Consider the following 57222-nt stretch of genomic DNA (forward strand, 5'->3'; position numbering starts at 1 on the left):
CGACTGCGCACCGGCAATGTAGCCGACGAGGAAGTCGTTGATGACCGGAATGTCCATGCCGCCGAGGAAGCCGAGATTTTTGCCTGTATCGCCGAGCTTGCCTTCCTTCAGGAGCGAAGCTGCCAGCATGCCGCCGAGATAGGAACCTTCGTTCTGCTTGTACTGGATGGAATAGACATTGTCGTAGCCGCCTTCTTCATAAGGCACGCTCGCATCATAGAGGATGTATTTCTTGTCGGGATATTGCTGGGCAACGGAGCCAACGGTTTCCGACATCTGGTAGGTGCCGCCGATGATCAGGTCCCAGTCCTGTTCGGACGCATCGAGGAACACCGGCTCCCATTTCGTCGGATCGTCGCCGATTTCGAGAATCTTGGTCTCGACGTCGTCGCCATACTTGTCCTTGATCATCTTCATGCCCTTGGCAGCGCTGTCGAAGAACGACTTGTCGCCGAGCGCGCCATTGATGATGAGCAGGATCTTGTCCTGAGCCTGTGCCGCCGTGGTGGCAAACGTGCCCATCGCCGTCGATGCGGCGAGAGCAAAGGCAAGGTGGATTATTCCCCGTCTGGTGGATTTGATCACAACAGAACTCCAATACTGTAGCGTTATAGAGATGGATTTTCTGCTTTGGATAATTTGCCTCCGCCCACAGAACCCCCACACCTGACAGCGATCAAACGCTGACGGCGTGTGTGAGTCAATCGCCAAACTTTTTGCCCGCTGTGGACAAAGCAAGTCTGTTGCGCGCAACGGGGCTAAAGCTTTCGATTATTTCAACAAAGCCTGATTTGGATGCCGCAGTGTCGGGTCGAATGGATTGAGCTTTTGCGAGATGATCGCCGCTTCCTTGCGCAGCAGTTCCGTCACCGTCTGCTGGCGCTTTTCGGTGAGGCGCGCGGCAAGCGTGCCGATGCTGAGCGCTGCCACGGCTTCACCGTCGCCGTTCAAAATTGGCACGCCGAGACCTGCCATACCGTCGATCATGTTGAAGTTGAAGGTTGCCGCACCGCTCTTGCGCACTTCCTCGATCATGATGCGCAGGTCGACCTCGTCCACTGACGATTTGTCCAGAATGCGGGGCATGTTGAAGCGTATGATCGCCTCGCGCTCTTCTTCAGGCAGGAAGGAGAGGATGGCGAGGCTACCCTGACCGATGCCGAGCGGCACTTTGCCGCCAATGTCGCCGGTAAAGGAGCGGATCGGAAACGGGCCTTCCACGCGGTCGAGGCAGACCGCATCGAAGTTGCTGCGTACCAGCAGGAAGACCGTATCGTTGAACGTTGTCGAAAGCCGCAGCAGTGACGGGCGCGCAATGCTCAATATGCCGTCGCGCTGGCGCGCCTGCGCCGCCATTGCGAAAAACTCCAGCGACAGGCGATAGGCTTTCTTGTCGGGAAGCTGTTCGACAAGATTTTCCGCAATCAGCGTCTTCAGCAGGCGATGGGTCGATGGCTGGCTGAGTTCGAGGTCCCGCGCCAGATCGATCAGCCGCACGCCATCCTCGGTGCTGGATGCCAGACCTTTCAAAATATGGATTGCCTTCACCAAACTTGAGTTAAGTGCGGCGCCGGATTTCGGATTCTCAGATATATCATCCATAAGATTGCTTCCAAATTCTGTATTTTGAAAGAAATATATAATTTCTTCCGGATATGGAAATTATAATTTGCATTCCTGCGGGATTTTCCGCCAACTGGAACCGTCGCCAATGGGAAGGTCCGGCAAGGTATTGCAACCAATGCTGTAAGCGGGTCGGCGGTTTTAACTTGACGCAATGGGGAACGCTGCGGCTGCGTTAGCGGCTGGATAATCACGCGTTCAAAAGACCCAAGGTCCGGTCAGCGCAGAAAATGCGCGATCAAGCCGCTCCCGCCAGCCAGCCCCGATGAAGAGGCGACGTGAGACAATATCACGGCGTTTCTGCTCCCTGTCATTCAGGAGGAGATTAGGCCGAGAGGGAGATGCAATGAGCTTTTTGACCCTTTCCGGAATTTCCCGCCACTACGGCAAGTTCGCGGCTGTCGACAATTTCAACTTGGCGATTGAAAAGGGCGAGTTCATTTCGCTTCTCGGTCCTTCCGGCTGCGGCAAGACCACGACCTTGCAGATGATCGCCGGGCTGGTGACGCCGACGGCAGGTTCCATCACGCTTGACGGACGTGAAATCACGCGCCTCGCTCCGGCCAAGCGTGAACTGGGCGTCGTTTTCCAGAGCTATGCACTCTTCCCGCATATGACGGTGGCGCAGAATGTGAGCTTCGGCCTCGAAATGCGCAAGGTGCCAAAGGCAGAGCGCGAAAAGCGCGTTCGCGACGTGCTGGAACTGGTGCATCTCAGCGCACTTGCCGATCGTTACCCGCGTGAAATGTCGGGCGGTCAGCGCCAGCGTGTGGCCATTGCCCGTGCGCTGGTCATCAATCCGCCGGTATTGCTGCTCGACGAGCCGCTTTCCAATCTCGATGCGCAGCTGCGTGAAGAAATGCAGTTCGAGCTGCGCCGCATCCAGCGCACTGTCGGCATTACCACCATCATGGTCACGCATGATCAGGCCGAAGCGCTTTCGATCAGCGATCGCATCGTGGTTATGGAAAAGGGCGTCATCACGCAGGTCGATGCGCCCTACAAGCTCTATGAGCATCCGCATAACCACTTCATTTCCAACTTCGTCGGCAAGTCGAACTTCCTGAAGGCGCGCGCTGAAGGCGATATGATCGCGCTGGCCGAAACGACAATCCGCTTCCCTGCAAATGGCAGACAGGTTTCCGGCGAGCTTTCCGTCTTCATCCGTCCTGAAAAGGTGCAGCTCGTTGCAGCGGGTGAGGGGCATGTCGCCGGTGAAGTGACGACGCGCTACTTCATGGGTGCGCAGTGGCTGCTCGGCGTGACAACGCCTGCGGGCCAGCTTTCGGTGGCCCTGCCCAATCTCGGCAACCCGCCGCCATCGGAAGGCACATCGGTCGGCCTTAGCTGGAACCATGAGGATTGCCGTATCCTCACCGCAGGGGTGAACTGAACATGTCGGCCGTCACCTCACAGGATACATCCGCCGCGCCCAAAGGGCAGCGCGATCTGACGCCGCTCTTTCTGGTCGGGCCGTCGACGCTTCTGTTCTTCGCGCTGGTGCTGCTGCCGCTCGGTCTCACCGTGCTGCTTTCATTCAACAGCTACAGCTATGACAAGGGCATCGAGAACGTCTACACGCTTGCCAATTATACGCAGGTTCTCAAAGACCCCTATTACCTCTCGATCTTCTGGCGCACGCTCAAGCTGGCGCTGATCACAACCGTCATCACGGTGCTGATCGGTGTGCCCGAGGCCTATATTCTTTCCAATATGCGCAAGCCATGGCGCTCGATCTTCCTTTTGGTCATCATCGGCCCGCTTCTGGTTTCGGTCGTGGTCCGCACATTTGGCTGGAGCATGTTGCTGGGGCGCAATGGCCTCGTGAACAGCGCGCTCGACATGGTCGGCCTGCCGACGACGCAAATCCTCTACAGCGAGACAGCCATCGTCATCGGTCTGGTGCATATCATGCTGCCATTCATGGTGATTCCGGTCTGGACCGTGCTGCAAAAGCTCGATCCGTCGGTGGAAGCCGCAGCGCTGACACTCGGCGCATCGCGCCTGACAGCACTTCGCCGTGTGGTGTTTCCGCAGGCAGTGCTTGGCATCCTGTCGGGCAGTCTCATCGTGTTTGCGCTTTCGGCCAGCTCTTTTGCCATTCCGGGCCTGCTCGGCGGGCGTCGTCTCAAGATGGCGGCAACGGTTGTCTATGACGAGTTTTTGATCGAGCTGAACTGGCCGCTGGGTGCTGCCATCGCCATCATCGTTCTGGTCGCCAATCTCGTGATCATGATTGCCTATAATCGTCTGCTCGAAGGGCAGGCCAAGAAGAAGCTGGGATAGAGCCATGACGAAGAACGGTCCTTTCGCTCTTTTCTTCCACACGCTGATCGTCATCTTCATGCTGGCGCCGATGGTTGTGGTGTGTCTGGTGGCCTTCACGCCGGAAAACACGCTGACAATGCCGTGGAACGGCCTTTCACTGCGCTGGTTCGCTGCCGTGTTTGCGCACAATGATTTCATGACCTCGTTCTATAACAGCGTGCAGCTGGCTTTCTTCTCGGCATCCATTTCGACGCTTCTGGCCGTGCCATCGGGGCTCGCGATTGCTCAGTATAATTTCCGTGGTCGCGATGCGTTGAACGCGCTTTTCCTGTCGCCGCTCATCATCCCGCATCTGGTTCTGGGCGTTGCATTCCTGCGCCTGTTCTCGCTGATGGGCTTTACCGGCTCCTTCGTCTGGCTGGTTGCGGCACATTCGATTGTCGTCACGCCCTATGCGCTGCGCCTTATCCTTGCTTCGCTTGGCAGCATGGATCGCAATGCGGAAAATGCGGCGCGCACGCTGGGTGCCGGTGAATGGACCGTGTTCCGTCGCGTCACCTTGCCATTGCTTGTGCCGGGTCTGTCGGGCGGCTGGCTGCTTGCCTTCATCAATTCGTTCGACGAACTCACCATGTCGATCTTCGTGACCTCGCCGTCCACGGTCACGCTGCCGGTCCGCATGTATATGTATGCCAGCGAATCCATCGACCCGATGATGGCAGCGGTGTCGGCCCTGATGATCCTCGTCGCCACCGTGACCATGATTATCATCGATCGCATGTTCGGCCTCGACCGGCTGCTGGTGGGCAAGGGTTGAGCAGGCAGATCATGACGATCCCGGTTTCCCCTTCGGCGGCTCAGTTCCGCAGACGGTATCGGCTGACTGAGCAGCCGATCAGCTTCTCGCTTGACGGCGTTTCCTTCGAGGGACGCCGTGGCGATACCGTGCTGACCGCCATTCTCTCCGTGCAGGGAAAGCTGCGTCATACCGAGTTTACCGGTGAGCCGCGGGCAGGCTTCTGCCTGATCGGCGCATGTCAGGATTGCCACGTCATGACGGCTGATGGCCACAAGCTTCGTGCATGCACCACGCTTCTGGAAGACGGCATGGCCTTTGTGACGGAGCCCGCGATATGAGTGCGGTTCCCAATCCGGTCATTGTGGGCGCTGGTCCTGCGGGCATTCGCGCCGCCGAAACGCTGGTCAAGGCGGGTCTCAAGCCTATCGTGCTCGACGAAGGTTTTCGTTCCGGTGGTCAGATCTATCGTCGCCCGCCGCTCGATGACGGGCGCAGCTATCGAAGCCGTTACGGGTCGGAAGCGCATAAGGCCGAAGCGCTGCACAAAACCTTCGACGCGTTGCGTAGCGTAATCGACTATCGCCCGGAAACACTGGTCTGGAATATCACGCGCGGTGAGGGTGATCGTCTCGATCTCCTGACCAAGGGTGTGCATAGCCAGCTGCCTTACAGCCATCTCATTCTGGCGACGGGTGCGACTGATCGGGTTCTGCCGTTCAAAGGCTGGACCAAGCCCGGCGTCTATACGCTTGGTGCATCACAGACCGCACTCAAGGCGCAAGGCTGCACGGTTGGCGAACGCGTGGTGTTCATGGGTTCAGGTCCGCTGCTTTATCTGGTCGCCTGGCAATATCATCATGCCGGTGCGAAGGTTGCAGCCGTGCTCGACACAGCGCCCTTCGCTTCAAAGTTTCATCTGGCACATCTGGCGCTCTATGCACCGCGCATTGTCGCTCTCGGCGCTTATTACGGCCTGCGACTGAAGCTTGGTGGCGTGCCGATCCATTATAATGTGCGACCAGATGAAGTTCTGGGCGAGGGCCATGTCGAAGCCATTCGCTATCGCACGGGCAAGCGTGTTCGCGAGGTTGAATGCGATGCGCTGGCCTATGGTTTTGCGCTGCGTCCCGAAACCCAGCTTGCCGATCTCGCCGGTTGCGAATTCCGCTTTGAAGAACGTGACCGCGCATGGCTTCCTGCTGCCGACAAGCTCGGCCGTTCAAGCCGCGAAGGTGTTTACGTGGCGGGCGATGGCGCGGGCATCGCGGGTGCGGATGCTGCTGAAATTCGTGGGTCATTGGCCGCGATGGCCTTGCTGCGCGACAGGAGCCTGCCGTTTGACGAAGGCACCGAACGCGGCCTTCTCGCAAAGCTCGATCATATCTATCGCGAGCGCCTGATCGTCGAAAAAGCTTTCCCGTTCCCGCGCGACTGGTTCGATACAATCGCAGGCGATGTCACGCTTTGCCGTTGCGAAGAAATCGCGGTGCGTGATGCCAAGACGGTTATCGGCAAGGGTGATGTGCGCGAGATCAACCGGCTCAAGGCGCTTACCCGTGTGGGGATGGGGCGTTGTCAGGGGCGCATGTGTACCGCTGCCGCCGCAGAACTTCTGGCGTCGATGCAGGACAAGGCGCCCGCAGAAGCGGGCCGCATCCGCGCCCAGGCACCGGTCAAGCCGATCCCGCTTGGCTTTGGCGCTCCGGCCAGAGAAGGCGCTTCGTCATGACAAAGCATCTTCAGGCCGATGTGGTCATTATTGGCGGCGGGATTGTTGGCGGTTCGGCGGCGCTTTTCATGCGTCAGGCCGGGCTGTCGGTCATTCTGCTCGACAAAGGCTTTTGCGGGGCGCAGGCAAGCGGCGTCAATTATGGCGGCGTTCGCAGGCAGGGTCGCGCGCCGGAACAGCTGCCGCTCGCACAGCGTTCGCACGCATTGTGGGCGCGTCTGCCGGAACTTATCGGCATCGATGGCGAATATATCCGCAGCGGCCATTTGAAACTTGCCCGCACGGAGGCGCATTTTGCAAAGCTTGAAGCCTATGCGGCTACAGTGCAGCCGCTTGGGCTCGATGTCGAGCTGATCGGTGGCAATGCCGTGCGAGAGCGTTTCCCATGGCTTCCGGGCAACGTCGCGGGTGCTTCGCTCTGCGCGGAAGATGGCCACGCCAATCCGCGTCTGGTCGCGCCTGCCTTTGCCCGCGCAGCACTTGCTGCCGGTGCCACGGTGCTGGAAAACACCCCGGTCATCGAAGCGCGTGAAACCGGCGATGGTTTTGCCATTCTGGCGGGAAACGGTATCGAAATCCGCTCGCGTCTCCTGTTCAATTGCGCCGGTGCATGGTCGGATCAGTTTGCGGCTTCATTTGGCGAGCCGGTGCCGCTCCAGCGCATCTATCCATCGATGGTTGTAACCGAGCCAATGCCGTTTCGCCTGCCGCTGAGCCTTGGCGAAGAGGGTGGCGGCTTCTATGGCCGTCAGGTCACGCGCGGCAATTATGTCATGGGCGGCGGACGCGGCACGCCGCTTGAAAACCCGGATTTTTCGCGGCCTTCGGTCAATGCGGCTTCATCGGTGATGCTGCGCGCCATCGAACTTTTCCCGCATCTGAAAAACGCCCAGGTTATCCGTTTCTGGTCCGGCACTGAATCGGAAATGCCGGACGACAATCCGGTGATCGGGCCAAGCAGCCGGGTCAAAAATCTCTTTCACGCCTTTGGATTTTGCGGCGCCGGTTTCCAGACCGGCCCGGCTGTGGGCGCCGTTCTTTGCGATCTCGCCGTTAAAGGCGAGACGGAAACACCGATCGATGCATTCCGCATCGACCGGTTCGATAAAAACTCAAACCACAAAGGGGAGTAGCATGAAAACTCAATTCACTAACAAGGCCATCACCAAGTCCGCCCTGTTGGCGCTCGGCCTGTCGGTCGCCTTTGCTTCCGCCGCATCGGCTGAAACCAAGACGCTCTATATCGGCATGAATGGCGGCAATATGGAGAAGGCCTATACCGAGCACGTTCTGCCGGAATTCGAAAAGGCCAATGACGTGAAGGTCGTTGTCGTGCCGGGCACTTCGGCGGATATTCTCGCCAAGGCAACCGCGCAGAAAGACAATCCGCAGATGCATGTCATGCTGCTCGACGACGGCGTCATGGTGCGCGCGATCAGTTCCGGCCTGTGCCAGAAGATTTCGGATGATCCGGTTCTGGCTGACATTCAGCCTGCCGCACGCCTCAAGGACGACATGGCCATCGGCATCGATATGGGCATGACCGGCATTGCCTATAACAAGAAGCTTTTCGACGAAAAGGGCTGGGCAGCACCGACCTCGTGGATGGACTTTGCCGACGAAAAATATGCGAACGCCGTCGTGTTCCAGTCGGCTTCCGCTTCGACTTTCGGCCTCCATGCCTTCCTGATGTTCAACCGCATTCAGGGCGGTGATGAAAAGAACCTCGAGCCGGGCTTCGAAAAATTCCCGGGCACAATCGGCAAGAACGTTCTGGAATACATTCCGTCATCGGCCAAGATTTCGGAAATGGTGCAGACCGGCGAGGCAGCGATCTTCCCGCTGACGCCGACGGGCGTCAACAATCTGAAGGCCAAGGGCATTCCGGTTGAATATGCACAGCCGAAGGAAGGCTCTGTCGTCCTCGCCGTGACCGAATGCGTGCTCGCAGGCAACAACGAACCGGAACTGAGCCAGAAGCTTGCTCACTATCTGCTTTCCGCCGATGCGCAGAGCAAGGCGCTCGACCATGGCAACCTCATTCCGTCGAACCAGAAGGCGAAGGCCGGTACGCCCGATGCGCAAGCCAAGCTCGACGCTTTCAACGGTTACATGAAGACAGCCAATACGCTCGACTGGGATGCCGTCAATGAAGGTCGCCAGCAGCTCAACAGCCGCTGGAACCGCACCATCGAAAAGTAAGATCAATATATGATCTGAGAAGCTCGCCTCGGGAAACCGGGGCGGGCTTTTTGCTGGAAAGCCGCTTACGCATCGCCCGCTGATATTGTAGCTTGCCCGCAAATCATCCGGGCAAATCGATGGATCGGGGCAAGCGTGAAAAAAGCGGCAGCATTCGCATTCCTTGGAATTCTGGTGGCGGCACCTGCACTTGCCGAAGATAATTGGAAAGCCGTCGAGGAAATCAAGACCTACGCCATTGCCGGGAAAACCGGTCCCGAACTTTATGAATCCATCGGCGAGCGTGGCCCGAAGATCGGCGGCGGCAAAACCCGCGTCATAGCCCATACCAGCTATGTGCTGACCTGGGACCGGAAGTTCGACCGCTCCAACAATGCCTGCACGATCCTGTCCGCCACGCCGAAGCTGAAGATCACCTATACGCTGCCGAAGCCCTCGCAGAAGCTCAATTCCCCGGTGAAAGAACACTGGGAAACTTTCTCCGAAGGCATCCGCAAGCATGAGCTTGTGCATGGCGACCATGCCAAGGACATGACGCGCGAGATCGTGCGCCGGACCGTTGGCCTGTCGGTTCCAAACGATCCGAAATGCCAGAAAATCCGCAAGGTGCTGATCAAGGAAATCACCGATATGGTGGACGTCCAGCGCGCTCAGGGCCGCGCCTTCGACAAGGTCGAGATGGGCAATGGGGGCAATGTCCATCAGCTTATTCTGGCGCTGGTGAACGGTGGCTGATTTTTCGTCAATAGCCTGTGCTTCGCACAGAAATCCGCTCTTTTGAACCAGATGGAACATTTCTGATATCCTTGTAATAAAGGCTTTCATGCGTTTGTTCAAACAGAACCGATTGACTTCCTAACCAGTTAGTACATTTTAGAGAGATGGCGCAGCTGACCGATGCGATTCCGTTCTGAAGCGGGATGGATGAGGAGGATTGATTGCTGGTCACGATGAGGCACATGCCGGAGACCGGAATGGTTTTCTGGCAGGGCTTTCGTTGCGATGGTCGGCCCGGATCGGTCAAGGACTGTGGGGAAAGCGATGTTTCGCCTCGGGATGTATGGGACATCCCGCCGGTGATGCCGGGTCGCTTTCACCCGAAACCCGAAAAGGGGCGGCAGTCTTTAAGTAATGCGCCGGGAGGAGGAACATGAAAGCTTTAGTCGATTTCTATTTTACCGCGGCGCGGTTCGCCATTGCCTGCCTTCTTGGTTGCATGGTCGTGCTCGTGTTCGGCAATGTGGTGCTGCGCTATGCCTTCAATCAGGGCATAACGGTTTCAGAAGAACTGTCGCGCATCTTCTTCATCTGGCTCACCTTTCTTGGCGCAGTGGTCGCCATGCGCGACCATGCGCATCTGGGCGTGGATTCGCTGGTGCGCCGCCTGTCGCCTACGGGCGCGCGCATTGCGCTGGTCGCCGGCCATATCATGATGTTCGGCGCGACATGGCTGGTTCTTTCGGGAAGCTGGACGCAGACACTCATCAATATTCCGACGCTGGCCCCGGCGACAGGCATGTCGATGGGCTGGTTTTATGGCGCAGGGCTGGCCTTTGCAGTCCCCGCACTCCTGATCATTGCGTGGAACGGTTTCGGCATCGCAACCGGGCGGATCGATGTCGCCGGGACGCATTTCGTGACGGATAGCGAGGAGCATGTCACGCCCGTCTCGACCGATGAAAATCGCAAGTAGGGCGCGCCGACCATGACCTTGCTCATCTTTCTTGCCGCCCTTCTGGTTCCGATGGCGCTTGGCGTCCCTGTTGCCTTCGCGCTCATCATCAGCGGTGCGGCGCTGATGATGTATATGGATTTGTTCGACGCCCAGATCGTGGCGCAGAACGTGCTGAACGGCGCCGACAGTTTTCCGCTGATGGCCGTTCCGTTCTTCCTGCTTGCCGGGGAAATCATGAATGCGGGCGGCCTTTCGCGTCGCATCGTCAATCTGGCGCTGGTCATGGTGGGGCATGTGCGCGGCGGTCTCGGTTTCGTCGCGATCTTTGCAGCCTGTGTGATCGCAAGCCTTTCGGGTTCGGCAGTTGCCGATGCGGCAGCGCTCGGCGCATTGCTGTTTCCGATGATGCGCAATGCCGGACACGAGCCGGGTCGCGCCGCCGGGCTGATCGCCTCGGCATCGATCATTGCTCCGGTCATCCCGCCCTCTATCGGTTTCATCCTGTTTGGCGTGGTCGGCGGCGTTTCGATCACCAAACTGTTCCTGGCGGGGATTTTCCCCGGCCTGATGATTGCCGTTGCGCTGTGCGTGACCTGGTTCATCCTCGCGCGTCGCGAACAGTTCGAACTGCCGAAGAAAGCTGAACCCGGTGCACGGATGCGGGCTTTCCTCGACAGTATCTGGGCCTTGATGCTGCCGGTCATCATCATTGTCGGCCTTCGCTTCGGTGTGTTCACGCCGACGGAAGCGGGCGTGGTTGCCGCTGTCTATTCGCTGTTCGTCGCAACCGTGATCTATCGGGAATTGCCGCTTTCAAGGCTCTATCCGGCAATGGTCGATGCAGCGAAAACGACCGCCGTGGTGATGTTCCTCGTTGCCAGCGCCAGCGTTTCGGCCTGGATGATTACGGTTGCCGATGTGCCGGGTGAACTGGCCGAACTTGTGCGGCCTTTGATGGATAACCAGACGCTGCTGCTGCTTGCCATCATGCTCTTGGTTGTTCTCGTCGGCATGGCCATGGACATGACCCCGACAATCCTGATCCTGACGCCGGTGCTGATGCCGATCATCAAGGAGGCGGGCATCGATCCGGTCTATTTCGGTGTGCTGTTCATCATCAACAATTCCATCGGCCTCATCACCCCGCCTGTCGGCACGGTGCTGAATGTGGTGTGCGGCGTCGCGCGCCTGCCGTTTGAGAAGGTGATGACGGGCGTGCTGCCGTTTCTGATTGCGCAGCTGGTGGTGCTTTTCCTGATGGTACTGTTCCCGCAACTGGTGACGGTCCCGATGAACTGGTTCCATTAAATCAGAGCATGTCTCCCGAAAGTGGAAACCGGTTTCGGGAGACATGCGTAAAAACAGAGACAGAATTTTTGAGTGGGAGGAAGACATGAAGAAAATACTGAAGACAATGGCACTGGGCGTGGTGCTGCCGCTGGCACTGATGACGACCACCGCCATGGCTGAAATCCGTTCGCAGACAATCAAGTTTGCTGCCGCCAACAGCAAGGGCCATCCGCAGGTCACGGGCATGGAGAAATTTGCCGAGCTGGTGAAGGAAAAGAGCGGCGGGCAGATCAATGTGAAACTGTTCCCCGGCGGTGTTCTGGGCAGCGATCCGCAGACGCTTTCCGGCTTGCAGGGCGGCGTCGTGGAAATGACGGTGATGAATGCGGGCATCCTGTCCAGCACCGTCAAGGCATTCGAAGCGGTTGATTTGCCATTCCTGTTCAACAGCGGCGAGGAAGCCGACAAGGTCATGGATGGCCCCTTCGGCACCAATTTGATGAAACGCCTGCCCGATACGGGTCTGATCGGGCTTGCCTATTGGGAACTCGGTTTCCGCAATCTGACCAACAACCGTCATCCGGTCGCAAAGCTGGAGGATATTGCCGGGCTGAAGATCCGCACCCTGCAATCGCCGGTTCCGGTTGCCCTGTTCAATGCACTTGGCGCCAATGCGGTGCCGCTGCCCTATACCGAGCTTTATACGGCGCTTGAAACCGGTACGGTGGATGGGCAGGAAAATCCCAATGCCAACATCATCAATGCCAAATTCTACGAAGTGCAGAAATATCTGACACTGACCCGCCACCAGTATAATCCGCAGATCGTCATGATCAGCAAGAAGTTCTGGGATCGCCTCAACGATGAGGAAAAAGCGGTGATCGAACAGGCGGCGGTCGAGGCGCGGGACTATCAGCGCAAGGTCTCGCGCGAGCAGGATGCGACGGCGCTGGACGAGATCAAGAAGACCGGCATGCAGGTTACCGAGCTTACGCCGGAAGAAACCACGCGCCTGCGCGATGCGGTAAAGCCGATCATCGACAAGTTTACCGCCGAAATCGGTGCAGAAACGGTCGATGAACTCTTTGCCGAATTGAAGAAGGTACGCGGCGAAAACTAAAACAGTACGGCTGAATATCTTGCCGATACTGAACTAGATGGTTCCGGGCCGATTTGTCCGGAACCGCCAGTGGACTCCGGTCTGGCCGGAGACAGGAGTGTGACATGAGGACTTCGATAGCAACCGTCTCCATCAGCGGCGATCTCCAGCAGAAACTGGGGGCCATCGCCAAAGCCGGTTTCGACGGGGTCGAGATTTTCGAGAACGATTTTCTCACCTTTGACGAAAGCCCGCGTCAGGTGGGCCAGATGGCGCGCGACCTTGGCCTGGAGATCACACTTTTCCAGCCATTCCGTGATTTTGAAGGTATGCCGGAGCCTTTGCGCAGCCGCACTTTCGATCGGGCGGAACGCAAGTTCGACCTCATGCAGGAGCTGGGCACCGATCTCGTTCTGGTCTGCTCCAACGTGTCGCCAGCTGCCATTGGTGGCATCGACCGCGCCGCGGACGATTTTCGCGAGCTTGGCGAAAGAGCGGCACGGCGCAATCTGCGCGTCGGTTATGAGGCCCTCGCCTGGGGTCGCCATATCAGCGACCATCGCGATGCATGGGAGATCGTGCGCCGCGCCGATCATCCCAATGTCGGCCTTATCCTCGACAGTTTTCATACTCTGGCGCGCAAGATCGACGTGAACTCGATCCGCTCCATTCCGAAGGACAAGCTTTTCATCATCCAGATGGCCGACGCGCCACTGATCGATATGGATCTGCTTTACTGGAGCCGCCATTATCGCAACATGCCGGGCGAGGGTGACCTGCCGGTGCTGGATTTCATGCGTGCGGTGGCTGCGACCGGCTATGACGGTTATTTCTCTCTCGAAATCTTCAACGACCAGTTCCGTGGCGGATCGCCAGCCACCATCGCCGCCGATGGACGCCGCTCGCTGATCTATCTTGGCGATCAGGTTCGCCGGGTCGAGCCGGACAACAAGCTGACGGTTGCTGCCATGCCGCCCCGCGCAAAGGTGCACCGTGTCGGCTTTGTCGAGTTTGCCACCCATGCCGATGATGCCGAACGGCTGGTTTCCGCAGTTGGTGCGCTGGGCTTCAAACTCGCTGGCAGGCATCGCACGAAGGACGTTGCGCTCTACCGGCAGGGCGACATCAACCTCGTCATCAATACGGATACGCGCGGCTTCGCCAGCTCGGCCTATGCCGTCCATGGCACTGCTGCCTATGCCATGGCGCTCGTCGTGGACGATGCGGCTGAGGCCCATGCCCGCGCAGTGGCCATGGGCGCGGAAAGTTTTGAGCAACCGCTCGATCCGGGCGAAATCGGTATGCCCGCCATTCGTGGCGTTGGCGGCGGGCTGGTCTATTTCCTCGATGAGAAGACCGATCTCGGCCGTATCTTTGATATCGAGTTCGAGCCGGTCGCAGGCAATGATACAGGGACCAGTGTCGGTCTCACCCATATCGATCACGTTGCCCAGACGATGAAGTTCGATGAACTTCTGACCTGGCTGCTTTTCTATACTTCGCTCACGGAATCGCGGAAGTCGCCCATGGTCGATATCGTCGATCCGGGCGGTGTCGTGCGCAGTCAGGTGGTGGAAAACGACGAGGGAACGCTGCGCATCACGCTCAACGGTGCGGAAAACCGTCGCACACTGGCCGGTCGCTTCATTGCCGAGACCTTCGGGTCGGGCATCCAGCATCTGGCCTTTGCGACGGATGATATCTTCGCGACGGCTGCGGCTTTGCGCGACAACGGCTTCCATACGCTGGAAATCTCGCCGAATTATTACGACGATCTGGAAGCACGTCTCGGTCTCGATCCGGAATTCACCGACCGGCTCAAGGCCGCGAACGTGCTTTATGATCGCGATGAGAGCGGGGAATATTTCCAGCTTTACAGCCCGACCGACGATCAGGGCTTCTTTTTCGAAGTCGTGCAGAGGCGAGGCTACAAGGGATATGGCGCAGCCAATGCGATCTTCCGCATTGCGGCGCTGCGGCGATACATGCGTCCGGCGGGCATGCCAAAAAGTGCTGTGGCACTCTGAACGCTGAAGGGGGAGGACTATGGCAAAGGCACTCGCCAAGGCGCAGCCGCGCAAGAACGATCCTGACGCAACGCGCGAGAATATTCTCGATGTCGCGGCGCGGGAGTTCGTGGCATCGGGTTTCTCCGGCGCGCGCGTGGATGAAATCGCGGCGCAGACCCGCACGTCCAAGCGCATGATCTACTATTATTTCGGCAGCAAGGATGGGCTTTATCTCGCTGTGCTGGAACGGGCCTATGGCAAGATACGCACGCTTGAAAGCTCACTGTCGCTCGACGATCAGGACCCGGAATCCGCCATGCGCAGTCTGGTGGAAAGCACTTTCGACCATGACGATGCCAATCCGGATTTCGTGCGGCTCGTTGCGGTGGAAAATATTCACCGCGCCGAACATATGGAACGCTCCGATGTTCTGTCGCGCCAGAATGTAACCATTCTGGAAACGATCGAGAAAATCCTTGAGCGCGGGCGCGAGCAGGGCATCTTTCAACGGCGCATTTCAGCGCTCGACCTTCACATGCTGATCAGTGCGCAATGCTTCTTCCGTGTGTCCAACAGACATACGTTCGGCGCGATTTTCGGCACCGATCTGATGGCCTCCGACGTGAAGGCACGGCATCGCCGCCTGATCAGCGATACGATCATCGCTCTTTTGAAAAGCCCGGAATAACGAGGATCGACATGTCGTCCGATCCTGCGGAGATGAGAATTGATAAGTGAAGTGACCAAACGTCGTGTGCATGTGGGTCTGATCGGCGCAAATATTCAACGTTCGCTTTCGCCGGCAATGCATATGCGGGAAGGCGAGGCCGCCGGGCTGGCCTATCGCTACGACATTATCGACATCGCCGAGAACGGGCGTTCGGAACGCGATCTGCCAGCCCTTGTCGCGGAGGCCGAAGCTGCAGGATTTGCCGGGCTCAATATCACCCATCCCTGCAAGCAGGCTGCGGTGGCGCTGGTCGATGAACTTTCGCCCCATGCCTTGGCCCTGCAATCGATCAACACGGTGGTGTTCTCCGATGGCAGGCGCATCGGTCACAATACCGACTGGTGGGGCTACGCTGAAGGGTTTCGCCGCGGCCTGCCGGATGCATCGTTGGAGCGTGTCGTGTTGCTCGGTGCAGGCGGGGCGGGCGTTGCCGTTGCCTATGCGCTGGCGGAAATGGGCGCACGGGAGGTCCATATCTTCGACCTCGATGCCGCGAAGGTCGATGCGGTAATTGGCAAGCTTGTTTCGGTGCAGCCGCAATGCAGTTTCATTGCCGGGGCCGATCTGGAGGAGACACTGGCACAGGCCTCGGGTCTGGTCCATGCAACGCCAACGGGCATGGACGCGCATCCGGGTCTGCCGCTTGCGCCTGAGCTGGTGCAGCCGCACCTCTGGGTTTCGGACATTGTTTATTTCCCTCTGCAGACGGCGCTTGTCCGGCTTGCCAGGGAGCGCGGATGCCGCGTGCTCGACGGCGGCGGCATGGCTGTGTTTCAGGCGGTCGGCGCGTTTGAACTCTTCAGTGGCATCAAGGCCGAGCCGGACCGAATGCTCGCCCATTTCGCGCAGTTGCAGGCGCGGAGCTAGTCTGTTCCCAGTTTGTCATTTCAATAGGCGCGTCGGAAACCGACGCGCCTTTTTCCGTTCAGAAATTTTCTGGAATTGATGACGCGCTGCTCCAAGATCGTTCATTAAAAATATTCAGATTGTTGACAATATTTCGAACGCGTGTTTAGCTTGAATATCCTTTCTCCGCCAAATGAGGGAAAGGTAAAGCTAAGTAAGGGGAACTAAAATGATCAATAGACGCGCAGTTGTTAAGACTGCGGCGCTAGGCGCCGTTTCTATATTTGCGCTCATGTCTGCGTCGGCCTCCCAGGCAGCGGACAAGGAGCTGAAGATCGGTTTCGTCGGTGTCACCAGCGGCCCTGCGGCGGCCTGGGGCACATCCAATGTTCGCTCGATGCAGGTTCGTGCCGACTGGCTCAACGAGCAGGGCGGCGTGAAGATCGGCGACGATACCTACAAGATCAAAGTCGTTACCTTCGATGACCAGAAAGACCCGAAGCGCGCCATCGCCGGCATGGAAAAGATGGCACAGGAAGGCATTCACTACGTCGTGGGTCCGAATGTGGATGACGGCGCCGCCGCCGTCCGCCCGGTGGCGGAAGCCAAGGGCATCATCTATTTCCCTTATTCCTTCCCGAAGGAACTTTATACGCCACCAGCGTCCAATGCTGTTCTCGGCATGATCGCCAACTATCAGTCCGGCCCGGCGATCTATAAATATCTGAAGGAAAACAAGGGCATCAAGACGGTGGCCTTTGTGGCGGCCAATGAATCCGATCCGCTCAGCCAGCGCGACAGCGGCATCGAGGCAGCCAAGGCGCTCGGTCTTGAAGTCGTCTCCACCAACGATGCCTATCAGAACGATACGCGCGACTTCACGCCTGTTCTGACGCCGATTGTCATGCAGAAGCCGGATCTGCTGGTTCTGTCGGGCGTTGCGCCGGGCAATGCGCCGTTGCTGATCCGCGCTGCGCGCGAGCTTGGTTATCAGGGCTTCATTTCCACTGAAACCGCGCAGGACGCCAAGGTTCTGGAAGAAGGTGCAGGCGAACTCGCCAATGGCTTCATCTCGGTGGGTGGCGCTTCCACGCCTGAAATCGCATCCGACGTGATGAAGGAATTCGTCGACCGTTACACCAAGGCCTATGGCGAATATAATGACGAGTCCAACACCAAGGTCTATGCGCTCGAATACATTGTCGAGACGCTGAAGGCCAACCCGGCTGCGGTCGACAATGTCGAGGAATTCAAGAAGACGGTGGACACGTTCTCCGCGCCCAATCCTTTCGTCAAGGGCGATGGCGACGGTTCCAAGCTGACCTATGTCGGCACCTCGTCCTTCACGCAGAAGCGCCAGCTCGGTATTCCGATGGTTGTGACAGAATACAAGGACGGCAAGTTTGAAACGCTTTTCGTCGGCCAGGTCGATTAACCGATAGGCCTGTGAAAAGCCCGAAGCGGAAGAGGGGTACTTCTGCTTCGGGCCTCCCAATCGCTAGAGCGCATCCCGAAAAGTGCGAAGCGGTTTTCGGAATAAGATGCGCGTTAAAACAAACAGTTAGAGCGTTTCCAATGGCTCATGCCAAACGGGAAATGCTCCAGGAACTGTCACGGAGTTTTGGGCCTGCCTTGCAGTTTACCCGACACTTCGCACGAGGGAGTCTGCCTTCATGGAACAAGTGATAGCCAATGGGCTATATCTGGGTGCGCAATATGCACTGATCGCGTTGGGACTGACGCTGATCTTCGCGCTCATGAACGTCCTCAATTTTGCGCACGGCCAGATGTATGTGCTGGGCGGTTTTGTCACCTATACGGTTTACGGACAGCTTGGCCTGCCGTTTGTTGTCGCTCTTCTGGCTTCCGCGGTCACTTTGATGATCGTTGGTGCGCTGATCGAAAAATTTCTCTTCCGGCCGGTCATCAAGCGAAGTCTGCGCGATGAAAGCACGATGCTGCTTGCTGCGGCCGTCGCTTTCTTCCTCGATGCGGTGATCCTGCTTCTGTTCGGTGAAAAGCAACGCGGCGTGCCGAAGATCGTCAATGGCGTGTTCGTCTCCGACAGCCTGATCATGCCTTATGACCGCATTCTGATCGGTGTGCTTGCCGTGGTCTTCATCGCTGCTTTCGTTCTTTTCATGCAATACACCAAACCCGGTCGCGCCATGCGCGCACTTGCCCAGGACCGCGTGGCCGCGCAGTTGATGGGTGTGAATGTCGATCGTTATTCAATGATCGGCTTCGCGTTGGGGGCAATGCTTGCAGGTCTGGTGGGCGGGTTGCTGGTCGCGATTACCGGCGTCAATTCCGGCATCGGCGGTGCCATCTCCATCAAGGCTTTCATGATGGTGATGATCGGCGGCGCAGGCGTCGTGAGCGGTGCCATTGCTGGCGGCTTCATCCTCGGCATGATGGAATCCGTCGGGCTGACGGTGCTGCGCTCCTATGGCGACATCACCTATCTCGTCATCTTCGCCGCATTGATGGTGTTCCTGAGCATCCGTCCGAACGGGCTCATGGGCAAGCCGTGGGGTTGAGGGGGCAATCATGACAAAGACAACAAAGCTTATCGGCGTTGCCGCCTTTCTGGCCCTGATCTTCATCGGTATTCCGGTCCTGATCGAGGCAACCGGACGGCACGACCTTTACTATACGCTCACTTCGGTGGCGCTTCTCTCCATCGTCAGTGGCGGGGTGTGGCTCACCTTCTATATCGGTCGCATCAATATCGGCCAGGGTGCTTATGCTCTTATGGGCGGCTATGTGTCGGCGATCCTGATGGTGAAATATGGCGTCTCCTTCTGGCTGACGCTTCCTCTGGCCGGACTGTTCTGCGCTTTCGCCAGCATCCTGATCGGCATTCCGATCCTGCGGCTTCGCGGCGTCTATTTCGCCATGGTCACGCTGGTTCTGACCGAAGTTGCCCGTCTTCTGGCGATGGCGCTGCCCATCACCAATGGCGCCAAGGGCATGGTCAGCATTCCGATGCCGGGTGGCATATCGCTTTTCGGCCTGACCATCCTGCCGGATTTCGCAACATTGCAGAACCCGCGCGCGGCCTTCTATTTCGTATCCATTGTGCTGATGGTGCTGTGCTTCGCGGGGCTTTATCGCCTCATCAATTCGCGCATCGGTGGTCTTTGCCAGTCGTTGCAGCAAAATGAGGAGCTTGCCTCGTCGATTGGCGTCAACATCACCAATCTGCGTGTGCTGGCCTATGCGATCTCGTCCTTCCTCGGCGGGCTTGGCGGTGCGATGTTCGTGGCGATCTCGCAGTCGATCTATCCGTCGAGCTTCACCGTCACGGACTCGGTCAATTTCATGCTCAACTGCTTCCTGGGCGGGCTTGGCTATGTCTTCGGTCCGATCATTGGAACCTTCGTCCTCTATTTCGGCTGGGACTTCCTGTTCCAGACCGGCAAGTTCCAGCTTCTGATCTTCTCCAGCGTTCTCATCATCCTGATGCTGTTCCTGCCTAACGGGCTTCTCAGCCTCAGACTGACCGGAAAGAAGGGAGCAGGATCATGAGAGATCTTCTGGAAGTCAAAAGCGTTACCAAACGTTTCGGCGGTCTGGTGGCGGTCAACGATGTCTCCTTTTCGGTGCGTGAAAAGGAAATCCTGTCGGTCATCGGGCCGAATGGCGCGGGCAAATCCACGCTGTTCAAGCTGATCGCTTCATTTCTCACGCCCACCTCCGGGGAAGTCCGCTTCAAGGGCGAACGCATTTCCGGTCTGGCACCGCATATCGTGGCGCGAAAGGGCGTGGTGCGCACCTTTCAGGAAACGACGATCTTCAAGGGCATGACAGTGCGCGACAATGTGATTGTCGGCCACCATCTGCGCGCCAAGGCGAGTTTCCTCGGCTGCTATGTGGGGTCAAGCCTTGCTCGCCGGGATCAGGAGGAGTTCGGACGCTCTGCCGACGAAATCCTGCAGTTTCTCGGCCTGTGGAAGCAGCGGGACGAGGTTGCGCAGAACTTGCCGCATGGTCACTTGCGGGCGCTTGGCATCGCCATCGGTCTCGCCACGGAGCCGAAAATCCTGCTTCTGGATGAACCCTTTGCCGGGATGAACCATGACGAAACCGTCAAGGCGGTGGAAATGGTGCGGGCGGTCCGTGACCGGGGTGTCACGGTGCTGCTGGTGGAACATGACATGCCGGCGGTGATGAATATTTCCGACCGGATCGTCGTCATCAATTTCGGCCAGAAGATCGCGGAAGGAACGCCGAAACAGATCCAGGAAAACGAGAAGGTGATCGAAGCCTATCTCGGCGCAGAAGACGAAACGATTGGATATTGACCATGGCAGAGCTTCTCAAAGTTTCCGATGCCGAACTCTATTACGATCACGTCTATGCGCTGAAAGGCGTTTCGCTGAGCGTTCAGGAGGGAGAGACAGTCGCGCTGATCGGCGCCAATGGTGCGGGCAAATCCTCGATCCTGCGGGCGATCACGGGGCTGAAAAAGATCCGCAAGGGCGAAATCCATTATGAGGGCCGCCGGATCGACGGCACCCGGTCGGACGAGATCGTCAAGATGGGGATTGCCATGGTACCGGAAGGCCGCCGCGTCTTTCCCTATATGAGCGTGCGCGACAATCTGATGATGGGGGCGTTCACCCGTTCCAGCAAGGCGGATATCGCCAACACGCTGGAGATGGTTCTGGGGCGGTTCCCGCGCCTGAAGGAACGCTATTCGCAGGCCGCAGGCACAATGAGCGGCGGCGAGCAGCAGATGCTGGTCATTGGGCGCGCGCTCATGGCCAAACCGAAGCTTTTGCTGCTGGACGAGCCATCTCTCGGGGTCGCACCCAAACTGGTGCAGGATATCGCCCGCTCCATCGTCGCCATCAACCGCGACGAAAAGGTGAGCGTTCTTCTGGTCGAGCAGAATTCACGCATGGCGCTCCGCATCTCGCAGCGCGCCTATGCTCTGACGACCGGAAAGATCGTCCTGTCCGGCAATTCGGAAGAACTGGCGACGGATGATCGCGTCGCGAAACTCTATCTGGGCGGGGAAATCTGACCGCCGGTATTGCAGACTAGGCAGAGCGTCCGAAAGACGCTCTGGACCATCCAGAACGAAAACAAATATTTCGATGGTTCGAGGAAAATGGAAATACTTGTCATCAACCCCAATACAACTGCATCGATGACGCACAAGATCGGCGAGGCTGCACGCAGCGTGGCAGGTGCCGGCACAACAATCATCGCAAGCAATCCCGCCGACGGTCCGCCGAGCATCGAAGGATATTTCGATGAGGTTTTTGCCATTCCCGGCATGATCGGGGAAATGCAGAAGCGCCCGACAGCCGATGCCTGCGTCATTGCCTGTTTTGACGATACCGGCCTTGATGCAGCGCGCTGTGCCGGAACCATGCCGGTGATCGGCATCGGCGAGGCGGCTTTTCACATGGCAAGCCTGATTGCCGGAAAGTTCAGCGTTGTCACCACATTGTCGCGTTCGGTGCCTGCAATCGAGCATAACCTGTCCCGCTATGGTCTCATATCGCGTTGCGCTCGTGTTCGGGCCAGCGATGTGGCCGTGCTTGACCTCGAAATTCCGGGATCAGACGCGCGCAACAAGGTCTCGAACGAAATCGCAAAGGCGATCCGGGAAGACCATGCCGAAGCGATTGTGCTTGGTTGTGCGGGCATGGCCGACCTTGCTGCTTCTCTCTCCAGGGAGCATGGGCTGCCGGTCATCGACGGCGTGACCTGTGCGGTGAAACTGTGTGAAAGCCTTGTCGGTCTCGGCTTGAAAACATCGAAACTGGGCGGCTATCAGCTGCCGCGAATGAAGGATTTTCAAGGTATTTTTGAACCTTTTTCGCCCCAGAATTGACGTTCAGATGATTTCAGCCGGGTTTGTGCATCAAAACTCGCGACATTGTTGACACTCGCCGGACCTGTGTTCGATATGTAAGGAAATTGATAGAGGATTTGCGGATGCAGTATCGACCGATTGCATCTGCCATTTGAACAGCTTCTACTGGATGATGATGAATCTGGCTGCGACGAACATGACAGACCAAAACGGCGGGAATGTGCGTTGGCTTCCGGTCTATAACGGCTTGCGCGAGGCGGTCGTCAGCCATCGTCTGCTTCCGGGCACCAAGTTGCCGGAGGACGAGCTGGCGACGATCTATTCCGTCAGCCGTGCCTTTGTTCGCTCCGCCCTGCAGGCCCTGGCGCATGACAGGCTTGTGCGTCTGGAACCCAATCGCGGTGCCTTCGTTGCCGAACCCTCGCGCGAGGAAGCGCGCGAAGTGTTCGAGGCGCGCTTGCTGATCGAGCCGGAGGTGGCTTCGCTTGCGGCGAAGGTCATCAAGCCCCAGCAGGTCAAGCAGCTGCGCCAGCATCTCCATGACGAGCATGAAGCACTTCATGCCGGACGCGACAGCGAGGCGATCATGCTGTCGGCGCTTTTCCATACGCATCTGGCCGAAATTTCGGGACACTCGATCCTGGCGGGTTTTGTCGGCGATCTGCTGCCGCGTTCCTCGCTCATCATTTCGCTCTATTGGGAACGGCGCGAGACGACCTGCCAGAGCGACGCGCATCACGCGCTGGTCGATGCCATCGAAGACCACAGGAGCGACGACGCTGCGGCCCTGATGAAGACCCATATTCTTGATCTTCTGGCGGGCCTCAATCTCGAGCGCGTCGAAAAAGAACAGAAGCGTCTGTCCGATATTCTGCGTTAGAGCATGTTTTCCGAAAGCGGTTTCCCTTATGGGTGACATGCTCTGGAATATGGCGCGAAATAGCGCATTCACAGCAGCACGAAAGCACCGGATGACAGAAATCGCTCCATTTCAAAAATGGACGCAAGGATAAGATTCCGGATTCTACGCTAACGACTCAAGACTTCAGCCCGGCTATCTTCAATCATCTAGTAAAGCAATCGAAAAACACCGACCAGCGCGCTTCTATTGGGGTGCGTTGAAGGAAATTCTTTGCTTTTTGCCGGATCACGCAAGTGAAGAAGTAGCGTTGGAGGTTCTCGTGAGTATAAACTTCAGATCATCGGGTATATCTGCAGAGCGCATGTCAACACGGCGCATTCTTGTAGCAGGCGGTGCCGGATTTCTCGGTTCTCATCTTTGCGAACGTCTTTTGAACGAAGGAAACTTCGTTATCTGCGTCGATAATTTTTCGACAGGGCGGCTTGAGAACCTGCGCAATCTCCTGCGCTACGACACGTTCAGCTTCGTGCGCCACGATATTGTCAACCCGATCGATCTGCCGGTGGATGAGATTTACAATCTCGCATGCCCCGCTTCGCCGCCGCATTATCAGGCCGATCCGGTGCACACGATGAAGACGAGCGTCATTGGCTCGCTCAATCTGCTCGAACTTGCCGCGCATTATCAGGCTCGGATTTTTCAGGCTTCAACGTCGGAAGTGTATGGTGATCCGCAAACGCATCCGCAGCCGGAAGCCTATTGGGGCAATGTGAACTCTTTCGGCCCCCGGTCCTGCTATGACGAAGGCAAGCGCTCGGCCGAAACGCTGTTCTACGATTTTCACAAGCAGTATGGCGTCGACATCCGTATCGTGCGCATCTTCAACACCTATGGCCCGCGCATGCGGCCCGACGATGGTCGTGTCGTGTCGAACTTCATCGTTCAGGCCCTCAAGCGTGAAGATATCACCATCTATGGCGACGGCTCGCAGACCCGTTCCTTCTGCTATGTCGATGACCTGATCGAAGGCTTCAGCCGCTTGATGAGCAGCCAGGTTCAGAAGCCCGTCAATCTCGGCAATCCGGGCGAGTTTACTGTGCGTGAGCTGGCCGAGCAGATCATTGCGCTGACAAATTCGTCCTCGCGCATCGTCTATCGCCCGCTGCCAACTGATGATCCGCGCCAGCGGCGCCCGGACATCATGCTCGCCAAGCGTGAACTTGGCTGGGAACCACAGATTGCACTTGTCGAAGGGCTGAAGCAGACGATCGCCTATTTTGAACGCCAGCTGGTCAGACCATCGGGCGAGCTCTTCGAGGTGGCGAGATGACCCGGCAAAATATACTCGTCACCGGTGGTGCCGGCTTCATTGGCAGCCATACCGCCAAGCTTCTGCACAAGAGCGGATTCTCGCCGGTCGTCTATGACAACCTGTCGACGGGCCACCGGTCTTCCGTGCGCTGGGGCGAGTTTGTCGAGGGCGACACGCTTTCGCAGGAACAGCTTATCGCTGCTATCAGAACCTTCGATCCGGCTGCCATCATCCACTTTGCGGCTTCGGCCTATGTGGGTGAATCCGTCACGGACCCCGCAAAATATTATCGCAACAATGTCGGCGGCATCCAGTCCGTTCTGGAGGCCAGCCGCCTGACAGGTGGACGCCCGGTCATTTTCTCGTCGAGCTGCGCCACCTATGGCATTCCGGATGTGCTGCCGATCCGCGAAGGCGAAATGCAGAATCCGATCAACCCTTACGGACGCACAAAGCTGATCGCGGAACATATGCTGGCCGATTATTCGGCAGCCTATGGCATGCCCTATGCGGCACTGCGCTACTTCAATGCCTGCGGTGCTGATCTGGATGGCGAACTGGGCGAAAAGCACGATCCCGAAACTCATTTGATACCGCGCGCCATGCTGGCTGCGGCGGGCATGGCGGATTGTCTGGAAGTCTATGGCGACGATTATGAAACGCCGGATGGCACCTGCATTCGCGATTATATTCACGTGGTCGATCTGGCACGGGCACATGTGCTTGCGGTCGAGCATCTGCTGAATGGCGGCGGTAATCTGGTCCTTAATCTGGGAACCGGGCGCGGAACATCCATCAAGGAAATCGTGGATGCGATAGACCGGCTTACCGGACGCAAGGTGCCTGTCGAAATGCGCGCGCGCCGGGCTGGCGATCCGCCGGTGCTTTATGCCGACCCGGCTGAAGCGGCAGCGAAGCTTGGGTTTCGCACGCTCCATTCCGATCTCGACACGATCATCCGCACGGCTGCGCCCTTCTTTGGTCTGGAGATGCGGACATGACACGGCGCGAATTTCATCCGGCCATTGACGGCGACAACGGCGAAAGGGAACCATTGCTGGCGCCCATCTTCACTGGCCGCAAGCGGGTGGAATATGTGGTGGGCATCATCCTGTGGGCGCTCGCTATCACCTATTTCTGGCAATGGTGGTTCATCAGCGCGAAGCACAATCATCTGCTCGGCTCCATTCTGGTGACGGCACTCTTGGCGTGGATCACGATCCTGCCGCTTTATTTCATCACTATTTTCTTCCATGCCGCGCGCCCGACCGGCCCGCTTCGCATCCCCGCCGGAAGCCGCGTCGCCATGGTCGTCACCAAGGCTCCGTCTGAGCCTTTCGAGGTGGTGGCTGAAACATTGCGCGCCATGCTGGCGCAGGATGTGCCGCACGATACATGGCTTGCCGATGAGGATCCTTCACCCTCGACACTTGCCTGGTGCCGTGAGCATGGCGTGTTCGTTTCCACGCGCAAGGGCCGTGCCGACTATCATCGGCAGACCTGGCCGCGCCGTACCCGGTGCAAGGAAGGCAATCTCGCCTTCTTCTACGATCACTATGGCTATGAGCGCTATGATTTCGTCTCGCAGCTCGATGCCGACCATGTGCCTGAGCCGGGTTATCTCTTCAATATGCTGCGGCCCTTCGCTGATCCCGCTGTCGGGTATGTTTCCGCGCCAAGCATTTGTGATCGCAATGCGCATGAAAGCTGGTCGGCCCGCGGGCGTCTCTATGTGGAAGCCAGCATGCATGGCTCGCTGCAGGCCGGTTACAACGGAGGCTTTGCCCCGGTCTGCATCGGCTCTCATTATGCGGTACGCACGGCAGCGCTGAAGGAGATCGGCGGTCTTGGACCGGAACTGGCCGAGGATCATTCCACGACCCTGTTCATGAACGCGCATGGCTGGCGGGGTGTTCATGCGCTGGATGCCATCGCCCATGGCGACGGTCCGCGCACCTTTGCCGATCTTGTGACGCAGGAATTCCAGTGGTCGCGCAGCCTCGTGATGATCCTGTTGCAATATACGCCGAAGCTGATCGGTCGGTTGCCGCTGCGCCTGAAGATCCAGTTTCTGTTCTCGCAGCTCTGGTATCCTCTCTATGCTTTCTTTCTGGCGCTGACATTCGTTCTGCCGATAGCCATTCTGGCTTATGGTGATAATTTCGTCAGCGTTACCTATCCCGCTTTCCTGATGCACTTCATGCCGCAATCGCTCGTGATTTTGGCGCTGGCATTCTGGTGGCGGTCGAGCAAGACGTTCCGCCCTGTCGACGGCAGGATTTTCAGCTGGGAAGCGATGCTGTTCCTGCTGGCGCGGTGGCCCTGGGTTCTGGCTGGAACCTTCGCAGCCTTCCGTGACTGGCTGACCGGTTCCTTTGTCGATTTTCGTGTCACGCCGAAAGGCTCATCCGAGGTCGATCCGGTGCCACTGCGGGTGATCGCTCCTTATGCGCTGATCTCCGGTCTGTCCATTCTGCCTGTCCTCCTGGTCAGCGGTGCGGATCAGACGCGAGGCTTCTTCATCTTCGCCATCATCAATGCGTGTTTCTACCTGTTCCTGATGGCGATGATCGTGATCCAGCACACACGCGAAAATCACGTGCGGATGACGAGCCGCCTCTATCGACCGGCAATGGCATGCAGTTTTACGGCGCTGGTCGCGCTGACCGGCTTTACCACTGTCGAGCGCGGCCGCGACGGCATCGAGGCACTGAGCTGGGGCACGAAAAGCTTCACGGTATTTGACGACCGATTCTCGGTTGCCGGTGCCGGTGTAGGCGGACGTGACGTCCACAGGACAATTTTCAATCCACGCTGGCGCACGAATACCGCCAGTGGAACGAACTAGCGGGAAAGGCGCGACGATTATGAAGATCGCTGTCATCGGTACGGGATATGTCGGATTGGTCAGTGGCACGTGCTTCGCGGCATGGGGACACGAGGTCGTCTGCGTCGACAAGGATGCCCAGAAGATTGTCCGGCTGGAGCGCGGCATCGTGCCGATCTACGAGCCGGGGCTGGATGAACTGGTGGAACGCAATTTCGCCTTTGGCCGGCTCAGCTTCACGACCAATCTGGCGGAAGCCGTCAAGGGCGCGGAACTTGTCTTCATCGCCGTCGGCACACCGGCACGGGCCGGGCACGGCGATGCCGATCTGTCCTTCGTCTATATGGCCGCTCGCGAGCTTGCGCCGCTGATCGAAGACCATAGCGTCGTCGTGGTCAAGTCCACCGTTCCCGTCGGCACAGGCGATGTGGTGCAGAAGATCATCGGCTCGGTGCGCCGACCCGGCACATTCTCTGTTGCTTCCAATCCGGAGTTCCTGCGTGAGGGTGTCGCGATCCGCGATTTCCTCGAGCCCGATCGCGTCGTCATCGGCGTGGAAGATGAGCGCGCTCGTTCTGCGCTCGTCGCCCTTTATGCTCCACCGCTTGAGGCCGCAAAGACGCCAATCGTGATCACGCAGCGCCGGACATCGGAACTGATCAAATATGCAGCCAATGCCTTTCTTGCCACCAAGATCACCTTCATCAACGAACTGGCGGATCTGTGTGAGGAAGTCGGCAGCGATGTCACCGAGCTGGCGCTCGGCATGGGGCTGGACAAGCGTATCGGCACCAGTTTTCTCAATGCGGGGCCGGGTTATGGTGGCTCCTGTTTTCCGAAGGATACGATAGCGCTGTTGCGCACTGCGCAGGATCACGGGGTCGCCCTGCGACTGGTCGAGGAAACGGTTACCGTCAATGAAGCGCGCAAGCGTCGCATGGCGCTGAAGGTGCTGGATGCGCTCGGCGGCAGCGTCGAAGGCCGGACGATTGCCGTCCTCGGCCTGACGTTCAAACCCGATACGGATGATATGCGCGATGCGCCGTCCATCCCGCTCATCGAAACCTTGCAGCGCTTCGGTGCCAGCATCCGGGCCTACGATCCGGCCGGAATGGAGAATGCGCGCCGTCTTCTCAGCGACGTCGAGTTTTACGACGACCCTTACGAGTGCCTGAGCACTGCCGATGCGGCAGTGGTCGTGACCGAATGGGACAGTGTCCGCAAGCTTGATCTCGTTCGGATGAAACAGGTCATGCGGGACGCCGTACTCGTTGACTTGCGCAATGTCTTTTCACCGGCGGTTGCCGAGAATCTGGGCTTCCGGATTTCGACAATCGGCCGTCCTGTTCAACTGCGGCAGGAAACAAGACCAACAAACGTTCTGCCGCACGCGCGCATCCGTCAATCGCAAGAACCCTTGGCGGGTGCGCGCAACCTGAAGGTCGTGGGAGGTTCAAATGAAACATGTGATGTTTGAAGGCCAACGGTCCCGATCTGGTCGGAACACTGATCGGAGCAGATATGTCCTGCCGCTGGTTGTCCTGCTTGCGGGGCTAAGCGGACCGGCTGGAGCGGCAACGGTTCCGGCAGATGGTTTGCCCGACGGCGCCCGTGTGATGACGCCTGCCGAGCTTTACCTACTCTATCGTGACAAGAACTGGCAGTGGGCTGACGGCGCTGGCCGGATGGAAAGCCAGAACCGCCGTTTCACCGCCCGTGTCGATGGCGAGAAGGGCAAGGCATGGGCCGAAGGTCGCTGGCGGATCACCTGGTCGGGCCAGATGTGCTTCGATGCGAAATGGCATCTGGCTCAGGGCGTCTTCCCGAACAAGACCTGCTTCTCTCACCGTATCGCCGATGGGACGATCTATCAGAAACGTGAGCCGGACGGTGTCTGGTACGTCTTCCGCCATGCCGGCGGAAACAAGGATGACGAGGCGCGCAAGCTCCTCTCCATCGAAACAATAACGCCCAAAACGGAAGCGCTGAATCTGGCGTTGCCCGTTGCCCAATCGCCCGTACAATAAAGGAGGCGGCGATGAAAACCTCATACAAAATAGCAACGGCCATTCTTTGCGGTGGGCTGCTTTCAACCGCTGTTTACGCAGCGAGCGGTGTTTCGGGTGCCAATGTCGACACCCGCAACATGTTCCACGACAAGCGCCCGGTCATTACCCCGCAATCCATCAAGTTCGGGGCCTATGATCCGCACGGGGATTTCACCAACGATCCCAATTCCCGCATCGAACACCTGTTCCTTCCATGGGAGGATGTGGACCTGACGAGCCTGTCAACCGCTGATGCCTATGCGCAGGAACGGGGCCGCGAACTGCTGATCACCGTCGAACCCTGGTCATGGGCTCGCGACTGGCGCGTTGCACCGGATGATCTCCTGAGCGGAATCGTGCGGGGGCATTACGATACAAACATGGCTGCCGTCTGCTCCGCTGCTTCGAAGCTGAAGAGCCCTGTGACCATTCGCTGGGCGCAGGAAATGGACGACAAGACGGGCCAGTTCACCTGGTCCTACTGGTCGGCACAGGGTTACGTCCGCGCCTATCAGCATGCGGTCAATGTCTGCCGCAAGTCATTGCCGAATGCCAAGTATATGTGGTCGCCGAAGGGAGATGCGGGGCTCGAGGCCTATTATCCGGGCGATGGTTATGTCGATGTGATCGGCCTGTCGGTGTTCGGCTACGAACCTTACGATATGCTGGAACTGGGACATGCGTCCACATTCGTTGAACGGACAAAACCGGGATACGACCGGGTGGTAGGCTTCAAGAAGCCGATTGTTATCGCTGAGCTCGGTTATGAAGGGAGCGACGCCTATGTCCGGGCCTGGGCACAGGAAACCAACAAGCCGCAGCCCGAATTTCCGGAGCTGACTGCGACCGTCTACTTCAACGACCGCGAAGTCTATCCGTGGCCACGGGGTGTCGGGCGGCCCGACTGGCGGGTTGCGAACCATCCGCTTGATTGATGTCGCATTTACCTCACGCAAAACCGCTTCGCACTTTTGCTGGAAATGCTCCAACGTCTGAACAGGAATACGACAATGTTTTCGATCCGTTTGAGAACCGTAGGTGCGGCGTTGTCCGTACTTCTTCTGGCAGGCGCTGCCGATGCAGCGCCGAAACAGAAAACCGAGGATCCGATCGCCATCAAGGCTGCGGCGGCTGCACCGCTGTCAGCCGACGCGCTTGAGGCGCTCTATTCCGGTAAGTCATGGAAATGGAAGGATGGCGGCGGCTATTTCTCTGCCGACAGACATCGTTTCATCGCCTGGTCGCAGAAAGGCAGGGCGTGGTCTTACGGGCAGGGGCGCTGGTATGCCACCAATCGCGGCCAGCTTTGTCTGCAGGCCTATTGGGTCAACAAGATGGGCGGCGGCAGCGATACGACCTGCTTCCTCCATCGCGAGAAAGATGGCGTCATCTATCAGAAGCGCTCACTGGGCGGCAGCTGGTATGTCTTCCGCAACAATCCGCCACGCCCGACCGATGAGGCCGCCAAGCTGCTGCGCGGCGACCGTGTTAGCAAGGGACTGGCGATCATGAAAGCCAAGGCGAGATAATCGCCAGGCAAGCATGCCGGCTCGCTGATCTGTATGGAGTTCTTGCGAGCCGGTATGCCATGGAGCGCATTCCGAAAACAGTTTCACGCCGGTCGGATTGTGCTCTAATCGCGGATGAAGCAGCGGGATTTCTGCCCGAAACCGCTCGGCGTGCACACATAGGGCGTACCGGCCGCATATTGCGTGGCGGAAACCCTGATGACCTTGGCCGATGCAGGCTTGTTGTAGCGCGCTTGGCTATTCACCTTGTACTTGACGAGGTAAACGGAAACCGTTTCGCTTTTCTGCTTGCGGGCATCCTTGGCTTCGGCGCCTGCCGTCAGGCATAATGAAGCGGACAGTCCAACGACAATAGCGGCAGCCCATTTCAAGCTTTCGCGGCGCACAGTATATGCAAATACATTGTTCATGCGATTGCCTCCGGTTGTTATTACCGTGCTTTCTATCGGACGCGTTTTAATATTCTGGCCGGATTTTCCTGAAAATTTTCATCAAATGGGATGCAATCAACTCATTTCAGAGACCGTTTTGCGCGCTCCGACACTTCCGGCCAAATCTGGGAAAAGGCCGGGAAAGCGGGGTTGTCGGCGCGTAAGAGGAAACGTCGGCTACCGGTCTGAACGGTTACGTGGCTGATAGTGTTCCAGCTTATTTTGATTTTATACGTGCAAATGCTACTATCAACGCAGGGCTTGGGTCGCCATTACCGCGCCTCGAGCCTCCGGGTTGGTTTAGGGAGTTGCCGTGACATCCCCAAGCGACAAGGCCTCGCGTGATCTGAAGCCCGATTTTGTGGAGCGCCGCCAGTCAGTGCGCGTTCCACTCGCGCCCCTTGGAGAAGATGCCCGAAGCACCAATATTCTGACCCCGCTGGTCTTTACGACCGAAGAGCTGGAACCCTGCGCACAGTTTCCCACATGGCAACAGCACGTGGCTCCCCTCTATGATGTGCGGATGCCGGATGGTGTGAACGCTGAAGACGGTTTCGCCGTTACCCAGAAAGTCTGGGATCTGCGCGGCATGCTGCTGATAGAACAGACTGTTCCTCCATTCAGTTATGAACGTACAGCGGAAAAGGTTCGTTTCAGCCCGATTGATCACTGGCAGATCAGTTTTCTGCGAAGCGGTCGCACATGGACGGCGGTGGATGATCGTGTGGCGGAAAACGAGCCCGGCATGATCAATATCCGTTCGTTTGGTTATCCGTTTCGCGGTCGTGCGCTGGCAACGGACGTGGTGCTGCTGATCATTCCGGTCGATCATTTCGCCGGTCTGGGCGGTATGCCGGAAGCGTGCAACAATGCGACGCTTGGAGGCTATCGCGCCAAGCTGCTGATCGATTTCGTATCGACGATCCAGGCGGGACTTGACCATATCAGAAGCGAAGACCTGCCGGAGCTGCGCGACGCCCTGCGTCAGATCGTATTTGACACGATCGCCCCTTTGGTAAAGGAAAACGATGCGAGCGAACACAATGCGTCTCTCGGGGCTTCTCTGGGGTTGATGACCAAGGCCAGACGCTTCATCCAGAAAAATCTCACGTCCCGTGAACTCACGCCCGATGCACTGAGCAAGGAGCTCGCCATCTCACGCACGCATCTCTATCAGCTGTTCGAAGGCTCGGGCGGGGTACTCAACTATATTCGCCAGAAGCGTTTGCTTGCAGCACATGAGATGCTTGCGGATGCATCCGAAAACCGCAGGGTGTCCGACATAGCGCAGCTGTTTGGCTTCGATACGGCAGCCAATTTCACGCGGGCATTCACGCAGCATTTTGGCTATAGTCCGAGCAATGTCCGCAAGTCGCTGTCGCGAAACGACGGCATCGGCGACAGCCAGTCTGACGCGAACCGCTCCCTCACTTTCTCAACCCTGCTACGAACGCTGGCAACGACCGGTGCGTAAAGTTCCAGAGGAATGATCGTTATAGTTTGACGATCTGTCGGAAGCAGACCGCCAGAGCATTTCCTGTTTTGATTGAATCATAGGAAATGCTCTATCCGTTTGTTTTTACACATGTCTTTATCCCGAAACCGGTTTCCACTTTCGAGAGACATGCTCTAGTCGTTTTCCGGCAAACGTGGAAAGTGCTCCATCGTTTCATCAAGGAACACCCATTCATGCTTCGATAGCTCGAATACAGATAGGGTGGGCTGGGCAAAAGCCGGATCGGCAAAAAGGCCAACCGCCACGCCGATTACGGAAGGGGCCGCATCAGGCAGCCAATAGACGGTCGAGCCGCAAGCCGGGCAAAAATGCATCCGGACCTTGCGGCCACTTTCCGCCGTCCGAATGAATTCCGTCGATGCGCCTGAAATTTCAACGCAGTCTATCGCATAGAAGGCATTTGCACTGAATGGCGAACCTGTTCTCCGCTGACAGGCGAAGCAGTGGCACAGTGCCGTTAATTGCGGTGGCCCGTGGGGTGTTACTGTCAGATTTCCGCATGCGCATTGAGCATAGATCATGGATTTCTCCTGCATGGTGAGATCGCATCATCAGAAATGGAATGGAAATACAGCCCGAATGGCCAGAGTGTTCCGGAAGGAACTGGCTAGGGCTTCGGGTTCGGCTGCAACTCCAGCAGCATCTGAACCGAATACTTCGCATTATCATCTCTTAGCGCTCTATCCGCAAGTTCGGCTGGATAGGATTTCTCACGCTTGCTTTTGCGCAAGATATTGCGGACGTTGTTGTTGGACTCCCGTCCGGGAGAACACATGGGAGGAAAGACATGCAGCATTACAGACTGAAATCGCTTTCCCTTGCCGCTGTCATTGCCGTTGCAGGCCATCTGCCATCGGCTCATGCGGCATCGCCAGCCCCGGCCGAAGGCCAGAACGGCATGGTGGTTACGGCCCAGCATCTTGCGTCGCAAGTCGGTATCGATGTGCTGAAGAACGGTGGCAATGCCGTCGATGCGGCTGTCGCTGTCGGCTATGCACTGGCGGTTGTCTATCCGACTGCCGGTAATCTCGGCGGGGGTGGTTTCATGACGATCCGCTTCAAGGACGGCAAGAGCACCTTTCTTGATTTTCGCGAGCGTGCGCCGCTCGCCGCCACCAAGACCATGTATCTGGACAAGGATGGCAAGCCGGTCGAAGGCGCCAGCACTGAAACCTATCTCGCCATCGGCGTGCCGGGCACGGTGGCTGGCCTTGAGGAAGCACGCGAAAAATATGGCACCCGCAAGCGCGAGGAGCTGATCGACCCGGCACTGAAACTTGCCAAGGATGGCTTTACGCTTGAACTGGGCGATATTCTCTCCTTTGCTGACGGCAATGAAAGACTGGCGAAAGACCCGGCGGCGGCGAAAATCTTCCTGAAAGACGGAAAACCGGTTCCGTTGGGCGAGAGGCTTGTCCAGCCGGATCTGGCAAAGTCGCTTTCGGCCATTTCGGAAAAGGGGCCATCGGCCTTCTATCAGGGCGATATCGCCGATCTGATTGTCAAATCGAGCAAGGAGAATGGCGGCATTCTCGCCAAGGCCGATTTCGAAGAATACAAGGTCCGTGAGCTCGAACCGGTCAAGTGCAGCTATCGCGGCTATGACATCGTTTCGTCGCCGCCGCCTTCTTCGGGCGGACTTATCATCTGTGAAATCCTGAACGTGCTTGAGGGCTACCCGATTTCCTATCTGGGCTATGGTTCCGCGGAAACCACGCGTTTGATGGTGGAAGCGATGCGCCACGCCTATGTGGACCGCAACACGGCGCTGGGCGACCCTGATTTCGTTGACAATCCGATCGAGAAGCTCACCAGCAAGGCCTATGCTGCAGAAATTCGCAGTCGTATCGACCCTTATCGCGCTGGTGTCAGCGAGGCGCTGAAGCCAGCTGAATTCAAGGAGTCCAACGAAACGACGCATTATTCCATCGTGGACAAGGACGGCAATGCTGTCGCCGTGACCTATACGCTGAACGGATCGTTCGGCACGGCCAAGGTGGCTGAGGGCACCGGAATTCTCCTCAACAACGAGATGGACGACTTCACCATCAAGCCGGGCGTGGCCAATCTCTATGGTCTCATACAAGGCGAAGCCAATGCCATCGAACCGCGCAAGTCACCGTTGTCCTCAATGAGTCCGACTATCGTATCGAAGGATGGTAAGCCGTTCATGGTCATCGGCAGCCCCGGCGGTTCGCGCATCATCACGATCACGCTTGAGGCGATCATGAATGTCATCGATCACGGCATGGACATTCAGGAGGCTATCGATGCCCCGCGCATCCATCACCAGTGGCTGCCGGATCGGGTCTATATGGAAGCGAACGCGCTTTCGCCGGATACGATCCGGTTGCTGACCGGCATGGGCTATACGGTCGGGGAAGACGCTGACTGGCCGGTCTGGGGCGAGGCAGCTGGCATTCTTGTCGGCGGCAAGGATATGGCAGCAATCGAAAAGGGCGGCGACAACCGCTATTACGGCGCTATCGACAGCCGTGCCGTCGCTGGTGCTGCAATAGGATACTAGAGCATGTCTCCCGAAAGTGGGAACCGGTTTCGGGAGACATGCGTAAAAACAAACAGATAGAGCATTTCTAATGATTCAATCAAAATAGGAAATGCTCTAAAACAGAACCGCTTTGCCGGTGGCCGAAGGCATAGACAGAGCGAGGAGACGAGATGAATTCACGTCTCCTCAATGTCTGTGTCGGATCAACCAATGCTTTTGTCGGTTATCCGTGCGCTCTTCAGTATTTCGATGACCATTTCGGAGGCTTTGTTAAGCGAACCGACCGGTAGAAACTCGTAAATCGAGTGGAAGTTGTGCGCGCCGCAGAACAGGTTCGGGCATGGCAGTCCTTTTTCGGACAGCACCGCACCGTCATAGCCGCCGCGCATCGGCAGCGGTGTCGGTGTCACGCCTATTGCCTTCATGGCCTGAAGGGCAAGAACGACCGGATAGCGATTTTCGCCTTCCAGGCTCTCGGCAGCGTTCCGGTAGACAGCCTTGTAGTCTACATGAACCGTGCCCTCGCCATGAAGCTGGTTGAAACTTGCGGCGAGGTTTTCGATGAATGCACGACGTGTTTCGTAACCGTCCTTCGTGAAATCGCGAATGTCGATGATCAGGTTGGTCTCGGCGACTGTTCCTTGAATGCCCTTGGCCCAATAATAGCCTTCGGTACCTTCCGTATATTCCGGGCGTTCGCCGCCCGGCATCATGGCAATGAATTGCTGGGCGTAGAGAATGGCATTGCGCAGCTTGCCCTTGGCCGACATCGGATGGGCTGGCTGGCCTTTGAAGGTGAGGCGGAATTCACCGGCGTTCCAGTTTTCATACACGATCTCGCCAACCGCACAGCAGTCGAGCGTATAGGCGAAATCGGCGTTCAGGGACGCGACGTCGAGCGCCTTGGCTCCGAGCAATCCGATTTCCTCATCGGGAACGAAAACAACCTTGACCGTGCCGTGCTCGATTTCGGGATGCGTGGTCAGAACCTGCATGGCATGCATGACCTCGGCAATGGCAGATTTGTTATCGGCGCCGAGCAGGCTGGTGCCGTCCGTCACGATGATCTGGTCCCCGACATAACGTTCCAGCTCCGGGAACTCGGCAAGCCGCATGACAGCACCGGTCGTTTCGTTGAGCAGGATATCTCCGCTCCGATAATCGACCACATGAGCACGGGTATCGGTCGTGTATTCGCCGGACGTATCGAGATGGGCGACCCATGCAATCGTCGGAAACTGCTGATCGGCATTCGAGACATTGGCAGGCAATGTGCCGACAACGATCGAGTGGTCACGCTCTTCAACATCCATGCCCATGGCGCGCATTTCGCTGGCGAGCAACTTTGCGAGATCGGTTTGTCCCTCGCTCGACGGGAGGTTGCCTGCATTCGGCACAGCGGTCGTGTTGATGCGGGTATAGGCTAGAAAGCGGTCTACGATATCCATTATATTTTCTCGGTTATTGGTCGGAATCGGCCCGGATTTGATCCGAGAACCAAAGAAGAATAGCGGGCGTTTAGAGCGCCGATCTGATTCAATCAGATCGGCGCTCTAAACTTTCTTTCCAAAGCATAATCTTATCGATCCTCGTTTCACTCCGGTCGGATTATGCTCTATGCCCGCTACCCAGAATTTCATCACCGGTCATCAAACCGGCGGAGGACGAAGCCTATTCTTCGATGTCGACATCTTCGAACAGATAGCCGCCAAAGGGATCGATGCGGAAGTCTTTGACTTTCTTGCTGATCGGCTGCTCGACAATCTGATGAGCAATGGTCAGCCAGGGAGCCTGTTCCTTGAACACGACCTGCGCCTGTTCGTAGAGCTTGGTGCGCTCGGCCTGATCGGTGGTCAGCTTGGCCGCCTGAATGAGCTTCTCGAAGTCCTGATCGCACCAGTTTGCGCGATTGGCGCTGCCGATGGCCTGGCAGCTCAAAAGAGCGGCGAGGAAGTTGTCGGGATCGGCAATGCCACCGGTCCAGCCAAGCATGACGGCACCATCGCGGTCCTTATCCAGCGAACGCTTGAGATATTCGCCCCAGTCATAGGTGACGATTTCCGCCGTTACCCCCACCTTGGCGAAGTCAGACTGAATGAGCTCGGCTGCACGGCGCGCATTCGGCATATAGGGCCGCTGCACGGGCATGGCCCAGATCTTCATTTTCAGGTCTTTGACGCCCGCTTCATCGAGCATCTTGCGCGACTGTTCAGGATCGTAAGCGTCGTCCTTGACGTTCTTGTTGTAGCCCCAGACACTGGGCGGGAGCGGATTGACCGAAGCGACTGCAGAGCCGAGATACACTGCATCGATGATAGCAGCCTTGTTGACTGCCATGTTCAGCGCCTTGCGGACACGCACATCGTCAAACGGTTTTTGCTGGGTGTTGTAGGCTAGGAAGGACAGGTTCAAACCTTCCTTGTGCAGCATTTCGACGGCCGGGTCTTTCTTCATCTCTGCAATATCGGCGGGATTGGGAGCGGCAATGACATGGCACTCGCCCGACTTCAGTTTCTGATAGCGCACTGCCGCATCCGGCGTGATCGCAAAGATGAGATTGTCGATTTTCTGCTTGCCCGCCCAGTAGTCGGGATTGGCCTGATAGCGGATGGCGCTATCCTTCTGATAGGCGACAAACTGATAAGGGCCGGTTCCGACTGGCTGCTGGCTGAACTCCGCAATGCGGCCTTCGGCGACCAGCTTGTCGGCATATTCCTTGGACTGAATGACGGCGAATGTCAGCGACAGCGTCGAGATAAACGTCGCTTCGGGATGCGCCAGCACAAACTTGACCGTGTGATCGTCGATCTTTTCGATTTTCTCGATCAGCGACGGGAAGGAATAAGCTCCGAATTGCGGCCATGTACCCTGATTGTAGTAGGGATTGTCCTTGTTCCCCTGACGGTCGAACGTGAAGATCACATCGTCTGCATTGAATTCACGCGTCGGAGTGAAAAAACTCGTGGTGTGAAACTTCACGCCCTTTCGCAGGTGAAACGTATATTCCTTGCCGTCGGCAGAAACGTCCCAGCTTTCCGCGAGGCCGGGTTCCAGTTCCGTCGAGCCGCGCTTGATCTTGATAAGTCCGTTGGACACATTGCGCGCCGACGCATCATACACGGCGCCGGATGTCGTTTGCGCCGCATCGAACATTTCAGGAGATGCCTCGGAGCAATAGATCAACGTCTTGGCAAAGACCTGTCCGACCGCCGTGCTGTTGAGCGCAGCCGCGACCAGCGCGGCTGAAAATAGTTTTCCGTATGTATTCATGAGGCTGCATTCCCTTGCTTGCGACGCGACCGACCTTCAACGGGTTGTTCAGTATCGACTTTTTCAGATGATTCTAAACAGCGGTGCGGCAGCATTTGAACGCGCAAAGGCTCGTGAAGCAAGCTCAAAAGGCTCGGGAGGCATGCGTAGAAGTGGTTTAACTGGCGCTGCCGGTTCCGGGAATTTCGGGGATCATCTGACGCAGCAGGTTTCGCAGGATGGATCGTACGGCGACGGTGGCTGCAGACTGTTCGCGGTCGCGGGGCGTGATAAGGCGCACCTCGCGCACGATGGCCGGGTCCGTCAGGGGGCGGGCCACGATGCCGCGACCGCGCAGCGCGGTAAAGGCATAGGCGGGTAGAACAGCGATACCGGCATTGACCTCGACCAGCGACAACACCGAGTGAATCTGGTTGACCTCCATATGCGGTCGAAGCGCCAGTTTTGCCTGTTCGAAGCCGATTTCCGTCAAAAGCCGGATATTGCTTTTCTGGGTAAGCGTAATGATGGGCTGATCGTCGAGTTCTGCCCAACGGACCTGCTCATGCCCGGCGAAATCGTGATGGGGCGACACGAAAATCATTAGCTGATCGCGCAGTGCCATCTGGCTTTCGACGTCGGAATCTTCACCGGAAAACGTGCCAACGCCGAGGTCGCAACGCCCGTTGCGAACCTGTTCGATGACGATTTCAGGCCCGACATCCTCGATCTTGATGACGAGGTTGGGGTGTTCATCAGCCACGCGGCGAACCAGATGAGGAAGCACCGTCGTGCACAGCAAAGGCGGGGCTGCGATGCTGACCTGACCGCGCCGCAATTTCCCCAGATCGCGCACGACTTCGGCGGCGCGGTCAATTTCGGCAAGACCGGCAAGCGCACCTTCGGCAAAGGCACGTCCGGCATCCGTCAGGCTGACGCGCCGTGTCGTCCGGTCGAAAAGCCGCGCGTCCAGCACCGTCTCCAGATCACGGATCGTGTGGGAAAGATTGGCCTGGGTCGTCCTGACACGCTCGGCTGCGCGGGAAAAGTTTCCCAGTTCGACCACGGCTTGAAAACATTCAATCTGGCGGAGAGTGGGACGCATCGGCTCACTTATGAGTTTTTGTTTATGAATATATTCTACTTACAAGACTTCTCGAATGAAAGAAAGTCAGGCTCGATCAGGGAGACGCGGGTTTGGAGTGACCCGCCCCGAAGCGAGGATTCCGATGAAGTATGACCGTCAGAACGCCAGGGCCCATTCGCGCGCTACGATGCGCGGTATCTGGGCTGCGGCAAACACGCCTTTCAATCAGGACGGATCGATCGATGAAGGCGGCTTTCGCAAGAATGTCGACCATTGGATCAACGATCTGGGCATTGACGGACTTTTCGTCGCGGGAAAGCAGGGCGAATTCTTCTCAATGTCGGTTGACGAGCGCAAGCGCATGTTCGATCTGGCTGTCTCGGCAGTAGGTGACAAGGCGCAGACAATCATGTCCTGCTCGGACCAGAACATGGATGTGGTTATCGATCTGGCCAAGCATGCGCAGGCCTGCGGCGCGGACTATATCGTCGTCCATGCACCTGTTCTGCATTTCCTGCGTGCGCAGGACGAAACGCTGCTGCGCTACTATGAAACCATTGCCTCCAAGGTGGATATCGGCCTTGCACTCTGGTCGCATCCGGATAGCGGTTATCTGATGAGCCCTGAGCTCTGCAATCGTCTGGCCGATATAGAAACCGTCGTCGCGATCAAATATTCGGTCCCACGCGACATGTATCGCAAGCTCACGGAACTTGCAGGCGACCGCATTCTGGTCTCGACCGCATCGGAAGACGAATGGCTGGATAATATTCTCGAACTGGGCTGGCAGCTCTATCTCTGCTCTTCACCGCCCTACACGCTGCAGACCAAGGTTGATCGCCGCATGCGCGATTATACCGACCTGGCCTTTGCGGGCAAAGAGGCCGAGGCGCGCGCCGTCTGGCAGAGCCTCGAGCCTGTCCGTCATGCCTTCAAGTCGACGCGACCGGCTGAAAAGCCCACTTCGCATCAAAAATACTGGCAGGAGCTGCTCGGCCAGGTTGGTGGACCTGTTCGTGCGCCGATGCTTGAGCTGACCGACGCTGAAAAACGGGCAATCCGGGAGGCATTTGATAGCTGCGGTCTCAAACTGTCCTGATCGAACCGAAAAGGGGAACAAGAATGACAAAACTCAGCGCTTTCAATTTCCAGAAATGGATCGATGAACACAAGCACCTGCTGAAGCCGCCTGTCGGCAATCAGCTGGTGTTCAAGGACGCGGACCTGATGGTGACGGTCGTTGGCGGCCCGAACAAGCGCACCGATTACCACGACGATCCGGTCGAAGAGTTCTTCTACCAGCTCAAGGGCGACATGCTGCTGAAGCTGCATGATACGTCGACGGGCGAATTTTACGACGTGCCGATCCGCGAAGGCGATATCTTCCTTCTGCCGGCGCATATCCGTCATTCGCCGCAGCGCCCGCAGGAAGGTTCCATCGGTCTGGTGATCGAACCGGCCCGTCCTGAAGGCGTTCTCGATGCCGTCGAATGGTATTGTTTCGAATGCAGCGGTCTCGTTCATCGCGCCGAAGTGGATCTGGAATCCATCGTTGACGATCTGCCGCCGCTCTACGCTGCTTTCTACAACGATGAGAAACTGCGGACCTGCCCACATTGCAATACTGTCCACCCCGGCAAGAACCCGCCGGAAGGCTGGGTTGCGCTCTGATGAGGCATGCCCGGCGGAACTGCCGGGCGCCCATCCATAAAAAGACAAGGGGAAATGAAATGAAAAACAAACTCCTGATGATCGGCCTGCTGGCGGGGCTGACGACCGGTGCTGCTGCTGCTGAACCGGTCAAGATCGGCGTGATTACGACCTTGTCAGGTCCGGGAGGTTATCTCGGTCAGGACGTGCGCGATGGTATGAAGCTTGCCATTGATGCCGAAGGCGGCAAGCTCGGTGGTGTGCCGGTTGAACTGAAGGTCGAGGACGACGCTGCCAAGCCCGGCAACGGACGACAGATCGCCGAGCGGTTCATGTCGGAAGACGGCGTCAAGCTTTTTACCGGCATCATCTTCTCGAATGTAGCCGGCGCAACCGTGCCGGATATCATCGATAATGACAGTATCTATATCAGCGCCAACGCCGCGCCATCGAACATGGCGGGCAAGGGCTGCGATGCGAATTACTTCGTGGTTTCATGGCAGAATGACTCGCTCCATGAGGCATCGGGTATTGCTGCGGAACAGGAAGGGTTCAAGCGCGCCTTCATTCTTGCGCCGAACTATCAGGCAGGCAAGGATGCGCTGGCTGGCTTCAAGCGCCGGTTCAAGGGCGAAGTTGTCGGTGAAATCTACACCCAGCTCGACCAGACCGACTATTCGGCTGAGATGGCGCAGATTCGCGCCGCAAACCCCGATGTGGTCTTCCAGTTTCATCCGGGCGGCATGGGCATTGCGTTCATGCGCCAGTATCAGCAGGCCGGTCTTCTCGGCAAGATTCCGATGGTTCTTTCCGAACCGTCCAGCGATGCAGTCATTCTCAAGTCACTGGGTGACGCTTCGGTCGGTATCATGGCCACCAGCCACTGGAGCCCGGATATGGACAATGCCGCAAGCAAGGAGCTCGTGGCAAAGTGGAAAGCCGCTTATCCTGACCGGCCCCTGACCTATTACGGCACGCAAGGCTACGACGTGGCTCGCCTGATTGCTTCTGCCTTGAAGCAGACCGGCGGCGTTGACGATATCGATGCGGTGCGCGAAGCGTTGCGGAAGGCTGACTTCCAGTCGGTGCGTGGCAATTTTGCCTTCGGTCCGAACCAGCATCCGTTGCAGGACTGGTATCTCCTTGATGTCGTCAAGGGCGAGGACGGCAACCCGACCACCAGGATCAAGAAGAAGCTGATCGAAAATTACGGTGATTCCTATTCTGCAGAGTGCAAGCTCTGACAGCCACCGTCCGGCGCGCACGAAAGTGCGCGCCACGCTTCTTTTCATTTCTCATGAAGGTCGTTTCCTCCAATGACACTCATCTTCGAGCAACTTTTGAATGGCCTTCTCTACGGCGTCATGTTGTTCCTTCTGGCAGCAGGGCTGACGCTGATCTTCGGGATCATGGGCGTCATCAACCTCGCTCATGGCTCGCTCTATATGATCGGCGCTTTCATCGGCACCTGGGTGGCCGTGCAGACCGGGAATTTCTGGTTGGGCTTGCCCGCAGCCATTCTGGCCGCGACGATTGCCGGTATCGTGATCGAGCTTGGCGTCATGCGAAAGCTCTATCAGCGCGATCATCTGGATCAGGTGCTGGCGACTTTTTCGCTCATTCTGATTTTCAATGAGCTGACCGTGCTGATCTTTGGCCGCCAACCGATTTTCACGCAGTTGCCTGCATCGCTCTCGCAGCCGATCGAACTGTTTTCAGGCCTGAGCTATCCGCCGTTCCGGCTGCTCATCATTGTGGCTGGCCTGCTGGTTGCCGGTGGTCTTTATCTGCTCATCAACCGCACCCGCATCGGCATGCTGGTTCGGGCAGGTTCGACCAACCGCGATATGGTCCGCGCGCTCGGCGTAGATATCCGTCTGCTCTATACGCTGGTGTTTGCGCTTGGTGCGGCTTTTGCGGGTCTTGCAGGATTCATGACCGGACCGATCCTTGCCGTTCAGGTCGGTATGGGCGAGCAAATCCTGCTTGCCACCTTCGTGGTCGTGGTTATTGGCGGCGTTGGCTCGATCAAGGGAGCCTTCATTGCCGGTATTTCGCTCGGTATCATCGATACCTGCCTGCGCGCCTTTCTGCCTTCCATTCTGCGTCAATTCATGGCCGGGGCCGAAGCTGACGCGCTTGGCGTGGGCATTGCGTCCATGGGCATCTATCTGCTGATGGCCATCGTTCTTCTGTTCCGCCCGAGAGGCCTCTTTCCGGTGGGAGCCTGAATCATGTCATATCGTATTTTGTTTGTTTTCCTCGGCTGCGTGGCGCTTGCACTTTTCCCCTTCGGGGCCGAAGCGCTGGGGCAGACGGCTGCATCCAGCCTTGTCGCCCGGATCATGATCTATGCCATCGCCGCAGCCAGCCTCAATCTGATCCTCGGCTATGGCGGGATGGTTTCCTTCGGTCATGCCGCCTTCTTCGGGATCGGCTCCTATGTCGTGGGTATCCTTTATTTCCACCACGCGGAAGAGACATTGCTTTTCGGCTTCATTCCGGGTTCCGACCAGTTTCTGATCACCGTTCCGGCGGCAATGCTGGTGGCAGGTCTTGCCGCGCTGGTCATCGGTGCGCTGGCGCTGCGCACTTCCGGCGTGCAGTTCATCATGATTACGCTCGCCTTTGCCCAGATGCTGTTCTTCCTCTTCGTTTCGCTCAAAACCTATGGCGGCGAAGACGGTATCATCGTGCGCCGGGCAAATGATCTTTTCGGCCTCAGCCTGCGTGACAAGACGACGATGTATTATGTCATCCTCGTTTCGATGATCCTGTATTTCGCTTTCCTGTGGCGGGTTGTCCATTCGTCCTATGGCGCGGTGCTTTCCGGCATTCGCCAGAGCGAGCGGCGCATGACGGCCATGGGAATCGAAACCTATCGCTACAAGCTTTACGGCTTTGTCCTTGCCGGAATGGGCGCTGGTCTGGCTGGCGCGCTTCTCACCATCTTCATGCGTTTTGCAAGCCCGGACACGCTGCACTGGACCAAATCGGGTGAGTTGATGGTGATGGTCATTCTGGGTGGGGTCGGCACGTTCTTCGGGCCGATCTGGGGAGCAGCCGCCTTCCTGATCCTGCAGACCTATCTCGCCTCCTGGACGGAACATTGGCAGCTTGCCATGGGTATCATTCTGCTCGTCGTTGTTTTGGGAACCAAGGGCGGCATTGTCGGCGGCTGGCGCGCACTTTGCCGTCCGTTTCGCAAAGACCGCAAGGTGGAGGTGCCCGCATGACGACGATATTGCAGGTCCGCGATCTGGTGAAACGCTTTGCCGGACTGGTCGCGACCGATCATGTGACGCTCGACGTCACGGAAGGGCATATCCATGCCCTGATAGGCCCGAACGGAGCGGGCAAGTCCACGCTCATCAATCAGCTGTGTGGTGAGCTGACGCCCACATCGGGGACGATCAGCCTGATGGGTGAAGATATCACCGATCTACCCGCAGCAACGCGTGTCGGGCGCGGGTTGGGACGCACGTTCCAGATATCGACGCTCCTGAACGATATGAGTGTGCGCCAGAACATCGCGATGGCGGTGCAGGCGCGCGAGGGGCACAATTTCCGGATTCTCGACAGTCTGAAAGGCCGCAGCGCCATCTGGCGTGAGGTTGATGCAATCCTTGCCGGAAGCCGTCTGGCCAATCACCCGGAGAAGCTTGCAGGCGATCTGTCGAGTGGTGGGCGCAAGCAGCTGGAACTGCTGATGGCGCTGGCCGGAAAGCCGAAGCTTCTGCTCCTCGATGAACCGATGGCTGGTCTCGGCCATGTCGAAAGCCAGGAAATGATCGAGCTTTTGCAGGGGCTGCGCGGCAAGGTTTCGATGCTGCTCGTCGAGCACGATATGGAGGCGGTGTTTGCGCTCGCTGACCGCATATCGGTGCTGGTCTATGGTCGCCTCATCCTCACAGGTACGGTGGAAGACATTCGGGCAAGTGAAGCTGTGCGGGAAGCCTATCTCGGCGGGGAGGAGGAACTGTGCTGAAAATCGAAGGACTTCAGGCCGCCTATGGCCATTCGCAGGTATTGTTCGACGTCTCGCTGGAGGTGAATGAAGGGGAACTGGTCACCCTCATGGGCCGCAACGGCATGGGCAAGACCACCACCATACGCACATTGATGGGTCTGCTCGTTCCAAAAGGGGGACAGGTCCAGATCGCGGGGCGCGACACGACCAGCTACAGCCCCGAAAAAGTGGCACGCCTTGGCGTCGGTCTAGTGCCGGAGGGCCGACAGATTTTCCCGACATTGACCGTGCGGGAAAATCTGGTCGCAACCGCATCCAACCGCTCCAAGCGACAGTCGCCATGGGATCTTGCCAAGATATATGCGCTTTTCCCGCGCATGCAGGAGAGGGCGGATCAGACGGCGGGCACGCTTTCAGGTGGCGAACAGCAGATGCTGGCCATCGGGCGTGCGCTGATGACAAATCCGCATCTTCTGATCCTTGATGAAGCGACGGAAGGGCTTGCCCCCGTCATCCGCACGGAAATCTGGCATTGCATCATGCAATTGCGCGAAATGGGCCAGTCGATCCTTCTGATCGATAAGAATATCGCGGTTTTGAAGAAGTTGGCGGATCGCCACTATATTGTCGAGAAAGGCCGAACGGTCTGGCGCGGGACGAGTGCCGATCTCGAACGCGACCGTGAGCAGGTGCATGCTTATGTCGGGATCTGAGACGATCGTCCTCGTTGGATGGGGCGCTATCGGCAAGCGGGTTGCGGACCTTCTCGCTGAGCGGAAAAGTCCAGTAAGGATCGGCGCGGTGGCGGTGCGCGACCGATCGGCATCCCGTGACGGATTGCCTGCGGGTGCCGTGCTTATCGAAAATCCTGCCGAGCTTGCAGCCAGCGGCGCAAGTCTCGTGGTGGAGGCGGCAGGTCGCCCCAGCGTCTTGCTGTGGGGCGAGGCGGCGCTTTCCGCCGGAATGGATTTTGCGGTTTCATCGACATCGGCTTTCGTCGACGACGCCCTGTTTCAAAGGCTGAAGGATGCGGCTGCGGCCAGCGGCGCGAAGCTTATTATCCCACCCGGTGCGCTGGGCGGCATTGATGCGCTTTCGGCCGCAAGCCGGCTTTCGATTGAAAATGTCGAGCATCGCATCATCAAGCCTGCAAAAGCATGGGCGGGCACGCAGGCCGCCCAGCTGGTGCCGCTCGATGAAATCAGTGAGGCCGCGGTCTTCTTCACGGATACGGCCCGCAAGGCAGCCGATGCTTTTCCGCAAAATGCCAATGTCGCGGTGATTACTTCACTCGCAGGGATTGGTCTTGATCGTACCCGTGTCACATTGGTTGCAGACCCGGCAGCGCGTCTCAACACGCATGAGATCATTGCCGAAGGCGATTTCGGTCGGATGCATCTGCGTTTTGAAAATGGTCCGCTTGCGACCAACCCGAAATCGTCTGAAATGACCGCGCTCAACCTTGTGCGCGCGATCGAGAACCGTGTCGCCACGACGGTCATCTGATGCAGTTGCTTAACGAAAAGCCCCGCAGTAGCGGGGCTTTTTCTATTCGGAAGCCTTATTCCGCATCCATCTTGCATTGTGCGGCATAGATATCGCCATGCGCGGTCAGGACTTTCTTCTCAGTCTTCAGATAAGGCTTGCCGTTGGCGCCTTCGGCTACACCCAGCGCATACCAATCCTGAACGGGATGCTGGTTCGGTCCGAGTTTGAATTCTCCGCGCACGGAAGGAATTTGCGCGGAAAGCAATGCCTTGCGGAATGTCTTGGCATCGATCTCGTCACCCGAGACGCCAGCAAGTCCAGCACCCATCATCAGCGCGGCATCATAGCCTTGTGCGGCATAATAGGTGATCGGGCGATCCCCGAATTTCGCTTTCCAGGCGGCAACGAATTTCTTGTTTTCCGGATTGTCGAAATCGTCGTTCCAGTGGCTGGTCACCCGTACGCCGTCTGCTGCCTTTCCGACAACATTGACGATCACCTGATCGAGCGATGCCGGATGAACGACCATCGGGATTTCTTTCAGCAGACCTGACTGCTGATATTGCTGCAGAAATGCAATGCCCATGCCGCCCGGCTCGAATTCATAGACCATCGCTGGCTTTGCAGCGCGTATCTGTGCGATTTCAGCGGCAAAGTCGGTCTGGTCCATCTGGGTATAGACTTCGCCGACGATCTTGCCCTTGTAGAAGCGCTTGAACGCATCCATCGTCTCGCGCCCGGCCTGATAATTCGGCGCGATCAGGAATGCCGAAGGATAATCCATTGATTGCGCCAGCGCGCCAGCGCTTTCTCCCTGGCTGTCATCCTGCCAGGAGCTGACGAAATAGTTCGGGTGGCATTCCTTGCCTGCAAATTCGGCAGAGGCGGTGTTGGGGCTGATATAGATGCCGCCTTCGTCGAGAATATCTGGCAGAGCCGCACCGGCGACATTGGCGAAGACCATGCCGGTAAAGAGTTTTACGCCCTGTTCGGACAACATGGCTTCGGCAATCTGCTTGGCATTGCCCGGCTTGAGGCCGTCATCCTCGACCTTGAGCGCGACCGGCTTGCCTCCCAGTTCACCGCCATTCTGATCGATTGCGAGCTGGAAACCGTCCCGAATGTCCTGCCCAAGATAACCGGCAGGGCCGGACAAGGTTGTGATCATGCCGATGGTGACGGGTTCCTTGGCGAAAGCCGCGACAGTTCCGGCCAGAGATAGACAGAGTGCCGAAGCACCAAGCAGTGAAAGCTTGAGCATGAAAGTTCCTCTCTTGATTGCCCTTCACGACCTTTTCTCTGTCCCGCGCTTGAAAACGCTGTTTCGGACAGGAGGTCTTGCCGGTCATTTCATGCTGAAACTTGAAGTCCGTAAACTGAACACTCTTCGCACTGCTATGAGGCTCAGGAATATCAGAAGGGTGTATCGAGGATCGGAGGGAGCCTGTCTTTAACCTGTCTTCAACCTGTCCGGGCAATTTCCCGAAGCACCTGAATGAACAGGTCGGCCGTGGCGGAACGGTTGCTCTCAGGAAGGGTGGTGATCCCCAGAAAGCCGGAAGTCGCGCCAAGCTGGACCGGCAGGATGGCGAGCTGTCCCGACGCTTCTTCAATCCGCGCCACCTGCGCGGGCATGACGCAAATATAATCCGCCTGCAAGAGCAAGCCCCTATTGATGAGCGGTGAGACGGATTCGACGGACTGTGCAGGCGGCGGAACGCCTTCCTCGCGGAATGTGCGATCAATCTGGAGGCGGAGATTGGTTTCCTTCGGTGGCAAGATCCAGTCCCACTCGATCAGATCATGAAGGCGAAGTGCGGGGCGCAGCGTCAATGGATGGTCGCGGCGCACGACGACGACGGCATTATCCGGAATCAGGACCTCCTGCACGAGATTGACCGGTTCATGCCGCTCGGAAAGGCGACCTATCACCATGTCGAGTTCTCCCGCCCGCAATGCTGGCATCAGGACATCATCCGTTCCCGTCACGACCTTGACCACGATGCGGCGATTGTCGCGCCGGACTTTGGCGATGGCTCTGGGAAGCAGATCGGCAGATGCAGAAAGCAGGGTTCCGATGGCCAGCCGTCCGCCTGTCCCATCGCGCAGATCGGCAAGATTTTGTTCGGCCACCATCAGATGAGCCAGAAGACGTCTTGCATCTGTGGTCAGCTGCATGCCCGCATGGGTCGGGACAACGCCCCTGTTGGTGCGCGTGAAAAGCCGCAATCCGGTCAGGGCTTCGATTTCCTGCAATGCCTTGGTGACGGCGGATTGGGTAACGTTCAACCGATCGGCAGCGCGCGCAATGCTGCGCTCCTCCTCGATCGCATCGATGATGCGGATATACCGGATCGTCAGATGATTGGTGAGCAATGCCATATCGCCTCCTCAAGGATATGTCTGCTCACAGATATTCTATTTCCTCATATCTGTCGCGGTCAGAATTCACTTTCCTTTGTCGGCAGGACTTGGAAATCTCTCTTCGAAATGGGTTGAGGAGAATTGGAATGACGAAACGTCACGCGGAGATCGCTGGCGCAGGCATTGCGGGGCTGGCTTCTGCCACAGCGCTCGCCCAACGCGGATGGAGCGTAAGGGTGCACGAGCGCTCGCCCAATCTGCGCACATTCGGCGCCGGGATTTATATCTGGAGCAATGGCCTGCATGTGCTCAAGGCCCTTGGCGCTTACGACGAGGCCGTGATCGGCGCTCATGAAGGGCCGGAGTTTCATACGCGCGATCACCGCAACGAAACGATGGAAGAGATTCCAATCAATGGCAACGGACCAGCGCGCCTTATAACGATCCTGCGTGAGACATTGCTGACGGCATTGCTCAATGCTGCGCGTCGCGCGGGCGTTGAAGTCGTCACCGGCGCGGAAGCTGTCGGGGCAACACCGGAAGGTGAATTGCTGTTGGCCGATGGTAAGCGCCTTGCCGCCGATCTGGTCATCGGGGCGGATGGCATCAATTCCAAGGTCAGGGATTCGCTCGACCTCATGATGTACCGCAAACCGCTTGGCTACGGTGCCGTGCGTATGATGATAAAGCGTGATAGCGCAGACGCTCCCGTTGAAGATCTGCCGCGCTATATCGAGCATTTCTCCGGCTCGCGCCGTATTCTTTATACGCCCGCCAGCGAGACCGATCTCTATATCGCACTCTGCGCATCGGTTGAAGACGAGGCGGCCTATCGCACACCGGTCGATACCGCGCTCTGGACCGAAAGTTTCCCGCATCTTGCATCTTTGATCGCTCGTTTCGGTGATGCGGGGCGGTGGGACGCATTCGAAGTCCTGAAGCTGAAATCATGGAGCAAGGGCCGGGTGGCAATCCTCGGTGATGGCGCTCATGCGATGCCGCCTTATCTCGGACAAGGTGGTGGTTGTGCTCTGATGAATGCGCTCGGGCTGGCGGTTGCGCTGGACGAACATGCGGATGTGAGCGAAGCGCTGGCTGCCTGGGAGGCGCGCGAACGCCCGCTGACCGAACATACGCAGGATACTGCGGAGCGACTGGGCGACATGAATTACTGGCCCGACGACGTGCGCTCGCAAGTGCTGAAAATTACCGGGAAATGCGCTCCGCTTGGTGCCGAACGCATGAAGACCGCTTTGCATATTCCAACAGGCGCAGCCTGAAACGCCGGATGATGGAGATTTCCATGAACTCGATGAAAATTGGCAACAATATATTTTCCTGGGATGAAACCGGAAGCGGCCCGGCCATCGTGCTGCTTTCCGGATGGTGCCAGGATCACCGCCTGTTCAAGACACTGGTACCGGAACTGGCGAAAGATCATCGCGTCATCCGCTTCGACTGGCGCGGTCACGGCGACCATCGCGACCATGACGGCGACTTCGACATCAACCAGCAAGCCGACGATCTTGTTGCTTTCGCCGACGCGCTGGAGCTTGAGACCTTTCTTCCCGTTTCGACTTCCCATGGCGGCTGGGCCAATATCGAAGTCACCGACCGGCTGGGATCAAGCCGCGTGCCGAAATCGGTTGTTATTGACTGGATCATGAACCAGCCGAACGAAACCTTCTTCGAACTGATCGACGGTATTCAGGACCGGCAGGTCTGGGAGAATGGTCGGGCAGGCTTCTTCGATTACTGGATCGGCGACACGAAGAACGCTGATATCGTCAATCACGTGAACAACGAGATGGCGGGCTATTCCTATGAAATGTGGGCCCGCTCGGGGCGGGAGATCGGCAAAGCCTATCGCAAATGGGGCAGCCCCATGCAGCGGATGGCGGCCATGGCCGAAAACCGTCCCATCACCCATATTTACTCGCAGCCATTCGAGCCGGAATATACGCAGGCACAGGTGGATTTTGCGGCTCGTAATCCGTGGTTCCAGCCCAAGAAGCTCCCCGGTACGACCCATTTTCCGACGCTTGAACAGCCTGCGAATGTGGCCAACGTCATCAGCGTGTTCAACGCATGATAAAACTCACTGAAGAAGCAGGCTTCGAGCCTGCCCGCCTTGATCGCGATTACAATGCCAAGGCCACCGTTTCGCCGGAAGCCTTCGCCGCCGAAATGGTGCGCTATCGCGAGGCAAGCATCGCGCCCCGGGCCGATTGGGGCCGGCATTTCGATGTCGTCTATGATGAAGAAAGCGGACAGCGGATCGATATTTTCGGCCCGCCTTCCCAGAGTGGACCGTGTCCGGTCTTCGTGTTTGTTCACGGCGGTTACTGGCGCGCGCTGTCAAAGGAAGATTCTGCCATGATGGCGGGGATGCTCGCGGCCGAAGGTATTGCGACCGTTGTCGTCGATTATCGTCTGGCGCCGGAAGTCTCCCTTGCGGAAATTACGCGGGAGGTGCGCGCAGCTCTGGCCTTCGTCTGGCGTCACGGTGGGGAGTACGGCCTCGATCCGGACCGGATAGCGGTTGGGGGGAGTTCGGCAGGTGGTCATCTTGCTGGTGCGCTTGTTGCAGAAGGCTGGCAGGACGATTTCGGTTTGCCGTCGGATGTTGTGAAGTTTGCCATGCCGGTCAGCGGGCTTTTTGAGCTTGCACCACTGGCGGCAACCTTTCCGCAGGAATGGCTGAATCTCGGGCCCGCCGATGTCGATCAGCTCAGCCCGATCCGCCACATTCCCGTGCGTGGTTGTCCGATTGCCGTGGCATGGGCAGAGCATGAGGCTGACGGCTTCAAGCGTCAGTCGCGCGCTTATGCCGAAGGCTGGGCTGCAGCAGGCGGAGAGGCGAAAACCATCGAGGTCGCAAACCGGAACCATTACGATATTCTGATGGACTGGTGCTCGTCCGAAACCGAGATGTCGCGGGCTCTGCTCGCCGGTATTCGCAACATCGGTTAGCACTATAGTTGCATTCTTCGTGATGCCGGGCTGCAAAGAGCGCTTTATCTGCGTTCCGGTGCTCACGTACCTTTAAGTACGCTCCGCTCCGGTACTCGAAAATCACTCTTTTCGCCACGGCCTGATGAATTTGCAACTGTAGTGTTAGAGCGTATTCCGAAAAGTGTGAAACGGGTTTCGGAAAAGATGCGTGGTTCAAAGCAAACATTTGGAGCACCGATCTGATTCGATCAGGTCGGTGCTCTGATCGGCTTTCGAAAAGAAATTGTACGGTCGCGTAGCGAAGCGCGGCTGGCGGTTTCGCGCGGGCAAAACTTGCCAGTTTTATACTAATTCATGCGGTTATCCTCATGGATATATGGTTTTAAGATGAATTGTCGCATGAATTAAAACATCCCATTCTGACCGTAACGATGATCTGGGCGTGGCCCGAATTTTTAGATTGCAGAGGCTTTCTGATGCAAAAATCCGACGTGCAGCTTTTCATAGGTGGTGAATGGCGCAAGACCGCCAATACGCTTCCCATCATCAATCCCGCAGACGAGACTGAAATCGGGCAGGTTGCGGTCGCGGAACGCGAGGATCTGGAGGCGGCACTTCAGGCGGCGTGGGACGGTTATCAGGTCTGGCGCAACACTGCGCCTGCGGCCCGTGCTGCGATCATCATGAAAGCCTCGGCGCTCATGCGCGAGCGGCAGGAAGAGATCGCACGCGCGATTACGCTGGAAAACGGGAAACCGATCAGCGAAGCCCGGCTTGAGGTTATTCGCGGCTGTGAATTCTTCGAATGGGATGCTGGCGAGTGCATTCGTTTCTATGGCCGCGTCATTCCGAGCGCGCCCGGCATTCGCTATATCGTCGTGCACGAGCCAATCGGTCCGGTCGCAGCGTTTGCGCCGTGGAATTTCCCGATGAGCCAGCCAGCACGCAAGATTGCGGGTGCTCTGGCTGCCGGTTGCTCCATTATCCTGAAAGCTTCCGAGGAAACACCGACGGCGGTGACACATATTGCGCGTGCATTCGAGGATGCAGGCCTGCCAGCCGGTGTGCTGAATCTGGTCTTCGGCGTTCCTGCCGATATTTCGCAGTTTCTTATTCCGCGCCCCGAAATCCGGGCGATTGCGTTCACCGGATCGACTGCCGTCGGCAAACACCTGACCGAAATCGCTGCGCGCCACATGAAACCGGCGCTGATGGAACTTGGCGGCCACGCTCCCGTCATCGTTTGCGAGGATGCCGATCCGGTCGTTGCGGGTATTGCCTCGGCGCGCCGCAAATACCGCAACTCGGGTCAGGTATGCACCTCGCCGACGCGCTTCTTCGTTCATGAAAGCCATTATGAACGTTTCACTGCGGCTTTCATCGAAACAGCGCAATCGATCCGTGTGGGTAACGGCATGGATGAGGGGGTCCAGATGGGCCCGGTTGCCAATGATCGCCGCGTCATGGCGCTGGAAGAGTTGGTCAGCGATGCAGAAGCGAAAGGTGCGAAACTGCTTTTCGGTGGTCGTCGCCTGAAGAACAATGGCTATTTCTTCCCGCCAACGGCTCTGGCTGAACTGCCGGACGATGCCCGCGCGATGTCGGAGGAGCCATTTGGTCCGCTGGCGCTGATCAATCCGGTTGCCTCTCTTGAGGCGGCTATTGAAAAGGCGAATTCGCTGCCGTTTGGTCTGGCGGCATATGGTTTCGCAAACTCAGCGGAAAATGTGGACCGTTTGATGACGGGACTGGAAGCTGGAAACGTCTCCATCAACACGCTTGAGGCTTCTGTTGCCGAGACGCCGTTCGGCGGTATCAAAGACAGCGGACTTGGCCGCGAAGGCGGCGCCGAAGGACTGCATCATTATACGGTCGTGAAAAATGTCTCGCACCGTCTGGTGAACAGCCTGTAGGCGACTTTATTCAAATCGCTTCTCGGACCCGTCGCCATTGATCACTGGCGGCGGGTTGGCCTGCTTCGGTACTCAAGGTGTCAAAGACACCGGCAAGTTACATGCCCTGTTCACTGACTTGAAATGCTGTCCGTGACGATTACTCATCCGGTCATCATTCGATAGATCGCCGGTAGAGCGACAGGCAGTTTCGATAGTTTGGCGACAAGAGCGTAGTTTCTACGGCCGAAAAGCGTGGGAAGGTATGCATTCGCCTCCCGATCAACGGTCACGGCAAAGACGTTGACGCCTGTTGTGCGTGCTTCAGCAACGGCCCTGCGACTGTCTTCGAGTGCGAACCGGCCTTCATAATGGTCAACATCGTTCGGTTTGCCGTCCGTCAGGACCAGCAGAAGCTTCTTTCTGTTGGGCTGTTCGGCAAGCTTTGCTGTTGCGTGACGGATGGCGGCTCCCATGCGCGTGTAGAAACCGGGCTTCAGCGCCGCAATCCGGTGTTCTACGGCAGAACCGAAAGTTTCGTCGAAGTCCTTTACCGTTTCGACCCGCACCCATGAACGACGGCGCGAGGTAAAGGTCTGGATGGAACAGCGGTCGCCACAGGCAGCAATGCCATTGGCCAGAACCAGAAGCGCCTCCTTTTCCACATCCAGCACACGCCGATTATCGATCCACGCATCGGTGGACAGCGACACATCGACCAGAATGGTGACGGCAAGGTCGTTTGCCTTGGGGCGGCTCATCAGGTGCACGTGGTCGCTGCCCTGTCCTCCGGCGGCAAAATCGCATCGTGAACGGACCACGGCATCAAGATCGAGATCGTTGCCATCGAGCTGCGCACGCATCAATTCGCGGCCTGGCCGCAGGATCTCGAACTGGCGGCGAACCCGGCGCACAAGGCTTTGCGCTTCATCATCCAGTTCCAGCGCTTCTTCACGGTCCTGCGCTGGTGCTGCCAGAACACTGCAATGGTCGGGAAGATAGGTTGCCTTGCGGTAATCCCATTCCGGATAGGTCAGTTTGGCGGCGAGAGCCGTTCGATCGACCGCTTCTGGCGGCAGATCGAGATCGAAACGGAAACGGGCCGCAGGTCTGCCCTTGCGTTCGCCCAATGTAAGATCGTCAAGCTCGTCTGCAGATTTTGCATTCTGCTCGTCGCTATCGTCCGTTGGCCTGTCGACGCTCACCATCTCCGCCATGGCAAGGATTTTCTCAAAGCGATTGAGAATGAACGGGCTTCTGTCGGCCAGCCTCGGATTCTGCTTCTCGCGGTTGGCAATCTGCCGTCCGGTTTCGACACCGTCCGCCTTGCTGTTCAGCACTGGCTGGTCATCGTTATCGCGCGGCGCGGTCTCTTCGCGTCTGATCAACTCCGGCCAGAGCGGGACGGGCAGGGCGGGCAGATAGCTCGCGGGTGCGCAATGCGGAAAGATCGTAGGGAGACTGTCGTCCGGCAGTCCTGCGCCTTGTTTCAGAAGCGCCAGAATGCGCTCCTCTACTTGTTGCTCCAGACCATAGAGCGGACGTTTGGGGCGCACAGCCAACACCGCTTCGCACAATCGCGCATAACGCTTCTGTAGGCCCGGAAATATCCGGCAAGTCTTCGCAACCGTATCCGATGCCACTGCAAGCGCTGCAAGATTACGGCGCAATGGGTCATGCGGAAGCTCGCCCACTTCAGTCGGCATAACCGCCATATAGCCCGTGAGCCAGACATAGAGATCGTAATTGAGCGTTCGATCTGGAAAGAGCGCAATTTCGGGCGGCAGCATCAATGTCGCTTCATCCCGCAACGGCTGACTAAGTTTCTCTTCGCCCAGAGCCATGCGCTGCCGCAAGCCCAGCCTGTGCCCTGAGGTTCGCGCACGGGCCGGGGCAATCTGTACGGCAACATCGCCACCAAAACCACGAAAGCAGATGGCGAGCTTCTGGCGAATATCGCCAAGCTGCACGGCGTGCTGGGGATAATGCGGCCACGATCCGGTCTTGCCGATCAGGCGGTGCCAGGCCCGGCCAACGGTTTCCTCCAGTTCCAGAAAATCCAGCATGATATGCCCGCCTATTTCAGCATTGCATCGGCAACTTCAATCAAAGCGGCTTTCACGTCAGGCTCATCGGTCAGCGGCTCGATCATCGCGGCACGCGCCGCTTCGCGTTGCGACATGCCGGCGTCGATCAGCGTGGCGCAGTAGACCAGCAGACGGGTTGAAACGCCTTCTTCCAGATCATGGCCTTTCAGCCCGCGCAGCCGGTGAGCCAACGCCACCAGTGGCGCAACCTTTTGAGCCGCGAGGCCGCTCTCTTCGCTCACTACCGCGATTTCCTGTTCCTTGGGCAGGAAGTCGAATTCAATGGCGACGAAGCGCTGGCGCGTGCTTGGCTTCAGTGATTTCAACAGGTTCTGGTAACCCGGATTATAAGATACGACGAGCATGAAGCGGTCCGGTGCTTCAAGCAACTCGCCGGTACGTTCCAATGGAAGAAGACGGCGGTCGTCAGTCAGTGGGTGCAGAACCACGGCCACATCCTTGCGCGCCTCGACAATCTCATCGAGATAGCAGATACCGCCTTCGCGCACTGCGCGGGTCAGCGGACCGTCGACCCATATTGTATCGCCACCTTTCAGCAGATAGCGCCCGGTCAGATCAGCAGCCGCCAGATCGTCATGGCAGGAAACCGTAGAAAGCGGCAGGCCGAGTTTTGCGGCCATATGGCTTACAAACCGCGTCTTGCCGCAGCCGGTCGGTCCTTTGAGAAGCAGTGGCAGCTTGCGCGTCCAGGCCATTTCGAAGAGCGTGCATTCATTGCCGGACGGGCTGTATGGTGGGATCGAGACATTGGCATTTTCTACATTTCTGAGAATGGGGTTCATGGCCGTTTTCCTTTGTATCAGGCAATGAAGCCCCGCCTGATGGCGGGGCTTGGTGTCGATCATTCAGCGGGTTGTACGAAGCCGGAGGTATTTTCGCGGCGTTCCTTGCCCGGAACCAAGACGGCCCAGATGAACATGAAGGCCGAGATCACCACGACGACGCCTGAGCCGAGACGGATCCAGTAGAACAGCGCCAGCTGGTCCTGCACGACCATGAAGCTTTCACCCAGAACACGCTGCAGGTGGGTCTGGACAACACCTGCGAAGGTCAGTGCAAAGGTCATCACGGACATGGCCGTGCACATGGCCCAGAAGCTCACCATGGAGAGCATCTGATTGTATGGCGCCCGTCCGCGCAGTTCCGGGATCGCATAGGCCATGACTGCGAGATTGAGCATGACATAGGCACCGAAGAAGGCGAGGTGTCCGTGGGCGGCGGTAAGCTGCGTGCCGTGGGTGTAATAGTTGACCGACGACAGCGTGTGCAGGAAGCCCCATACGCCCGCACCGAAGAAGGCCATCACCGAGCAACCGATGGAC

Annotated in this window: 54 protein-coding genes (2 of these 54 only partly in view); 42 read left to right on the plus strand and 12 right to left on the minus strand. The window is 57.7% G+C overall.

All coding sequences use genetic code 11. The features are described 5' to 3' along the window. Nucleotides 1-585, minus strand: the 5' portion of a protein-coding gene (locus FG152_RS15745; protein WP_010660552.1) for a BMP family ABC transporter substrate-binding protein. 522 nt of this gene lie to the left of the window's left edge; 585 of the gene's 1107 nt are visible here — the first part of the coding sequence; its start codon is at nucleotides 583-585; the stop codon falls past the left edge of the window. A 186-nt stretch (nucleotides 586-771) separates the two neighbouring features. Then, nucleotides 772-1602: an IclR family transcriptional regulator gene (locus tag FG152_RS15750; protein ID WP_010660553.1), complete on the minus strand. Its 831-nt coding sequence runs from the start codon at nucleotides 1600-1602 to the stop codon at nucleotides 772-774. Between the two features lie 367 nt (nucleotides 1603-1969). Between FG152_RS15750 and FG152_RS15755 the strand changes: the two genes are divergently transcribed. The 28 genes from FG152_RS15755 (at nucleotide 1970) to FG152_RS15890 (ending at nucleotide 30681) form a co-directional block, all read left to right on the plus strand. Beyond that, on the plus strand, nucleotides 1970-3016 hold the full coding sequence (locus FG152_RS15755; protein WP_029928672.1) for an ABC transporter ATP-binding protein: 1047 nt from the start codon (nucleotides 1970-1972) through the stop codon (nucleotides 3014-3016). Between the two features lie 2 nt (nucleotides 3017-3018). Further along, entirely contained in the window at nucleotides 3019-3909 is an 891-nt protein-coding gene (locus FG152_RS15760; RefSeq protein ID WP_010660555.1) for an ABC transporter permease, read from the plus strand. Between the two features lie 4 nt (nucleotides 3910-3913). Beyond that, a complete protein-coding gene (locus tag FG152_RS15765) occupies nucleotides 3914-4708 on the plus strand; it encodes an ABC transporter permease (RefSeq protein WP_010660556.1) in 795 nt (264 codons plus the stop codon). Between the two features lie 11 nt (nucleotides 4709-4719). Then, nucleotides 4720-5028 carry a (2Fe-2S)-binding protein gene (locus FG152_RS15770; protein ID WP_010660557.1) on the plus strand — a complete coding sequence of 103 codons (309 nt, stop codon included), beginning with the start codon at nucleotides 4720-4722 and terminating at the stop codon, nucleotides 5026-5028. Next, on the plus strand, nucleotides 5025-6419 hold the full coding sequence (locus FG152_RS15775) for an FAD/NAD(P)-dependent oxidoreductase (RefSeq protein ID WP_010660558.1): 1395 nt from the start codon (nucleotides 5025-5027) through the stop codon (nucleotides 6417-6419). Before FG152_RS15770 ends, FG152_RS15775 begins: the two co-directional genes overlap by 4 nt. Beyond that, nucleotides 6416-7552 (plus strand): NAD(P)/FAD-dependent oxidoreductase, encoded by a 1137-nt coding sequence (locus tag FG152_RS15780; RefSeq protein ID WP_010660559.1) that lies wholly within the window; start codon nucleotides 6416-6418, stop codon nucleotides 7550-7552. Before FG152_RS15775 ends, FG152_RS15780 begins: the two co-directional genes overlap by 4 nt. Nucleotide 7553: 1 nt before the next feature. Next, the gene (locus FG152_RS15785; RefSeq protein WP_010660560.1) at nucleotides 7554-8621 is read left to right on the plus strand and encodes an ABC transporter substrate-binding protein; all 1068 of its coding nucleotides are present in this window, start codon (nucleotides 7554-7556) and stop codon (nucleotides 8619-8621) included. Nucleotides 8622-8756: 135 nt separating this feature from the next. Continuing rightward, on the plus strand, nucleotides 8757-9356 hold the full coding sequence (locus FG152_RS15790) for a DUF922 domain-containing Zn-dependent protease (RefSeq protein WP_010660561.1): 600 nt from the start codon (nucleotides 8757-8759) through the stop codon (nucleotides 9354-9356). Nucleotides 9357-9771: 415 nt separating this feature from the next. Further along, nucleotides 9772-10314, plus strand: a complete 543-nt coding sequence (locus FG152_RS15795) for a TRAP transporter small permease (RefSeq protein ID WP_010660562.1) — start codon at nucleotides 9772-9774, stop codon at nucleotides 10312-10314. Between the two features lie 12 nt (nucleotides 10315-10326). Continuing rightward, nucleotides 10327-11604, plus strand: coding sequence for a TRAP transporter large permease subunit (locus FG152_RS15800; protein ID WP_010660563.1), 1278 nt, complete (start codon nucleotides 10327-10329; stop codon nucleotides 11602-11604). A gap of 85 nt (nucleotides 11605-11689) precedes the next feature. Beyond that, entirely contained in the window at nucleotides 11690-12706 is a 1017-nt protein-coding gene (locus FG152_RS15805) for a TRAP transporter substrate-binding protein (RefSeq protein WP_010660564.1), read from the plus strand. 104 nt (nucleotides 12707-12810) lie between these two features. Then, nucleotides 12811-14712: a bifunctional sugar phosphate isomerase/epimerase/4-hydroxyphenylpyruvate dioxygenase family protein gene (locus FG152_RS15810; protein WP_010660565.1), complete on the plus strand. Its 1902-nt coding sequence runs from the start codon at nucleotides 12811-12813 to the stop codon at nucleotides 14710-14712. A 19-nt stretch (nucleotides 14713-14731) separates the two neighbouring features. Continuing rightward, nucleotides 14732-15382: a TetR/AcrR family transcriptional regulator gene (locus FG152_RS15815; protein WP_010660566.1), complete on the plus strand. Its 651-nt coding sequence runs from the start codon at nucleotides 14732-14734 to the stop codon at nucleotides 15380-15382. Between the two features lie 39 nt (nucleotides 15383-15421). Continuing rightward, nucleotides 15422-16291 (plus strand): shikimate dehydrogenase, encoded by an 870-nt coding sequence (locus FG152_RS15820; protein WP_010660567.1) that lies wholly within the window; start codon nucleotides 15422-15424, stop codon nucleotides 16289-16291. Nucleotides 16292-16499: 208 nt separating this feature from the next. Further along, nucleotides 16500-17705 (plus strand): ABC transporter substrate-binding protein, encoded by a 1206-nt coding sequence (locus tag FG152_RS15825; RefSeq protein ID WP_010660568.1) that lies wholly within the window; start codon nucleotides 16500-16502, stop codon nucleotides 17703-17705. A gap of 238 nt (nucleotides 17706-17943) precedes the next feature. Next, on the plus strand, nucleotides 17944-18810 hold the full coding sequence (locus FG152_RS15830; protein ID WP_010660569.1) for a branched-chain amino acid ABC transporter permease: 867 nt from the start codon (nucleotides 17944-17946) through the stop codon (nucleotides 18808-18810). Between the two features lie 10 nt (nucleotides 18811-18820). Further along, a complete protein-coding gene (locus tag FG152_RS15835; RefSeq protein WP_010660570.1) occupies nucleotides 18821-19801 on the plus strand; it encodes a branched-chain amino acid ABC transporter permease in 981 nt (326 codons plus the stop codon). After that, nucleotides 19798-20577 carry an ABC transporter ATP-binding protein gene (locus FG152_RS15840; protein WP_010660571.1) on the plus strand — a complete coding sequence of 260 codons (780 nt, stop codon included), beginning with the start codon at nucleotides 19798-19800 and terminating at the stop codon, nucleotides 20575-20577. The genes FG152_RS15835 and FG152_RS15840 overlap by 4 nt, the downstream gene beginning before the upstream one ends. 2 nt (nucleotides 20578-20579) lie before the next feature. Continuing rightward, nucleotides 20580-21302, plus strand: coding sequence for an ABC transporter ATP-binding protein (locus FG152_RS15845; RefSeq protein WP_010660572.1), 723 nt, complete (start codon nucleotides 20580-20582; stop codon nucleotides 21300-21302). Between the two features lie 87 nt (nucleotides 21303-21389). Next, on the plus strand, nucleotides 21390-22121 hold the full coding sequence (locus FG152_RS15850; RefSeq protein WP_029376163.1) for an aspartate/glutamate racemase family protein: 732 nt from the start codon (nucleotides 21390-21392) through the stop codon (nucleotides 22119-22121). A gap of 157 nt (nucleotides 22122-22278) precedes the next feature. Continuing rightward, nucleotides 22279-22983, plus strand: coding sequence for a GntR family transcriptional regulator (locus FG152_RS15855; protein WP_010660574.1), 705 nt, complete (start codon nucleotides 22279-22281; stop codon nucleotides 22981-22983). 343 nt (nucleotides 22984-23326) lie between these two features. Next, the gene (locus FG152_RS15860) at nucleotides 23327-24295 is read left to right on the plus strand and encodes a UDP-glucuronic acid decarboxylase family protein (RefSeq protein ID WP_010660575.1); all 969 of its coding nucleotides are present in this window, start codon (nucleotides 23327-23329) and stop codon (nucleotides 24293-24295) included. Continuing rightward, nucleotides 24292-25278, plus strand: a complete 987-nt coding sequence (gene galE / locus FG152_RS15865; RefSeq protein ID WP_010660576.1) for a UDP-glucose 4-epimerase GalE — start codon at nucleotides 24292-24294, stop codon at nucleotides 25276-25278. Before FG152_RS15860 ends, galE begins: the two co-directional genes overlap by 4 nt. Further along, the gene (locus FG152_RS15870; protein ID WP_010660577.1) at nucleotides 25275-27125 is read left to right on the plus strand and encodes a glycosyltransferase family 2 protein; all 1851 of its coding nucleotides are present in this window, start codon (nucleotides 25275-25277) and stop codon (nucleotides 27123-27125) included. Before galE ends, FG152_RS15870 begins: the two co-directional genes overlap by 4 nt. A 19-nt stretch (nucleotides 27126-27144) precedes the next feature. Then, the gene (locus FG152_RS15875) at nucleotides 27145-28581 is read left to right on the plus strand and encodes a UDP-glucose dehydrogenase family protein (protein ID WP_010660578.1); all 1437 of its coding nucleotides are present in this window, start codon (nucleotides 27145-27147) and stop codon (nucleotides 28579-28581) included. Then, entirely contained in the window at nucleotides 28574-29131 is a 558-nt protein-coding gene (locus FG152_RS15880; RefSeq protein ID WP_010660579.1) for a DUF995 domain-containing protein, read from the plus strand. The genes FG152_RS15875 and FG152_RS15880 overlap by 8 nt, the downstream gene beginning before the upstream one ends. An 11-nt stretch (nucleotides 29132-29142) precedes the next feature. Next, complete coding sequence (locus FG152_RS15885) at nucleotides 29143-30087, plus strand: glycoside hydrolase family 26 protein (protein ID WP_010660580.1); 945 nt, start codon at nucleotides 29143-29145, stop codon at nucleotides 30085-30087. 75 nt (nucleotides 30088-30162) lie between these two features. Continuing rightward, entirely contained in the window at nucleotides 30163-30681 is a 519-nt protein-coding gene (locus FG152_RS15890; protein ID WP_010660581.1) for a DUF995 domain-containing protein, read from the plus strand. Between the two features lie 104 nt (nucleotides 30682-30785). On the opposite strand, the gene FG152_RS15895 is transcribed toward FG152_RS15890, so the two are convergent. Continuing rightward, on the minus strand, nucleotides 30786-31091 hold the full coding sequence (locus tag FG152_RS15895; RefSeq protein ID WP_010660582.1) for a hypothetical protein: 306 nt from the start codon (nucleotides 31089-31091) through the stop codon (nucleotides 30786-30788). Nucleotides 31092-31425: 334 nt separating this feature from the next. On the opposite strand from FG152_RS15895, the gene FG152_RS15900 reads away from it, so the two are divergent. Next, a complete protein-coding gene (locus FG152_RS15900; protein WP_010660583.1) occupies nucleotides 31426-32586 on the plus strand; it encodes a helix-turn-helix domain-containing protein in 1161 nt (386 codons plus the stop codon). 155 nt (nucleotides 32587-32741) lie between these two features. On the opposite strand, the gene FG152_RS15905 is transcribed toward FG152_RS15900, so the two are convergent. After that, complete coding sequence (locus FG152_RS15905; protein WP_029376166.1) at nucleotides 32742-33149, minus strand: GFA family protein; 408 nt, start codon at nucleotides 33147-33149, stop codon at nucleotides 32742-32744. 266 nt (nucleotides 33150-33415) lie between these two features. On the opposite strand from FG152_RS15905, the gene ggt reads away from it, so the two are divergent. Continuing rightward, on the plus strand, nucleotides 33416-35155 hold the full coding sequence (ggt, locus tag FG152_RS15910; protein ID WP_010660585.1) for a gamma-glutamyltransferase: 1740 nt from the start codon (nucleotides 33416-33418) through the stop codon (nucleotides 35153-35155). A gap of 185 nt (nucleotides 35156-35340) precedes the next feature. Here ggt and pepT read toward each other — a convergent pair whose 3' ends face one another. The 3 genes from pepT to FG152_RS15925 all read right to left on the minus strand — a co-directional run bounded on the left by pepT (nucleotide 35341) and on the right by FG152_RS15925 (nucleotide 39491). Next, nucleotides 35341-36585, minus strand: a complete 1245-nt coding sequence (pepT, locus tag FG152_RS15915; protein WP_498987126.1) for a peptidase T — start codon at nucleotides 36583-36585, stop codon at nucleotides 35341-35343. Between the two features lie 223 nt (nucleotides 36586-36808). Then, a complete protein-coding gene (locus tag FG152_RS15920; protein ID WP_010660587.1) occupies nucleotides 36809-38407 on the minus strand; it encodes an ABC transporter substrate-binding protein in 1599 nt (532 codons plus the stop codon). Nucleotides 38408-38564: 157 nt separating this feature from the next. After that, the gene (locus tag FG152_RS15925) at nucleotides 38565-39491 is read right to left on the minus strand and encodes a LysR family transcriptional regulator (protein WP_010660588.1); all 927 of its coding nucleotides are present in this window, start codon (nucleotides 39489-39491) and stop codon (nucleotides 38565-38567) included. Nucleotides 39492-39615: 124 nt separating this feature from the next. Between FG152_RS15925 and FG152_RS15930 the strand changes: the two genes are divergently transcribed. From FG152_RS15930 to FG152_RS15965, 8 genes are all read left to right on the plus strand, one after another. Next, on the plus strand, nucleotides 39616-40572 hold the full coding sequence (locus tag FG152_RS15930; RefSeq protein WP_010660589.1) for a dihydrodipicolinate synthase family protein: 957 nt from the start codon (nucleotides 39616-39618) through the stop codon (nucleotides 40570-40572). Nucleotides 40573-40595: 23 nt separating this feature from the next. Continuing rightward, on the plus strand, nucleotides 40596-41144 hold the full coding sequence (locus tag FG152_RS15935; protein ID WP_010660590.1) for a 3-hydroxyanthranilate 3,4-dioxygenase: 549 nt from the start codon (nucleotides 40596-40598) through the stop codon (nucleotides 41142-41144). Between the two features lie 59 nt (nucleotides 41145-41203). Further along, nucleotides 41204-42367, plus strand: coding sequence for an ABC transporter substrate-binding protein (locus tag FG152_RS15940; protein WP_010660591.1), 1164 nt, complete (start codon nucleotides 41204-41206; stop codon nucleotides 42365-42367). A gap of 72 nt (nucleotides 42368-42439) precedes the next feature. Next, complete coding sequence (locus tag FG152_RS15945; RefSeq protein WP_010660592.1) at nucleotides 42440-43354, plus strand: branched-chain amino acid ABC transporter permease; 915 nt, start codon at nucleotides 42440-42442, stop codon at nucleotides 43352-43354. Between the two features lie 3 nt (nucleotides 43355-43357). After that, the gene (locus FG152_RS15950) at nucleotides 43358-44359 is read left to right on the plus strand and encodes a branched-chain amino acid ABC transporter permease (RefSeq protein WP_010660593.1); all 1002 of its coding nucleotides are present in this window, start codon (nucleotides 43358-43360) and stop codon (nucleotides 44357-44359) included. Beyond that, the gene (locus FG152_RS15955; RefSeq protein ID WP_010660594.1) at nucleotides 44356-45111 is read left to right on the plus strand and encodes an ABC transporter ATP-binding protein; all 756 of its coding nucleotides are present in this window, start codon (nucleotides 44356-44358) and stop codon (nucleotides 45109-45111) included. Before FG152_RS15950 ends, FG152_RS15955 begins: the two co-directional genes overlap by 4 nt. Further along, nucleotides 45105-45806 (plus strand): ABC transporter ATP-binding protein, encoded by a 702-nt coding sequence (locus tag FG152_RS15960; protein ID WP_010660595.1) that lies wholly within the window; start codon nucleotides 45105-45107, stop codon nucleotides 45804-45806. The genes FG152_RS15955 and FG152_RS15960 overlap by 7 nt, the downstream gene beginning before the upstream one ends. Next, nucleotides 45793-46599 carry an aspartate dehydrogenase gene (locus FG152_RS15965; RefSeq protein WP_010660596.1) on the plus strand — a complete coding sequence of 269 codons (807 nt, stop codon included), beginning with the start codon at nucleotides 45793-45795 and terminating at the stop codon, nucleotides 46597-46599. Before FG152_RS15960 ends, FG152_RS15965 begins: the two co-directional genes overlap by 14 nt. Nucleotides 46600-46654: 55 nt before the next feature. On the opposite strand, the gene FG152_RS15970 is transcribed toward FG152_RS15965, so the two are convergent. Continuing rightward, on the minus strand, nucleotides 46655-47842 hold the full coding sequence (locus FG152_RS15970) for an ABC transporter substrate-binding protein (protein ID WP_010660597.1): 1188 nt from the start codon (nucleotides 47840-47842) through the stop codon (nucleotides 46655-46657). Nucleotides 47843-48042: 200 nt separating this feature from the next. Then, entirely contained in the window at nucleotides 48043-48963 is a 921-nt protein-coding gene (locus FG152_RS15975) for a LysR substrate-binding domain-containing protein (protein ID WP_010660599.1), read from the minus strand. A 128-nt stretch (nucleotides 48964-49091) separates the two neighbouring features. On the opposite strand from FG152_RS15975, the gene FG152_RS15980 reads away from it, so the two are divergent. From FG152_RS15980 to FG152_RS15995, 4 genes are all read left to right on the plus strand, one after another. Continuing rightward, on the plus strand, nucleotides 49092-50225 hold the full coding sequence (locus tag FG152_RS15980; RefSeq protein ID WP_010660600.1) for an FAD-dependent oxidoreductase: 1134 nt from the start codon (nucleotides 49092-49094) through the stop codon (nucleotides 50223-50225). Between the two features lie 23 nt (nucleotides 50226-50248). Continuing rightward, on the plus strand, nucleotides 50249-51037 hold the full coding sequence (locus tag FG152_RS15985) for an alpha/beta hydrolase (RefSeq protein ID WP_029376167.1): 789 nt from the start codon (nucleotides 50249-50251) through the stop codon (nucleotides 51035-51037). Further along, nucleotides 51034-51918, plus strand: coding sequence for an alpha/beta hydrolase (locus FG152_RS15990; protein ID WP_010660602.1), 885 nt, complete (start codon nucleotides 51034-51036; stop codon nucleotides 51916-51918). The genes FG152_RS15985 and FG152_RS15990 overlap by 4 nt, the downstream gene beginning before the upstream one ends. 458 nt (nucleotides 51919-52376) lie before the next feature. Further along, on the plus strand, nucleotides 52377-53813 hold the full coding sequence (locus FG152_RS15995) for an NAD-dependent succinate-semialdehyde dehydrogenase (RefSeq protein WP_010660603.1): 1437 nt from the start codon (nucleotides 52377-52379) through the stop codon (nucleotides 53811-53813). A gap of 143 nt (nucleotides 53814-53956) precedes the next feature. On the opposite strand, the gene FG152_RS16000 is transcribed toward FG152_RS15995, so the two are convergent. The 3 genes in view from FG152_RS16000 to FG152_RS16010 are tightly spaced (at most 59 nt apart) and all read right to left on the minus strand, a layout consistent with a single transcriptional unit that may run on beyond the window. Beyond that, nucleotides 53957-55858: a nitric oxide reductase activation protein NorD gene (locus tag FG152_RS16000; RefSeq protein WP_010660604.1), complete on the minus strand. Its 1902-nt coding sequence runs from the start codon at nucleotides 55856-55858 to the stop codon at nucleotides 53957-53959. A gap of 11 nt (nucleotides 55859-55869) precedes the next feature. Further along, nucleotides 55870-56682, minus strand: a complete 813-nt coding sequence (locus FG152_RS16005) for a CbbQ/NirQ/NorQ/GpvN family protein (RefSeq protein WP_010660605.1) — start codon at nucleotides 56680-56682, stop codon at nucleotides 55870-55872. Between the two features lie 59 nt (nucleotides 56683-56741). Beyond that, on the minus strand, nucleotides 56742-57222 hold the 3' portion of the coding sequence (locus FG152_RS16010; RefSeq protein WP_010660606.1) for a nitric-oxide reductase large subunit. It continues 866 nt past the right edge of the window; 481 of the gene's 1347 nt are visible here — the last part of the coding sequence; its start codon lies beyond the right edge, outside the window — the gene reads right to left on this strand; it ends in the stop codon at nucleotides 56742-56744.

The organism is Ochrobactrum sp. XJ1 (genome assembly GCF_024701725.1).
Lineage (GTDB): Bacteria > Pseudomonadota > Alphaproteobacteria > Rhizobiales > Rhizobiaceae > Brucella > Brucella anthropi.

What these genes read in the sequence shown, in the direction of transcription:
- FG152_RS15800 (WP_010660563.1), top strand. Translation starts at nt 10,327, where the DNA reads ATGACCTTGCTCATCTTTCTTGCCGCCCTTCTGGTTCCGATGGCGCTT.
- FG152_RS15940 (WP_010660591.1), top strand. Translation starts at nt 41,204, where the DNA reads ATGAAAAACAAACTCCTGATGATCGGCCTGCTGGCGGGGCTGACGACC.
- FG152_RS15950 (WP_010660593.1), top strand. Translation starts at nt 43,358, where the DNA reads ATGTCATATCGTATTTTGTTTGTTTTCCTCGGCTGCGTGGCGCTTGCA.
- FG152_RS15750 (WP_010660553.1), bottom strand. Translation starts at nt 1,602, where the DNA reads ATGGATGATATATCTGAGAATCCGAAATCCGGCGCCGCACTTAACTCA.
- FG152_RS15880 (WP_010660579.1), top strand. Translation starts at nt 28,574, where the DNA reads ATGTTTGAAGGCCAACGGTCCCGATCTGGTCGGAACACTGATCGGAGC.
- FG152_RS15985 (WP_029376167.1), top strand. Translation starts at nt 50,249, where the DNA reads ATGAACTCGATGAAAATTGGCAACAATATATTTTCCTGGGATGAAACC.
- FG152_RS15775 (WP_010660558.1), top strand. Translation starts at nt 5,025, where the DNA reads ATGAGTGCGGTTCCCAATCCGGTCATTGTGGGCGCTGGTCCTGCGGGC.
- FG152_RS15905 (WP_029376166.1), bottom strand. Translation starts at nt 33,149, where the DNA reads ATGATCTATGCTCAATGCGCATGCGGAAATCTGACAGTAACACCCCAC.
- FG152_RS15980 (WP_010660600.1), top strand. Translation starts at nt 49,092, where the DNA reads ATGACGAAACGTCACGCGGAGATCGCTGGCGCAGGCATTGCGGGGCTG.
- FG152_RS15830 (WP_010660569.1), top strand. Translation starts at nt 17,944, where the DNA reads ATGGAACAAGTGATAGCCAATGGGCTATATCTGGGTGCGCAATATGCA.
- FG152_RS15855 (WP_010660574.1), top strand. Translation starts at nt 22,279, where the DNA reads ATGAATCTGGCTGCGACGAACATGACAGACCAAAACGGCGGGAATGTG.
- FG152_RS15850 (WP_029376163.1), top strand. Translation starts at nt 21,390, where the DNA reads ATGGAAATACTTGTCATCAACCCCAATACAACTGCATCGATGACGCAC.
- FG152_RS15780 (WP_010660559.1), top strand. Translation starts at nt 6,416, where the DNA reads ATGACAAAGCATCTTCAGGCCGATGTGGTCATTATTGGCGGCGGGATT.
- FG152_RS15760 (WP_010660555.1), top strand. Translation starts at nt 3,019, where the DNA reads ATGTCGGCCGTCACCTCACAGGATACATCCGCCGCGCCCAAAGGGCAG.
- FG152_RS15890 (WP_010660581.1), top strand. Translation starts at nt 30,163, where the DNA reads ATGTTTTCGATCCGTTTGAGAACCGTAGGTGCGGCGTTGTCCGTACTT.
- FG152_RS15845 (WP_010660572.1), top strand. Translation starts at nt 20,580, where the DNA reads ATGGCAGAGCTTCTCAAAGTTTCCGATGCCGAACTCTATTACGATCAC.
- pepT (WP_498987126.1), bottom strand. Translation starts at nt 36,585, where the DNA reads ATGGATATCGTAGACCGCTTTCTAGCCTATACCCGCATCAACACGACC.
- FG152_RS15945 (WP_010660592.1), top strand. Translation starts at nt 42,440, where the DNA reads ATGACACTCATCTTCGAGCAACTTTTGAATGGCCTTCTCTACGGCGTC.
- FG152_RS15970 (WP_010660597.1), bottom strand. Translation starts at nt 47,842, where the DNA reads ATGCTCAAGCTTTCACTGCTTGGTGCTTCGGCACTCTGTCTATCTCTG.
- FG152_RS15995 (WP_010660603.1), top strand. Translation starts at nt 52,377, where the DNA reads ATGCAAAAATCCGACGTGCAGCTTTTCATAGGTGGTGAATGGCGCAAG.
- FG152_RS15885 (WP_010660580.1), top strand. Translation starts at nt 29,143, where the DNA reads ATGAAAACCTCATACAAAATAGCAACGGCCATTCTTTGCGGTGGGCTG.
- FG152_RS15765 (WP_010660556.1), top strand. Translation starts at nt 3,914, where the DNA reads ATGACGAAGAACGGTCCTTTCGCTCTTTTCTTCCACACGCTGATCGTC.
- FG152_RS15840 (WP_010660571.1), top strand. Translation starts at nt 19,798, where the DNA reads ATGAGAGATCTTCTGGAAGTCAAAAGCGTTACCAAACGTTTCGGCGGT.
- FG152_RS15810 (WP_010660565.1), top strand. Translation starts at nt 12,811, where the DNA reads ATGAGGACTTCGATAGCAACCGTCTCCATCAGCGGCGATCTCCAGCAG.
- FG152_RS15955 (WP_010660594.1), top strand. Translation starts at nt 44,356, where the DNA reads ATGACGACGATATTGCAGGTCCGCGATCTGGTGAAACGCTTTGCCGGA.
- FG152_RS15770 (WP_010660557.1), top strand. Translation starts at nt 4,720, where the DNA reads ATGACGATCCCGGTTTCCCCTTCGGCGGCTCAGTTCCGCAGACGGTAT.
- galE (WP_010660576.1), top strand. Translation starts at nt 24,292, where the DNA reads ATGACCCGGCAAAATATACTCGTCACCGGTGGTGCCGGCTTCATTGGC.
- FG152_RS15875 (WP_010660578.1), top strand. Translation starts at nt 27,145, where the DNA reads ATGAAGATCGCTGTCATCGGTACGGGATATGTCGGATTGGTCAGTGGC.
- FG152_RS15860 (WP_010660575.1), top strand. Translation starts at nt 23,327, where the DNA reads ATGTCAACACGGCGCATTCTTGTAGCAGGCGGTGCCGGATTTCTCGGT.
- FG152_RS16005 (WP_010660605.1), bottom strand. Translation starts at nt 56,682, where the DNA reads ATGAACCCCATTCTCAGAAATGTAGAAAATGCCAATGTCTCGATCCCA.
- FG152_RS15815 (WP_010660566.1), top strand. Translation starts at nt 14,732, where the DNA reads ATGGCAAAGGCACTCGCCAAGGCGCAGCCGCGCAAGAACGATCCTGAC.
- FG152_RS15990 (WP_010660602.1), top strand. Translation starts at nt 51,034, where the DNA reads ATGATAAAACTCACTGAAGAAGCAGGCTTCGAGCCTGCCCGCCTTGAT.
- FG152_RS15895 (WP_010660582.1), bottom strand. Translation starts at nt 31,091, where the DNA reads ATGAACAATGTATTTGCATATACTGTGCGCCGCGAAAGCTTGAAATGG.
- FG152_RS16000 (WP_010660604.1), bottom strand. Translation starts at nt 55,858, where the DNA reads ATGCTGGATTTTCTGGAACTGGAGGAAACCGTTGGCCGGGCCTGGCAC.
- ggt (WP_010660585.1), top strand. Translation starts at nt 33,416, where the DNA reads ATGCAGCATTACAGACTGAAATCGCTTTCCCTTGCCGCTGTCATTGCC.
- FG152_RS15920 (WP_010660587.1), bottom strand. Translation starts at nt 38,407, where the DNA reads ATGAATACATACGGAAAACTATTTTCAGCCGCGCTGGTCGCGGCTGCG.
- FG152_RS15795 (WP_010660562.1), top strand. Translation starts at nt 9,772, where the DNA reads ATGAAAGCTTTAGTCGATTTCTATTTTACCGCGGCGCGGTTCGCCATT.
- FG152_RS15930 (WP_010660589.1), top strand. Translation starts at nt 39,616, where the DNA reads ATGAAGTATGACCGTCAGAACGCCAGGGCCCATTCGCGCGCTACGATG.
- FG152_RS15805 (WP_010660564.1), top strand. Translation starts at nt 11,690, where the DNA reads ATGAAGAAAATACTGAAGACAATGGCACTGGGCGTGGTGCTGCCGCTG.
- FG152_RS15925 (WP_010660588.1), bottom strand. Translation starts at nt 39,491, where the DNA reads ATGCGTCCCACTCTCCGCCAGATTGAATGTTTTCAAGCCGTGGTCGAA.
- FG152_RS15835 (WP_010660570.1), top strand. Translation starts at nt 18,821, where the DNA reads ATGACAAAGACAACAAAGCTTATCGGCGTTGCCGCCTTTCTGGCCCTG.
- FG152_RS15825 (WP_010660568.1), top strand. Translation starts at nt 16,500, where the DNA reads ATGATCAATAGACGCGCAGTTGTTAAGACTGCGGCGCTAGGCGCCGTT.
- FG152_RS15755 (WP_029928672.1), top strand. Translation starts at nt 1,970, where the DNA reads ATGAGCTTTTTGACCCTTTCCGGAATTTCCCGCCACTACGGCAAGTTC.
- FG152_RS15785 (WP_010660560.1), top strand. Translation starts at nt 7,554, where the DNA reads ATGAAAACTCAATTCACTAACAAGGCCATCACCAAGTCCGCCCTGTTG.
- FG152_RS15870 (WP_010660577.1), top strand. Translation starts at nt 25,275, where the DNA reads ATGACACGGCGCGAATTTCATCCGGCCATTGACGGCGACAACGGCGAA.
- FG152_RS15975 (WP_010660599.1), bottom strand. Translation starts at nt 48,963, where the DNA reads ATGGCATTGCTCACCAATCATCTGACGATCCGGTATATCCGCATCATC.
- FG152_RS15935 (WP_010660590.1), top strand. Translation starts at nt 40,596, where the DNA reads ATGACAAAACTCAGCGCTTTCAATTTCCAGAAATGGATCGATGAACAC.
- FG152_RS15965 (WP_010660596.1), top strand. Translation starts at nt 45,793, where the DNA reads ATGTCGGGATCTGAGACGATCGTCCTCGTTGGATGGGGCGCTATCGGC.